The sequence below is a fragment of the Aestuariirhabdus haliotis genome (assembly GCF_023509475.1).
Lineage (GTDB): Bacteria > Pseudomonadota > Gammaproteobacteria > Pseudomonadales > Aestuariirhabdaceae > Aestuariirhabdus > Aestuariirhabdus haliotis.
Map to the genome: position 1 here is coordinate 1 of NZ_JAKSDZ010000015.1, position 57,671 is coordinate 57,671.

54 protein-coding genes and 3 tRNA genes (1 of these 57 running past the window's edge) are annotated in these 57,671 nt (G+C 53.4%); 32 read left to right on the forward strand and 25 right to left on the reverse strand.

The genetic code is table 11. From position 1 onward, the window contains the following. Positions 1-91: 91 nt before the first annotated feature. Positions 92-259: a DUF3012 domain-containing protein gene (locus tag MIB40_RS10475; RefSeq protein WP_249693801.1), complete on the reverse strand. Its 168-nt coding sequence runs from the start codon at positions 257-259 to the stop codon at positions 92-94. A gap of 139 nt (positions 260-398) precedes the next feature. On the opposite strand from MIB40_RS10475, the gene MIB40_RS10480 reads away from it, so the two are divergent. The 3 genes from MIB40_RS10480 to MIB40_RS10490 are packed head-to-tail and all read left to right on the forward strand — an operon-like array spanning position 399 to position 4,246. Further along, entirely contained in the window at positions 399-1,784 is a 1,386-nt protein-coding gene (locus MIB40_RS10480; protein ID WP_249693803.1) for a PAS domain-containing sensor histidine kinase, read from the forward strand. 9 nt (positions 1,785-1,793) lie between these two features. Beyond that, positions 1,794-2,801, forward strand: a complete 1,008-nt coding sequence (locus tag MIB40_RS10485; protein WP_249693805.1) for an NADH-quinone oxidoreductase subunit B family protein — start codon at positions 1,794-1,796, stop codon at positions 2,799-2,801. 2 nt (positions 2,802-2,803) lie between these two features. Beyond that, a complete protein-coding gene (locus MIB40_RS10490) occupies positions 2,804-4,246 on the forward strand; it encodes a nickel-dependent hydrogenase large subunit (RefSeq protein WP_249693807.1) in 1,443 nt (480 codons plus the stop codon). On the opposite strand, the gene MIB40_RS10495 is transcribed toward MIB40_RS10490, so the two are convergent. Together MIB40_RS10495 and MIB40_RS10500 are read right to left on the reverse strand one after the other, a co-directional pair. Next, entirely contained in the window at positions 4,243-5,316 is a 1,074-nt protein-coding gene (locus tag MIB40_RS10495) for an agmatine deiminase family protein (RefSeq protein ID WP_249693816.1), read from the reverse strand. The genes MIB40_RS10490 and MIB40_RS10495 overlap by 4 nt on opposite strands. 250 nt (positions 5,317-5,566) lie before the next feature. Further along, complete coding sequence (locus tag MIB40_RS10500) at positions 5,567-5,932, reverse strand: hypothetical protein (RefSeq protein ID WP_249693818.1); 366 nt, start codon at positions 5,930-5,932, stop codon at positions 5,567-5,569. A gap of 656 nt (positions 5,933-6,588) precedes the next feature. On the opposite strand from MIB40_RS10500, the gene MIB40_RS10505 reads away from it, so the two are divergent. The 21 genes from MIB40_RS10505 to MIB40_RS10605 all read left to right on the forward strand — a co-directional run bounded on the left by MIB40_RS10505 (position 6,589) and on the right by MIB40_RS10605 (position 30,169). Continuing rightward, positions 6,589-7,722 (forward strand): hydrogenase small subunit, encoded by a 1,134-nt coding sequence (locus MIB40_RS10505; protein ID WP_249693820.1) that lies wholly within the window; start codon positions 6,589-6,591, stop codon positions 7,720-7,722. A gap of 12 nt (positions 7,723-7,734) precedes the next feature. After that, on the forward strand, positions 7,735-8,706 hold the full coding sequence (gene hybA, locus MIB40_RS10510) for a hydrogenase 2 operon protein HybA (RefSeq protein ID WP_249693822.1): 972 nt from the start codon (positions 7,735-7,737) through the stop codon (positions 8,704-8,706). Next, positions 8,699-9,847, forward strand: coding sequence for a Ni/Fe-hydrogenase cytochrome b subunit (hybB, locus tag MIB40_RS10515; protein WP_249693824.1), 1,149 nt, complete (start codon positions 8,699-8,701; stop codon positions 9,845-9,847). Before hybA ends, hybB begins: the two co-directional genes overlap by 8 nt. Before the next feature lie 79 nt (positions 9,848-9,926). Then, positions 9,927-11,627, forward strand: coding sequence for a nickel-dependent hydrogenase large subunit (locus MIB40_RS10520; protein ID WP_249693825.1), 1,701 nt, complete (start codon positions 9,927-9,929; stop codon positions 11,625-11,627). A 16-nt stretch (positions 11,628-11,643) separates the two neighbouring features. Next, positions 11,644-12,150 carry a HyaD/HybD family hydrogenase maturation endopeptidase gene (locus MIB40_RS10525; RefSeq protein WP_249693827.1) on the forward strand — a complete coding sequence of 169 codons (507 nt, stop codon included), beginning with the start codon at positions 11,644-11,646 and terminating at the stop codon, positions 12,148-12,150. Positions 12,151-12,166: 16 nt separating this feature from the next. After that, positions 12,167-12,430: a HypC/HybG/HupF family hydrogenase formation chaperone gene (locus MIB40_RS10530; protein WP_249693829.1), complete on the forward strand. Its 264-nt coding sequence runs from the start codon at positions 12,167-12,169 to the stop codon at positions 12,428-12,430. Then, positions 12,427-12,900, forward strand: a complete 474-nt coding sequence (gene hybE, locus MIB40_RS10535) for a [NiFe]-hydrogenase assembly chaperone HybE (RefSeq protein ID WP_249693831.1) — start codon at positions 12,427-12,429, stop codon at positions 12,898-12,900. The genes MIB40_RS10530 and hybE overlap by 4 nt, the downstream gene beginning before the upstream one ends. Positions 12,901-12,913: 13 nt before the next feature. After that, positions 12,914-14,101 (forward strand): nickel-dependent hydrogenase large subunit, encoded by a 1,188-nt coding sequence (locus MIB40_RS10540; RefSeq protein ID WP_249693832.1) that lies wholly within the window; start codon positions 12,914-12,916, stop codon positions 14,099-14,101. Beyond that, a complete protein-coding gene (gene hypA, locus MIB40_RS10545) occupies positions 14,094-14,435 on the forward strand; it encodes a hydrogenase maturation nickel metallochaperone HypA (RefSeq protein WP_249693833.1) in 342 nt (113 codons plus the stop codon). Before MIB40_RS10540 ends, hypA begins: the two co-directional genes overlap by 8 nt. Positions 14,436-14,440: 5 nt before the next feature. Further along, positions 14,441-15,406, forward strand: coding sequence for a hydrogenase nickel incorporation protein HypB (gene hypB, locus MIB40_RS10550; protein WP_249693834.1), 966 nt, complete (start codon positions 14,441-14,443; stop codon positions 15,404-15,406). A gap of 32 nt (positions 15,407-15,438) precedes the next feature. Continuing rightward, positions 15,439-16,872, forward strand: a complete 1,434-nt coding sequence (locus tag MIB40_RS10555; protein WP_249693835.1) for a sigma-54-dependent transcriptional regulator — start codon at positions 15,439-15,441, stop codon at positions 16,870-16,872. Further along, on the forward strand, positions 16,865-19,186 hold the full coding sequence (hypF, locus tag MIB40_RS10560; RefSeq protein WP_249693836.1) for a carbamoyltransferase HypF: 2,322 nt from the start codon (positions 16,865-16,867) through the stop codon (positions 19,184-19,186). The genes MIB40_RS10555 and hypF overlap by 8 nt, the downstream gene beginning before the upstream one ends. Positions 19,187-19,243: 57 nt before the next feature. Then, positions 19,244-19,495: a HypC/HybG/HupF family hydrogenase formation chaperone gene (locus MIB40_RS10565; protein ID WP_249693837.1), complete on the forward strand. Its 252-nt coding sequence runs from the start codon at positions 19,244-19,246 to the stop codon at positions 19,493-19,495. Further along, the gene (hypD, locus tag MIB40_RS10570) at positions 19,492-20,661 is read left to right on the forward strand and encodes a hydrogenase formation protein HypD (protein WP_249693849.1); all 1,170 of its coding nucleotides are present in this window, start codon (positions 19,492-19,494) and stop codon (positions 20,659-20,661) included. The genes MIB40_RS10565 and hypD overlap by 4 nt, the downstream gene beginning before the upstream one ends. Next, positions 20,658-21,704, forward strand: coding sequence for a hydrogenase expression/formation protein HypE (gene hypE, locus MIB40_RS10575; RefSeq protein WP_249693851.1), 1,047 nt, complete (start codon positions 20,658-20,660; stop codon positions 21,702-21,704). The genes hypD and hypE overlap by 4 nt, the downstream gene beginning before the upstream one ends. Before the next feature lie 10 nt (positions 21,705-21,714). After that, on the forward strand, positions 21,715-23,472 hold the full coding sequence (locus MIB40_RS10580) for a hydrogenase maturation protein (RefSeq protein ID WP_249693853.1): 1,758 nt from the start codon (positions 21,715-21,717) through the stop codon (positions 23,470-23,472). 241 nt (positions 23,473-23,713) lie between these two features. Beyond that, positions 23,714-24,883: a cytochrome-c peroxidase gene (locus MIB40_RS10585; RefSeq protein WP_249693855.1), complete on the forward strand. Its 1,170-nt coding sequence runs from the start codon at positions 23,714-23,716 to the stop codon at positions 24,881-24,883. A gap of 179 nt (positions 24,884-25,062) precedes the next feature. Then, positions 25,063-26,343, forward strand: a complete 1,281-nt coding sequence (locus MIB40_RS10590) for an imelysin family protein (protein ID WP_406566460.1) — start codon at positions 25,063-25,065, stop codon at positions 26,341-26,343. Positions 26,344-26,449: 106 nt separating this feature from the next. Beyond that, positions 26,450-27,937 carry a di-heme oxidoreductase family protein gene (locus MIB40_RS10595; protein ID WP_249693857.1) on the forward strand — a complete coding sequence of 496 codons (1,488 nt, stop codon included), beginning with the start codon at positions 26,450-26,452 and terminating at the stop codon, positions 27,935-27,937. After that, a complete protein-coding gene (locus MIB40_RS10600; protein ID WP_249693859.1) occupies positions 27,937-29,070 on the forward strand; it encodes an imelysin family protein in 1,134 nt (377 codons plus the stop codon). The genes MIB40_RS10595 and MIB40_RS10600 overlap by 1 nt, the downstream gene beginning before the upstream one ends. A 1-nt stretch (position 29,071) precedes the next feature. Next, a complete protein-coding gene (locus MIB40_RS10605; protein WP_249693861.1) occupies positions 29,072-30,169 on the forward strand; it encodes a DUF1513 domain-containing protein in 1,098 nt (365 codons plus the stop codon). A 58-nt stretch (positions 30,170-30,227) separates the two neighbouring features. Here the strand turns inward: MIB40_RS10605 and MIB40_RS10610 are convergent, their stop codons facing one another. The 9 genes from MIB40_RS10610 to MIB40_RS10650 all read right to left on the reverse strand — a co-directional run bounded on the left by MIB40_RS10610 (position 30,228) and on the right by MIB40_RS10650 (position 40,154). Further along, positions 30,228-30,740 carry a hypothetical protein gene (locus MIB40_RS10610; protein ID WP_249693863.1) on the reverse strand — a complete coding sequence of 171 codons (513 nt, stop codon included), beginning with the start codon at positions 30,738-30,740 and terminating at the stop codon, positions 30,228-30,230. Between the two features lie 114 nt (positions 30,741-30,854). Beyond that, a complete protein-coding gene (locus MIB40_RS10615) occupies positions 30,855-31,979 on the reverse strand; it encodes a sterol desaturase family protein (protein WP_249693865.1) in 1,125 nt (374 codons plus the stop codon). Between the two features lie 458 nt (positions 31,980-32,437). After that, positions 32,438-32,758 (reverse strand): hypothetical protein, encoded by a 321-nt coding sequence (locus MIB40_RS10620; RefSeq protein WP_249693867.1) that lies wholly within the window; start codon positions 32,756-32,758, stop codon positions 32,438-32,440. A 114-nt stretch (positions 32,759-32,872) separates the two neighbouring features. After that, complete coding sequence (locus MIB40_RS10625; protein WP_249693869.1) at positions 32,873-33,535, reverse strand: hypothetical protein; 663 nt, start codon at positions 33,533-33,535, stop codon at positions 32,873-32,875. A 374-nt stretch (positions 33,536-33,909) separates the two neighbouring features. Then, positions 33,910-34,371, reverse strand: coding sequence for a hypothetical protein (locus tag MIB40_RS10630; RefSeq protein WP_249693871.1), 462 nt, complete (start codon positions 34,369-34,371; stop codon positions 33,910-33,912). 328 nt (positions 34,372-34,699) lie between these two features. Next, complete coding sequence (locus tag MIB40_RS10635) at positions 34,700-37,396, reverse strand: arsenate reductase (azurin) large subunit (RefSeq protein ID WP_249693872.1); 2,697 nt, start codon at positions 37,394-37,396, stop codon at positions 34,700-34,702. A 3-nt stretch (positions 37,397-37,399) separates the two neighbouring features. Beyond that, complete coding sequence (locus MIB40_RS10640) at positions 37,400-37,927, reverse strand: arsenate reductase (azurin) small subunit (RefSeq protein ID WP_249693875.1); 528 nt, start codon at positions 37,925-37,927, stop codon at positions 37,400-37,402. Further along, entirely contained in the window at positions 37,927-39,060 is a 1,134-nt protein-coding gene (locus tag MIB40_RS10645) for a cytochrome-c peroxidase (protein WP_249693877.1), read from the reverse strand. Before MIB40_RS10645 ends, MIB40_RS10640 begins: the two co-directional genes overlap by 1 nt. Beyond that, entirely contained in the window at positions 39,060-40,154 is a 1,095-nt protein-coding gene (locus tag MIB40_RS10650) for a cytochrome-c peroxidase (protein ID WP_249693879.1), read from the reverse strand. Before MIB40_RS10650 ends, MIB40_RS10645 begins: the two co-directional genes overlap by 1 nt. Before the next feature lie 227 nt (positions 40,155-40,381). Between MIB40_RS10650 and MIB40_RS10655 the strand changes: the two genes are divergently transcribed. Further along, on the forward strand, positions 40,382-41,017 hold the full coding sequence (locus tag MIB40_RS10655) for a plastocyanin/azurin family copper-binding protein (RefSeq protein WP_249693881.1): 636 nt from the start codon (positions 40,382-40,384) through the stop codon (positions 41,015-41,017). Here the strand turns inward: MIB40_RS10655 and MIB40_RS10660 are convergent, their stop codons facing one another. After that, positions 41,018-42,511: an alanine/glycine:cation symporter family protein gene (locus MIB40_RS10660; protein ID WP_249693883.1), complete on the reverse strand. Its 1,494-nt coding sequence runs from the start codon at positions 42,509-42,511 to the stop codon at positions 41,018-41,020. Between the two features lie 250 nt (positions 42,512-42,761). Between MIB40_RS10660 and MIB40_RS10665 the strand changes: the two genes are divergently transcribed. The 5 genes from MIB40_RS10665 to MIB40_RS10685 all read left to right on the forward strand — a co-directional run bounded on the left by MIB40_RS10665 (position 42,762) and on the right by MIB40_RS10685 (position 48,970). Next, the gene (locus tag MIB40_RS10665) at positions 42,762-43,772 is read left to right on the forward strand and encodes a DUF4062 domain-containing protein (RefSeq protein WP_249693885.1); all 1,011 of its coding nucleotides are present in this window, start codon (positions 42,762-42,764) and stop codon (positions 43,770-43,772) included. Positions 43,773-43,813: 41 nt separating this feature from the next. Then, positions 43,814-44,722: a class I SAM-dependent methyltransferase gene (locus MIB40_RS10670; RefSeq protein WP_249693886.1), complete on the forward strand. Its 909-nt coding sequence runs from the start codon at positions 43,814-43,816 to the stop codon at positions 44,720-44,722. 152 nt (positions 44,723-44,874) lie between these two features. Then, the gene (locus MIB40_RS10675) at positions 44,875-46,812 is read left to right on the forward strand and encodes a methyl-accepting chemotaxis protein (RefSeq protein WP_249693888.1); all 1,938 of its coding nucleotides are present in this window, start codon (positions 44,875-44,877) and stop codon (positions 46,810-46,812) included. Between the two features lie 42 nt (positions 46,813-46,854). Next, a complete protein-coding gene (ltaE, locus tag MIB40_RS10680; protein ID WP_249693935.1) occupies positions 46,855-47,874 on the forward strand; it encodes a low-specificity L-threonine aldolase in 1,020 nt (339 codons plus the stop codon). A 280-nt stretch (positions 47,875-48,154) separates the two neighbouring features. Further along, positions 48,155-48,970 (forward strand): DUF6279 family lipoprotein, encoded by an 816-nt coding sequence (locus tag MIB40_RS10685; protein WP_249693890.1) that lies wholly within the window; start codon positions 48,155-48,157, stop codon positions 48,968-48,970. Positions 48,971-49,171: 201 nt separating this feature from the next. Here MIB40_RS10685 and MIB40_RS10690 read toward each other — a convergent pair whose 3' ends face one another. Genes MIB40_RS10690 through MIB40_RS10700 form a run of 3 tightly spaced genes read right to left on the reverse strand, consistent with a single transcriptional unit; the run spans position 49,172 to position 50,714 of the window. Then, complete coding sequence (locus MIB40_RS10690; protein ID WP_249693892.1) at positions 49,172-49,630, reverse strand: copper chaperone PCu(A)C; 459 nt, start codon at positions 49,628-49,630, stop codon at positions 49,172-49,174. Between the two features lie 41 nt (positions 49,631-49,671). Next, positions 49,672-50,262: an SCO family protein gene (locus MIB40_RS10695; protein WP_249693894.1), complete on the reverse strand. Its 591-nt coding sequence runs from the start codon at positions 50,260-50,262 to the stop codon at positions 49,672-49,674. Then, complete coding sequence (locus MIB40_RS10700; RefSeq protein WP_249693895.1) at positions 50,259-50,714, reverse strand: hypothetical protein; 456 nt, start codon at positions 50,712-50,714, stop codon at positions 50,259-50,261. Before MIB40_RS10700 ends, MIB40_RS10695 begins: the two co-directional genes overlap by 4 nt. Positions 50,715-50,786: 72 nt before the next feature. Between MIB40_RS10700 and MIB40_RS10705 the strand changes: the two genes are divergently transcribed. Both MIB40_RS10705 and MIB40_RS10710 read left to right on the forward strand, forming a co-directional pair. Beyond that, a complete protein-coding gene (locus MIB40_RS10705) occupies positions 50,787-51,599 on the forward strand; it encodes a TatD family hydrolase (RefSeq protein ID WP_249693897.1) in 813 nt (270 codons plus the stop codon). 240 nt (positions 51,600-51,839) lie between these two features. After that, on the forward strand, positions 51,840-52,460 hold the full coding sequence (locus MIB40_RS10710) for a TetR/AcrR family transcriptional regulator (protein ID WP_249693899.1): 621 nt from the start codon (positions 51,840-51,842) through the stop codon (positions 52,458-52,460). Positions 52,461-52,518: 58 nt separating this feature from the next. Here MIB40_RS10710 and MIB40_RS10715 read toward each other — a convergent pair. The 9 genes from MIB40_RS10715 to lolB all read right to left on the reverse strand — a co-directional run. Continuing rightward, positions 52,519-52,593, reverse strand: a tRNA-Gln gene (locus tag MIB40_RS10715). A gap of 43 nt (positions 52,594-52,636) precedes the next feature. Beyond that, positions 52,637-52,713: transfer RNA gene (locus tag MIB40_RS10720), tRNA-Met, on the reverse strand. A gap of 149 nt (positions 52,714-52,862) precedes the next feature. Continuing rightward, on the reverse strand, positions 52,863-53,954 hold the full coding sequence (gene ychF / locus MIB40_RS10725; protein ID WP_249693905.1) for a redox-regulated ATPase YchF: 1,092 nt from the start codon (positions 53,952-53,954) through the stop codon (positions 52,863-52,865). Between the two features lie 16 nt (positions 53,955-53,970). Beyond that, the gene (gene pth, locus MIB40_RS10730) at positions 53,971-54,567 is read right to left on the reverse strand and encodes an aminoacyl-tRNA hydrolase (RefSeq protein ID WP_249693906.1); all 597 of its coding nucleotides are present in this window, start codon (positions 54,565-54,567) and stop codon (positions 53,971-53,973) included. A 24-nt stretch (positions 54,568-54,591) separates the two neighbouring features. Beyond that, positions 54,592-55,230 (reverse strand): 50S ribosomal protein L25/general stress protein Ctc, encoded by a 639-nt coding sequence (locus MIB40_RS10735; protein WP_249693907.1) that lies wholly within the window; start codon positions 55,228-55,230, stop codon positions 54,592-54,594. Between the two features lie 195 nt (positions 55,231-55,425). Then, positions 55,426-56,367, reverse strand: a complete 942-nt coding sequence (locus MIB40_RS10740; RefSeq protein ID WP_249693908.1) for a ribose-phosphate pyrophosphokinase — start codon at positions 56,365-56,367, stop codon at positions 55,426-55,428. A 93-nt stretch (positions 56,368-56,460) separates the two neighbouring features. Continuing rightward, positions 56,461-56,535: transfer RNA gene (locus MIB40_RS10745), tRNA-Gln, on the reverse strand. 29 nt (positions 56,536-56,564) lie between these two features. After that, entirely contained in the window at positions 56,565-57,425 is an 861-nt protein-coding gene (ispE, locus tag MIB40_RS10750; protein ID WP_249693909.1) for a 4-(cytidine 5'-diphospho)-2-C-methyl-D-erythritol kinase, read from the reverse strand. A 4-nt stretch (positions 57,426-57,429) separates the two neighbouring features. Next, positions 57,430-57,671 carry the 3' end of a lipoprotein insertase outer membrane protein LolB gene (gene lolB / locus MIB40_RS10755; protein ID WP_249693911.1) on the reverse strand. 358 nt of this gene lie beyond the right edge of the window, so only the last 242 of its 600 coding nucleotides appear in the window; its start codon lies off the right edge, out of view; it ends in the stop codon at positions 57,430-57,432.

Here is a 57,671-nt window from a genome sequence, read left to right on the forward strand (position 1 = left end):
TTTTTGAAAGGTCTCGACCTTACTGCAAAGGCGTGTCGCGATTCTGAATTCGCCTGAAAGCCAGAGTTCATCTGAATTAATCAGAGGTGCCCTAGAATACGCAATGCTTGGCGTAATCGGTGGCTTCGTTAGCGGTCCAGTCTCCCTTGGGCTTTTCCTTCAGGTTATTGCACCAGCCTTCACTGCCAATTTCCGGTGAACAGGCCGTGGTGGTTAATGCGAATGCCAGGGAGAGGGCAAGTGCGGATAAGAATCGCATGGTCGTCGTTCCTTCAAGTGAGTTGGTCGTTGTGTGGATCATTATAAGAAGCGCATGACGTCCTGGCAGGCCTCTTTGTTGCGTCAGTGATACCATATTCGGATACACTGCATAAATAGAGTGGCAGCAGGCAAACAAAATGGCCAGCGGAAAACCCGGGAAAGTTCCAGTAAAGGCGCAAACGGCACAAGACAGTGTGCTGGGCTCTGATGAGGCGATGTTATGTCCGATGCTCGATCATCTGGATGCCGGTACCGCGAGCGAAGATGCCTGGCTGGAAGTGATCGCCAAAATGGAGCAGGTCTATTCCGAGCTGATCACGCACCAGGTTGCACTGGAGGAGAAGAACACCGAGCTTGAGAGCGCTTATCAGTTCATCTCCAGTGTACAGACGGCGATGACCGACCTGTTGCTGGTTTGTGATGAAAACGAACTGGTATGCCAGGTTAACCGGGCACTGGAGAAATTCACCGGCCTGCAAGAGTCCGAACTGTTGGGGCAACCGTTAAGCGGACTGTTCTGTGAAGAGTCTCAATCCTTGCTACGTGACCTGTTGAAACGAATTCCCCTGGCCCCCGTGTATGACTGTGAACTCAATATCAAAGGGCGCTATGGTCGGGTGCCTCTGTCCATCAACGGTGCCCGCCGCTCGGACAACCCGGATAGCCCAGGTGGGGTGGTATTGATTGGGCGTCATATCGGTGAGTTACGGCGTGCCTACGATGAGCTGAACCGAAGCCATGCCGAACTGAAGCTGGCCCAGCAACAGTTGATCGGTTCCGAGAAAATGGCGTCCCTGGGCCGCCTGGTGGCGGGGGTGGCTCACGAGCTCAATAATCCGGTTAGCTTTGTCTATGGCAATACCCATGCCCTGGAAGGCTACAGCAAACGCTTGCAGGCTTTTTTTGATGGCCTGGATAACGCCGAAAATGCTCAGAAAATACAACAGCTGCGCGAAGAGCTGCGCATCGACCGCCTGATCGATGACCTGCCCAGTTTGCTCGAAGGTTCGCTGGAAGGCGTGGAACGGGTTCGGGACATTGTCTCCGACCTGCACCAGTTTTCCTCCGGCGCCGAGCAGACCAAAGCCCCCTACGACCTGGTGCGGGTGATCGAAACGGCCGTACGCTGGGTGTCCAGGGATCTGGACGATCGAGTCCAACTCGATATGCCCGCTTCGCTGACCTTGCAGGGGCATGCCGGACACGTACAGCAGCTGCTGATGAATCTGCTGCAAAATGCGCTCGATGCGGTGGAGAATGAACCCAATCCCCTAATTCTAATCAAGGTAAGCCTGGTGCAAGATCAGGTACTCTGTACCGTACAGGACAATGGCCCGGGCATCGACGATACGGATCTGCCACACCTGTTTGAGCCCTTCTTTACCACCAAGGAGATTGGCAAGGGCACCGGTCTGGGTCTGGCCCTGAGTTATAACTTTGCTCTGGAGCAGGGTGGAGACTTGCAGGCGGATAACAATCCGCAACGGGGGGCACTGTTTACTTTGACGCTGCCGCTGAACTAAGGAGGGGGGATGGCTAACTTCAATATGCTGTGGTTGCAATCCAGTGGTTGCGGTGGCTGCACCATGTCGCTGTTGTGCGCCGAGTCGCCTCCACTGTTTGAGCAACTAAGCTGGCAGGGCATTAATCTGTTGTGGCATCCGGCCCTTAGCGAAGCCAGCGGACAGGAAGTGCAAAGCTTGTTATCGGATCTGGAGCAGGGCCGCGAATCACTGGACCTGCTTTGTATCGAAGGCGCCGTCGCGCAAGGCCCCGATGGCACCGGTGATTTCAGCCGACTGCCGGGTACTGGTCGTTCCATGATGAGTTGGCTGCAAGGCCTGTCGACCCGGGCCAACTACGTGGTGGCGGTAGGTAGTTGTGCCGCCTATGGCGGAGTCAGTGCTGGTGGTGATAATCCTTCCGATGCGACGGGAGCCCAGTATGCCGGAGAACGCCTTGGCGGCTTGCTGGGCGAGGCTTTTCGCTCCCGGGGCGGGTTACCGGTCATCAATATCAGTGGCTGCCCGATCCATCCGCAATGGGTGTTGGAATCCCTGGCCAGCCTGGTGCGCGGTGAGATGACCCTGCAAGATCTGGACGAACTGGGACGGCCACGTTCGTACACGGATCATCTGGTTCACCATGGTTGCCCTCGCAATGAATACTACGAATACAAGGCCAGCGCCCAGCAGCATTCGCAACAGGGATGTCTGATGGAGCATCTGGGCTGTATCGGCACCCAGGCCCATGCCGATTGCAATATTCGCTTGTGGAATGGCGGCGGTTCCTGCCTTCGGGGAGGGTATGCCTGCATCAACTGTACGGCGCCGGAGTTCGAAAACCCGGGCTATGGCTTCCTGAGTACCCCCAAAGTTGCCGGTATCCCGATCGGTCTACCGACCGATATGCCCAAGGCCTGGTTTGTCGCTTTGTCGTCATTATCCAAGGCAGCCATGCCGGCTCGACTACGGGAAAATGCGCTCTCGGATCATCAACTGATGGCGCCAAAAATCTATTATAAAAACAAGCGACGATAATCGTGACACAACGAATCATAGGCCCGTTCAGCCGGGTAGAAGGGAATTTGGAACTGCGTTTGCAGATTAAAGAGGATCGGGTTGCCGAGGCTAGAGTGTCATCCCAGATGTATCGTGGCTTCGAGCAGATGCTGGAAGGCAAGAAACCGATTGATGCGCTGGTGATTACTCCTCGTATATGCGGTATTTGTTCGGTCTCACAATCGGTCGCGGCAGCCAGGGCGCTGGCGGATCTTACCGGCGCCAAACCTCCTCCCAATGGCGTGTTGGCGGCCAATCTGGTGCACGCCTGCGAGAATCTGGCCGACCTCTTTACCCACTTTTATCTCTTTTTTATGCCCGACTTTGCCAACCCGGCCTATCGCAACGAAGCCTGGTACGGCAGGGTGGCCGAGCGCTTTCGGGCGGTAAGCGGAAGCGCTGCCGGTGACGCCCTCTCGGCCCGAGCCGAGCTACTGCATTTGATGGGATTGCTGGCGGGCAAATGGCCCCATACCCTGGCGATACAGCCTGGTGGCTCGACCCGTTCCATCGATGCCAGCGAGCGCCTGCGCCTGTTGACGGTGTTGCGTCGCTTCCGAGCGTTTCTGGAAAAAACCACCTTTGGTACTTCCCTGGAGTCGATTGTCGAGCTCAGCCAGCAAGATCAATGGCACCAGCTGAGCGAGCCGGAAACAAGCGATTGCGGCCGCTTTTTCGCGCTATCCCGAAACCTGAAACTGGATCAGCTGGGGCGGGGGGGGAACGCTTTTATGAGCTTTGGTGGCCATGCCTTCGAGGGCGAGTCACTGTTTGCTGCCGGGCTCTATACTGACCGCTGGCAACCACTTGAAGCCGACGCTATTGCCGAGGATGTCAGTCATAGCTGGATGCAGGCCTCACCACCTCGTCATCCCAGAGAGGGGGCAACCAAGCCCACCGGTATGGATGACAATGGGTACAGCTGGTGCAAGGCTCCCCGGCTGAATGGGCGGGTGATCGAGGTGGGGGCGTTGGCCCGGCAATCGGTGAATGGCAATCCCCTGGCATTGGATCTGTTGCGGAGCGGTGGTGCCAATGTTCAGAGTCGTATATTAATGCGTTTGTGGGAGATGGCGCGTCTGTTGCTGGCAATGGAGAATTGGGCCGAATTGTTGGTACCCGGCGAGCCTTTTTTCGAGGCGGGTCTGGCATCCCCCCAGGACGGAGAGGGCGTAGGCATGGTGGAAGCGGCCCGTGGCAGTCTGGGGCACTGGATGCGGGTCAGGAATGGTTTGATTGACCGCTACCAGATTATCGCCCCGACCACCTGGAATTTTTCGCCCCGGGATGCTGATGGCCAGCCGGGAGCTCTTGAGCAAGCCCTGAGCAATGCCCCCGTGCGTAAGCAGGATGACGAGAACCCGGTAGCGGTTCAACATATCGTGCGTTCGTTTGACCCCTGTATGGCCTGTACGGTGCACTAGGTCTTTGACTGGATTTTTATTTCCTGTTGCGTCGCACAGTGGATACTACCGCCACCGGAGGCAATACCATCTATGGCTATCTGTTCGACAACTCTATCGGGGAACGCCTGTTGTAAGGCTGCTTTTGCCCGGTCATCCGATTTTTTATCGCCAAATTTTTGCGCAATAATGGCGTTGTTGCACGCATAGTAACCGATATATCCAGCCGCAAAGTCGTGGCTTCCAAATTTTTCGTTAATCTGGTCCGGTGTGTCCAGAATGATAGTTCTCAGTTTATTTCCATCGGCATCTGTGCTGTTTTTTAATGTCTCGATATTGTTTCGGGTTACTTCATAGTCATACGAGGGGCGAAAGTTGTCCCGGCTTACAATTACCTCACCGGGCCGGGTAAATCGGGCATAAAAGTCCGTATGGCCATCGGTGATATCTTTGCCCTTGATGCCCTCAAGCCAGATGATTTTTCTTAACCCCAGCAACGCTTTTAATTCGGTTTCAATCGCTTCCTGCGATATTCCAGGGTTGCGATTGCTATTGATAATACAGCTTTTTGTCATAATGGCTGTGCCGTTGCCATCGACTTCAAAACACCCTCCCTCAAGGGTCAGTGTCGACTTTCTAATAACAGCCTTTGCCCGATGACTGATAAACTCGGCGACCTGGGCATCAAGCTTGTGTTGTTGCTTATTGCCCCAGCCATTAAAGTTAAAGTCGATGCCATACTTATTACCATCGGCGCCTTTAACAAAGGTAGGGCCGGTATCTCTGAGCCATAAATCGTCTGTTTTAAATCTGATCAGGTCGATTGGGTAACGGTTACTTTTAAGATCACCTAACAGCGACAGGGCATCGTCATAGTCATCAGGGGATACCAGCATCGATACGGGTTCGTATTGTGCGATGGTTGTAGCGATCAATGCCAAATTCTTTTTAACCTCAGGCACCTGACGCGGCGACCATATGTCGTCATTGGCGACAAAGGCCATCCATGTTCTTTCATGAAGGTCGCTTTCGTCTGGCATCGTCAGAAAAGGGATTGAATGGTTGCTCTTTGCCTGCACGTTGTTATTCACAATCAGCCCCCCGGACAGCAGCAATAGATGCTTTAAGAAAAGTCTTCGATGAATCAATTGCTGTCTCTCCAGTAAGAGGAATTGCCATTGAGTATTGGGTCAAGGCTCGATAGCGTTCCACTCGAACCAGTCAGCGTTGCCCAAATAGAGAGTCGGGCGTAATAGTGCATCTTGAACAATCTGTGCGAACGATTAGGCCGGCAGTATGGCTGCCGGTGTTCGGGGGTGCCTTGCGGGTACAGTTACACCGCTATTTACCATAGTTTTTTATACTGCGTAGTTCCGATTTTTTAATGGTCTGGATATACCTTGCGCTGGGTCTTTCGCCTTCTGTGGCGTAAAGGATTACCTGAATATCCGTAACCTGAATGCCATGCTCGCCGGATTGTATGTAGACACCTCCGCGGTAACGGCCGGTTGTGACATACCAATTTGACCTGTTCTTCTGTAACCATTCGCTGAGGTCTTTATAGGCTTTATCGTCTGGCATCAGGCGTATTGGTTGCCCGCTATCGCTGCTAAGAAATAAGCTAACTTCGGGTTCTAGCTGAATGTCGAGTGATTGGGTGCAGCCCGTAAGGATCATAGCTAGTAATAAAATAATGATTCTTTTCATAGGATGGCTCATAACGATTGTGTAGGGTTTGGTTGGAGTACTTTGATTTATCTACATCTTGCAACATCTGTATAACGCCCCACGCACTTTTCCAAGAAACCCGATTCTTACAGACGGCCTGTTTATTGAAATTGCCGATGTATGGTTCCCCTTTAGCCGTTATTGAATGGCGCAAAACGACCCAGATGTACATTCACCTAACGAGTCTCCATATTTCCATATCATCACGCCCAATAAATTGATTCCACTCATTTTTTGGTTAGGTAGCTTGCACAAAGCACGGCTTTTGCCGGGATAAGACGCCCCGGTTTCATAAGTGATGGCCAGTCTGGAAATTAGCGGCCATTGGTTTTGGGTGGCAGGTATCTATCCATGCTTTTGTCTATATGTGATAACTTTGTTTTCAGTTTGTGCTTGCCCCTCTTTCTTCTTGAGCTTTGCAACCTGTTGTAAATAAAAGAAATTATTAATCTGTTATGTTTTTTTTTGCATGGTCTGATAATTGCTTTGATTGTTCACTGATCGGAATGTGATAACCAGGTTTTCATGTTCTGCTTGGGGAATATAACAATCAAGGTGCGCTTTGGGCAGGTAAGCTGGACGTGCAGAATCACGGGTCGGTGTGTCTGGTCATGGCGGGTTAGAGGATGAGCCGTATGACGCACGACCGCGATATTGATAATTTGACCACTCGACTGGGCATTACTCGTCGAACGTTTATGACCTTCTGTACCGGCATGGCCGCGACTCTGGGCTTGCCTGGCGGTGCCGCGATCCAGCTGGCCCATGCAGTGGCCCAGCAGCGTCGTCCGTCGGTGATCTGGCTATCGGGCCAGGAGTGCACCGGGTGTACCGAATCCTTGTTACGTAGCACGCATCCGACCCTGGAAACCCTGATTCTCGATCAGATTTCGCTGGATTACAGCGAAGCACTTTGCGCAGCGGCCGGTCATCAGGCCGAGGCGGCCAAGCACAGCGCGATGAAGGAAAACTGGGGGAAGTATCTGCTGGTGGTTGAGGGTTCCATTCCCACCAAGGATGGCGGTATCTATTGCAAGATTGCAGGCAAGACCATATTGGAGCATGTGCAGGAAGCGGCGGAGGGGGCGGCCGCCATCGTGGCGATTGGTTCCTGCGCATCCTGGGGGGGCGTGCCTTCCGCGGGACCCAATCCTACCGGAGCGACGCCGGTTCACGAGGTGTTGCCGGATAAAACCATCATTAATATTCCGGGCTGCCCGCCCAATCCCTATAACTTCCTTTCCACGGTAATGCAGTACCTGACTTACGGCACTCTGCCGGAGCTGGACGATCTCAATCGCCCGAAGTTCGCCTATGGGCGGCTTATTCATGAGAACTGTGAGCGCCGGGCGCATTTTGATGCCGGTCGCTTTGCCACCGAATTTGGTGACGAGGGACACCGGGCCGGTTGGTGTTTGTATAAGTTGGGGTGCAAGGGACCCGAAACCTATGCCAACTGCCCGTCAATCGAATTTGGTGATGTGGGTGGGGGAGCCTGGCCGGTCGGGGTAGGCGCACCCTGTTTCGGTTGTACTGAAAAGGGGGTCGGCTTCGAGAAAGCCCTTTACGATCGTGCCAAGGTAACCACTCATACCCCACCCGATATGTTTCCACCGGTCGCGCCAGAAGTGGGTGAAGGGGCCAGCGTCGGCGCGGCCGCACTGCTGGGCGCGGTGGCCGGAGCGGTGATTGGCGCTTCGGCGATGACGGTGCGGCAGCTGGGTCGTAGCGAACAGTCGGAATCCTCCTCGCCATCCGAAGACCGCTAGGGAGAGGCAGCGATGAAAAGACGAGACTTTCTCAAAGCGGCAGGCACTGGCGCTCTGGTCGCTTCCAGTGCAACCACCGTGTCGGCCCGGGAAAATTTGCCGGTACCCGAAGATGCTGTTGGTATGTTGTACGACGCCACCCTGTGCATCGGTTGCCGAGCCTGTGTGGTCAAGTGCAAGGAGATCAATGGCGCGCCACCGGAAACGGTTGAAGGTGAAGAGCACTGGGATATGGCCCAGGAATTATCCGCCGATACCCTGACCATCATCCAGGCTTTCAATGCCGATACCGGGCCAGACATTCCTAATCTGGCCGATGGAACTTTCTCTTTCAGCAAGCGCCAGTGCATGCACTGTGTCGATCCGGGTTGCGTCACGGTGTGTCCGGTATCTGCCATGCAAAAGCATCCGACCACCGGCATTGTCAGCCATGATCCCGATGTTTGCATCGGGTGTCGTTACTGTGTTCTGGCCTGCCCTTACAACGTGCCCAAATATGAATATGACGAGACCTTTGGCCAGATTCAGAAGTGCCAGTTGTGTAACCAGCCGGGTGTCGAGCGTATCGACAATGGCCAGATCACCGGCTGCACGGAAGTTTGCCCGACGGGAGCCAATATTTTTGGTCCTCGCAAGGAGTTGTTAGCCGAAGCCAAGCGACGGGCGGAGTTGAAAGAGGGTGATACCTACACCTACCCACTGCAGAGCATCGATTCCACCTATCGCTATGAAACCCAGGTCAAGGCGGATTACCAGCAGCATATATTTGGTGAGAAAGAGGGAGGCGGCACTCAGGTGTTGGTGGTAGCGGGAACACCGATAACCAATCTGGGATTGCCAGAATTACCCGAACGTTCCTATGCCGCTAACTCCGAGACGGTACAGCACACTATTTACGGAGGTATGCTGGCTCCGGCTGGTCTATTGGCCGGTCTGTTGTACCTGGCTCGCCGTAATACCAAGGGGGATGATAAAGATGAGTAGTCATCATGAACACCAGGTGCTAAACAGAAAGATCTTCACCCTGCCGTTTATTTTTCTGGCCGCCCTGGTGCTGATCGCCTTTTATATTCTGGCGGAGAGGATGATCTTTGGCCTGGGCGCGGTAACCAACTTGAATGATGGTTATCCCTGGGGTATCTGGATCGTCTATGACGTGGTGATCGGCACTGGCTTCGCGACCGGCGGCTGGGTGTTGGCCATGGTGGTCTATATTGCCAACAAAGGGAAATACCATCCGTTGGTGAGGCCTGCGTTGTTGGCCAGTCTGTTTGGTTACAGCCTGGGTGCTTTTTCAGCGTTTATCGACATGGGACGTTACTGGAACGTCTATAACATGGTGCTTCCCGGGCAGATCAATATCAATTCCGTGATGCTGGAAGTGGGTTTGTGTGTCACCGCCTATACCATGATCCTGGTGTTGGAATTTGCTCCAGCCGTGCTCGAACGCTTCAAAATCCCCAGACTTAGCCAGCTGCTCGATAAGTGGTTGTTTGTGATTATCGGTATTGGTGTTCTGTTGCCGACCATGCATCAGTCCTCGATTGGTTCGCTGTTAATCTCAGCGGGTCACAAAGTAGATCCATTGTGGCAAAGCCTTTCTTTGCAACCCTTCTTTGCCCTGATCACCGCGATCGCCATGGGCTTTTCGATTGTTATATTCGAGGCCTCAATGGTAACCGTTGGTTTCAAGCGACCCTCGGAAACCCATCTGTTGAAAGGCCTGGGTAGGTTAATCATCTATCTGTTAGGTGTTTACTTACTGGTTCGCTTTGGCGACTTGGTGCTGCGCGGGGAATTGGGCCGAGCTTTTGCCGGGGATTTGCGGGGCAATATGTTCCTGCTGGAAACCCTGTTGTTTGTGATTCCTCTGGTGATTTTGTTATCCCCCGGACGACGCAGCAGTGGCGCTCAATTATTGATTGCGGCGGTAAGCCTGCTACTGGCGGGAGCACTCTATCGTGCCAACGCATTTATGATCGGTTGGCATCCGGGCGGGGGGTATATCTACTTCCCATCGGCCAAGGAAGTGTTGCTGAGCCTGGGCTTTGTGGCCATAGAGATTGCCGGCTATCTGGCCATCGTGAAATTTTTACCCGTGTTACCCAAGGCAGACCATGCTTGAGCGCAGTAGAACGCAGCGCCCATTGACGAACAGATAAGGCTGTCTGATTGCAGCCAATAAAAGAAACAGGAGAATTACCGTGGCTAGACGAGTAGTGGTTGATCCGGTAACACGAATTGAGGGCCATCTTAGAATTGATGTTGAAGTGGAAGAGGGCAAGGTCAGCAAGGCCTGGTCTTCTGGCCAGATGTGGCGTGGCATCGAGACCATCGTCAAGGGGCGTGACCCGAGAGATGCCTGGGCCTACACGCAGCGAATTTGTGGTGTCTGCACAACGGTTCATGCTCTGGCCTCGGTACGTGCGGTGGAGAATGCATTGGGTATGGAAATTCCCAAAAACGCCCAGTTTATTCGTAATATGCTGCTCTCTGCCCATGCGATACATGATCACATTGTGCATTTTTATCATCTCTCGGCGCTGGACTGGGTGGACATTGTTTCTGCCCTCAAGGCCGATCCGGTACAGGCCTCCAAGCTGGCAGAAGGACTGTCGTCCTGGAAAGGCAACAATGTCCATGAACTGCGTGCCGTGCAGGAAAAACTCAAGGGTTTTGTTGCCAGCGGCCAGCTGGGTATCTTTGCTAACGGTTATTGGGGGCACCCTTCGATGGTACTGCCGCCGGAAGTGAATTTGATAGCCGCAGCGCACTACCTGCAAGCATTGGAAATACAGCGAGAGGCCAACCGCATTGTGACCGTGATGGGGGGCAAATCTCCCCATGTCCAAAACCTTTGTGTGGGCGGTGTGACTAACGCGATTAACCTCGACAGCCAGGGCGTTTTCAATATGGAGCGCCTGATGTACATCCGTTCGTTGATCGACAAGATGGATGACTTTATCAAAAACGCCTATCTGGTCGATGTGTCTATTATTGGTGGCTTCTATGCCGACTGGACGGGTTACGGCTCTGGTGTTACCGATTATCTGGCAGTACCGGAGATGGTTCTGGACAGCAAAGGCACCGAGTTCGCCTTGCCTGGAGGCTTTATTAAGGGCGGCGATCTCAGCACCTTTAAACCCATTACTTCGTTCCAGGATGAGTTCTTTATCAAGGGGGTGAAAGAGAGTTCCAAGCATTCCTGGTATCAGGGCGATGAAGCACTGCACCCCTGGGATGGCGAGACCGAACCCAACTACACCGACTTTGAAGATGAGGGGCAATATTCCTGGATCAAGTCGCCCACCTTTTATGATAAGCCCGCACAGGTCGGGCCGTTGGCGAATGTACTTTGTCTCGCGGCATCGGGCCATGAACCGACCATGAAACACCTGAACTTTGTCCTCGATACCGCCGGTAGCGTGGCGGGCACCAAAGTCGGTGTCGGTGCGCTGCATTCGACCATCGGTCGGCATGCTGCTCGTGCGGTGCGCTGCGCGGTGTTGCAAGATGAAATCAAACAGCAGTGGCAGCATCTGGTGGACAACATTGGCAGTGGTGATACCGATACCTTTAACCGTCCGGAATTCCCCAAGGGCGAACAACGCGGTGTCGGTTTCCACGAAGCGCCGCGAGGCGTGTTGTCTCACTGGGTAGTGATCGAGGATGGCAAGATAAAGAACTATCAGGCCGTGGTGCCCAGTACCTGGAATGCCGGTCCACGAAACCAGAACGATGTACCGGGCCCTTATGAAGCTTCGTTACTCGACAACCCGGTTGCGGATCCTGAAAAGCCCCTGGAGGTACTGCGCACGGTGCACAGTTTCGATCCCTGTATTGCTTGCGCCATCCATCTGGTGGACACCGAAAACGATACGGCCGTCAAGGTTAAAGCGCTCTAGCAGGAGATATCTCGGGATGACTATTCTAGTGCTTGGTATCGGTAATATTTTGCTCAGCGACGAGGGCATCGGCGTGCGCGTCGTTGAAGCCCTCGAGCAAGGTTACAGTTTCACGCCCGAGGTCGACCTGGTGGATGGTGGTACCGCCGGTATGGAGCTGCTGGATTCTATCGCTAACCGCGAACAGGTAATTCTGATCGACGCGGTTAACACCGGCGATGCGCCGGGTACGCTGGTCACCCTGCGTGATGATCAGGTGCCGGCCATGTTTCGCCAGAAAATATCACCCCATCAACTGGGTATGTCGGATCTGTTGGCCATTATGTCCCTGACCGGTGAGATGCCTCGTCACTTTACTTTGTTTGGTGTGGTTCCTGTGTCGATGGACACCAGTCTCAGCCTGACACCGGAAATAGAAGCCTGTCGTGAGCAGATGGTGCAAAGCTGTCTCGAGGAACTGTCACGGCTCGGGGTTCGTGCCGAGCCGTTGTCCCAGCCGTTGCTCAAACGTGTGGTGGGCTGAATTTATGTGCCTGGGTGTGCCGTCAAAAATCGTCGAACTCAATGAGTTTACGGCTCGGGTTGAGGCGTATGGTGAGCACCGGGAGGTCAGCCTGATCCTGATGAACGAGCCCGTTGAAGTGGGGGATTATCTGCTGATTCAGGTGGGCAATTTTGCGGTCGAAAAAATTCCTCCAGAACGTGCTGTAGAAGCACTCGAATATATGGCGACACTGAATAATGACTCTGAGCTTCCGGCTCATCATGAGCCGGAACAGCCAAAACAGGTAACGACCTTATGAGTGAACTATCCCCCGGCTTTGCCGACAACCCGGCACCTCAATTGGAACAGGTTTTTAACCAGGTGCTGGAGCAGCGAATGCAGGATATGCCCCTGATCAATCGTCGCGTTTGTGTGGAAGCCCTGGGTTTCGAAGACTGGGAAGGGCAATGGTTGGGCGTGTTGATAACGCCCTGGTGTATCAACCTGTTGCTGATTCACAAAGCAGGCTCTCCCTGGCCCGAACTGGCGCTGGATAAGAGCCACGCAATCAACATCACCTTTCCCCAGGGTACCTACAAGTTCTCGCCACGAGAGGAGGTCGGGGTAGGGCGCTATCTATGCTGTTCGCTGATGTCCCCCTTGCAGGAGATTAAAAGCCATGAAGAGGCACAGCGCCTGGCCAGAGATGTGATGCGAGTCATCCGCCAGTTGCCGGTGACGCAATTGGATCATACCGAGGCGGTGCAGGTTTCCTCCTGCTCGGCCTGACCCGGGTGACGTGATGCTTGAGGGCAAACTGCGAGTGCTGGTGCATTGTCATGCCGGGCAGGTGAGTTCTGTCGAAGTGCGTTCATCTCGGCCGCAGGTATCTGGCGCATTGCTGCAAGGGGACAGCGTCGCTCAGGCGCTGTCCAAGGTGCCGGTTATCTATGGCATCTGTCGACAGGCGCAATCATTGGCAGCGCAGTTGGCGGCTCGGGCCGCTGGTATCGAATCGGCCAGGCCCCTGTCTCTCTGGCTGGTGCAGTTAGAAGCCTTGCAGGAGCATCTTTGGCGTTTTTATATTGATCTGCCCAGCCTGTTGGGAGCACCTCCTGAGCTTGAGAAATTTGCTCCCATTCGACAAGTCTTACTGCATCAGATGCAGGGGATTGAAAATTGCTCTGCAGACACGGAAGAGGCGAACCGGGTCAGACAACAAACGCTTGCTGAGCTAAGAAATACCGTGGAACAACAGTTGTTAGGTATGGCATTCGAGCACTGGGCCAGGCTTGATGAGGCCGCTTTCCAGGCTTGGCTCAAGCACGGCGAGACAGTGATTAACCCGCTGCTGGCACGGGTCGAAACATTGTTTGAGCCGATTACGTACAGGGGGCCAGATAAGCCCATCCCTGAAAATTATGCATCTGGAAACGATAAAGCGGAAAACGATACACCTGTAAATAAGCCCGATGAACAGGTCCTGCTGAGTCAGGATTCTCTGACCGAGGTGATCGAGCTGATGGCTACGGATGAGCAGTTCAGCGCCCAACCCTGGTTGCGCACTGGACACCCGGAGGCGGGCAGTCTGGTCAACTTTAGCGGGCAGGCGCGGGTGCTTGCCCTGTTGACGCGGGGGCAGCGGGTAATGGCGCGTCTGGTGGCGCGTTTGCTGCAAATTGGTCACCTGTTGAAGCCCCGTGTGGCTATTGGTTGCGGGGATATTCCCGTTATGGCCCAGAGCGGTGCAGGTTGGGTGGAAACGGCCCGGGGTATCCTGCTGCATCGACTTGATATTCAACACGGACGGGTGCAACGTTATCAGGTAGTAGCACCCACAGAGTGGAATTTTCATCCGGAGGGACCCCTGGTGCGTGAGGCGCTTCAGCTATCGGCGGACAATATTGAACAGCTGCGCCAACAGGTGCAGCTGTTGTGCCTTTCTCTGGACCCCTGCGTCGGTTCTGAGGTTGAGGTCTACCATGCATGAGATGTCCCTGGCCGAAGGTGTTATCCAGATTCTTGAAGAATACGCCATGAATGAGGGCTTCTCCCGGGTCAAAACGGTCTGGTTAGAGGTCGGGCAACTGTCTAACGTCGAAGTCGATTCGTTTCGCTTCTGTTTTGAGGTGGTTTGTCGAGGAACCCTGGCGGAAAACGCTACACTGGAAGTAATCGAAACCCCGGGGCGAGGCTATTGCCTCGATTGCTGCCAAAGCGTCGAACATAGCCAGCGTTTCGACCCTTGCCCGCAATGCAACGGGTACAAGGTGCAAGCCACCGAAGGGTCAGAGATGCGAGTCAAAGAATTGGAAGTGGAGTAAGTATCATGTGTACCAGCTGTGGTTGTGCCAGTGGCGAGATGCGAGTCGAGGGGGTTGCTCCCGACCACTCGCATCACCATCATTCTCATTCGTCGAAACCCGAGTCGAATTCCCATCAGACATCCGCTCAAAGTGCTGCTCATAAAACCGGGCAAGAAGCCGAGCGCTTTACCCCGGCCGATAACGGCCGCGATTTGCATTATGGCAAGGGGGCGGCCCACTCCCATGCGCCGGGTCTGAGCCAATCAAGAATGGTACAGATTGAGCAGGATATTCTGGGTAAGAACGATCGCTACGCCGCCATCAATCGTGACCGTCTACAAGGCAGTAGTTTGCTGTCGATCAATCTGGTGTCCAGTCCGGGGTCGGGCAAAACTTCGCTGTTGACCCGCACCATCGAGGATATGCGGGAGCGTTGTGAAATTGCAGTCATCGAGGGGGATCAGCAAACTGCCAACGATGCAGAACGTATTCGTAATACCGGTGCCCGTGCGGTGCAGATCAACACCGGCAAGGGATGTCACCTCGATGCCCATATGGTCGGTCATGCCCTCGACAAATTACCCTTGTCCGAGCTCGATCTGCTGATGATTGAAAACGTGGGTAATCTGGTGTGCCCGGCGGCTTTCGATCTGGGTGAGGCGCATCGGGTGGCGATTCTCTCGGTGACCGAGGGTGAAGACAAACCGATAAAATACCCCGATATGTTCAGTGGTGCTGAACTTATGCTGCTCAACAAAGTGGACCTTCTGCCTTATCTGGATTTTGATGTTGAAGCCTGTATCGCCAGCGCTCGACAGGTCAATCCGATGATCGAAATTATCCAGTGCTCGGCAACCAGTGGTGAAGGGATGAAAGACTGGTATCAATGGATCGCCCGTCGTCAGCAAACGATGATACAAGGGACGGTGGATGAGCCTAAGACGCGTCTTGCCGGGCTGCAACAAAAACAAGAGAAGTTATCACTTTGACTATGGCGTCAGCTGATCGATCAAGAGTATTGGTGATAGATGACGAGCAGCGTTCGGTGGAGACGATTGCCCGTATTCTGGATGAAGAGTTTGAGGTGGTTACGGCTTGCAGTGCCGATGAAGGAGAACGTCTGCTGGAACAGGACCCGTTCCAGGTTATTCTTTGTGACCAGCGTATGCCGGGGCGAAGCGGCGTCGATTTTCTTGCCGATGTGAGAAAAAAACAGCCACAAACGTTGCGCATTATCATCTCCGGTTATACCGATTCTGATAATATCATTCAGGCGGTAAACGACAGCGGAATTTATCAATATATAACCAAACCCTGGCACCCGGATGCACTGATTCTGACCGTGCGAAATGCCGCGCGGTTGTATCGTTTGCAACAGGAAAACAGCTTGCTGTCTCAGGAAATGCGTTTTTCTTCCGGGCAGTTTGATGACTATCTCAGGCGTCAGCGTGCGGATCTAAAGCAGCATTATCACTTCAATCATATTCTGCGTAGCAATGACAGCGCTATGAACCCTCTGTGCGCCCAGATTGCCCAGCTGGCGCCTTACGATATTTCGATTTTAATTCAGGGCGAATCGGGTACGGGTAAGGAGCTGTTGGCGCGTGCGGTGCATTACAACAGTGACCGCTCCGAGCAAGCGTTTGTGGTGGATAATTGTGGCGCGATGCACGATGAGCTTTTATCCAGTGAGCTCTTTGGTCATCGTAAAGGGTCTTTTACGGGGGCCATTAATGATCATATTGGTCTGTTTGAACAGGCCAACGGTGGCACTATTTTTCTGGATGAGATTGGCGAGATATCGCCCGCCTTTCAGGTCAAATTGCTGCGGGTTTTACAGGAGCGCGAGATTCGTCCCCTGGGTGCCAGCCAGAGCCGCAAGGTGGATGTACGCGTAGTCGCGGCCACCAATCTGGATTTAAAAGAGGAGATGAGAGCGGGCCGTTTTCGAGCCGATCTCTATTATCGCCTGGCATCGGTTTCCTTGCAGGTCCCCCCCCTGCGCGAGCGCCACGGCGACATCACTCTTATCGCCAACGCCCTGCTGCAAACAGCGGCACAGGAATTCAAAAAGCCGGTGCGCGGTTTTACGGCTGAAGTGATGCAATGCTTTAATCATTACCCATGGCCCGGCAATGTGCGGGAGCTGCAAAACGAAGTGCAGCGGATGCTGGTGTTGAGCCAGCAGGAGGTCATTGGGATTGAACTGGTCGCGCCCCATATTGTGCTGGACGCCGAACCCTATGGCATCGCCTCTGCAGAGGCACCAGCAGGTGCGATGTCCAGCAGCTTGCGTCATCAGGTTGAAGCCCTGGAGGTGCGCCTGATTCGCCAGGCATTGCGCTATCATCGCGGCAACAAAAGCCAGGCTGCGGAGCAACTGGGGCTGTCTCGGGTTGGTCTACGCAACAAGATGGAGCGTTATGCCCTGGACGGAGTAATCTCCGATGGGTAGGGCAGAGCCCATTCGGCAGCGCCTGCATTTGTCGGTGTTTGGCTTGGTGCAAGGCGTGGGCTTCCGGCCTTTTGTCTACGGCTTGGCCCAACGTCTGGAGCTCGATGGCTGGGTCGCCAATGACGGCGCTGGTGTGCAGATTGAAATTGAGGGTGAGCCGCCCCGGCTGGCAGCGTTTCAGCAACAATTGCACGCCGAGTTACCGCCGCTGGCTGAGATTGATCAATGCCAGAGCGCGCAAGTGCCCCTCGATAGAGGGCGTGGTTTTCGCATTATTACCAGTATGGCGACGGTTGCTAATACCTCGGTCGCGGCCGATGCTGCGGTGTGTCGGGATTGCTTGCAGGAACTGTTCGATGCCGACAATCGCCGGTATCGATACCCCTTTATTAACTGCACCAACTGTGGCCCCCGCTATACCATTATTCGGCGTCTGCCCTATGACCGTCCCTACACCTCGATGGCACCCTTTACTCAATGTCCTGCCTGCCAAAGCGAGTACGATGAGCCCAATGATCGACGTTTTCATGCCCAGCCCAATGCCTGTAGCGACTGTGGACCTCAACTCCGTCTGGTTTCTGCGAAGGGAAAAACTCTGGACAGTGATGATCCTTTGCAAGAGGTTGTTGCTGCGATTGCTCAGGGCAAAACAGTGGCTGTTAAAGGCCTGGGTGGTTTTCACCTGGTGTGCGATGCGGATAATCCCAAGGCTGTGAACCTGCTGCGTCAGCGCAAGCAGCGCGATCAAAAACCCCTGGCGGTCATGGTGGCCAACCTCGCTTCCCTGGAGGGATGGGTTGAGCTGGATGCATCGAGCGCTCGGCAATTGCATACCAGCGCTGCACCGATTGTACTGTTAAAAAAATGCACCGGTAATAATTCTAACAATCCAGGGGTGGTTGAATCGGTGGCCCCTGATATCGATAGTCTGGGAATTATGTTGCCCTACACGCCGGTGCATCATCTGCTGTTTTTCGAAGCCGCTGGTCGTCCTCGTAACCCTGCCTGGCGTCAGCAAAAGCAAGCATTGCGACTGGTAATGACCAGCGCCAACCCGGCGGGTGAGCCTCTGGTGATCGACAACGATGAAGCCTTGCAACGATTGACCGGGATGGTTGATCTGTTGCTGATACATGATCGCGCGATCGATCGTCGATGCGATGATTCGGTCATGCAAGCGGGCACGCCTCCCATGTTAATACGACGGGGCAGGGGGTTGGCTCCGCAAACCATCAGATTCGCTGATGAGGGCCCTCAGGTAGCAGCGCTGGGCAGCTGGTTTAAAAACACCATCTGTGTCACTAAACAGCAACGTGCCTATGTCTCACCTTATATTGGTGATCTGGACAATGCGGATAGCTGTCGTTTTCTAAAGAGCACTCTGGAGCATATGATTGATCTGTTTGCGGTCCAGCCCAGTGCGGTGGCCTGTGATCTGCATCCCGATTTTTACAGCACCCGGTTGGCCGAGCAATTGGCCCAGCAGTGGCAAGTGCCTTTACTCAGGGTACAGCACCACCATGCCCATATAGCGTCGGTTATGGCCGAACACCATCTACAGGGGCCGGTCATCGGCGTCGCGCTGGATGGGGTGGGTTTGGGAACGGATGGTAGTGCCTGGGGGGGTGAATTATTGCGCGTAGACAAGACTGGCTGTGAGCGTCTTGGGCATTTTTCACCAGTACCACTGCCGGGAGGGGATCGGGCTGCCCGGGAACCCTGGCGCATTGCTGCAGCATTGTTGCATCGGTTAGGTCGTAAAAGAGAAATAAGCTCACGATTACCTTTTTCTGCTCAGTCGATGGTCACTCAAATGCTGGATCAATGGCTGAATTGCCCGCTGACCACGAGCGCCGGTCGATGGTTCGATGGCGTTGCCGCCTTGTTGGGAGTCTGTTCACACAGCGGTTTTGAGGCCCAGGCTGCGATGCAGTTGGAAGCTCTGGCAGGAGGCAAGCTGGAATCCGATTCTAGGTTGGTGAACCGTTGTCTGGGCACCGACCATAATCTGGATCTGTTACCACTGGTCGAGACGCTGGTTGACGAAGTCGATCCGGTTCGAGGGGCAAAGCGGTTCCATGGTGTTTTGGCAGATGCCTTGCTGCTATGGACTTTGGCAGCGGTGGAGCGCCAGGGCATTCAGGATGTGGTGTTGAGCGGTGGTTGTTTTCTCAATCGTTTGTTGCGGGAAACCCTGGTCAGGGAGTTAACGCAAAAACAGGTGCGGGTCTGGTTGGCTCGGCAGCTGCCCTGTAACGATGGCGGCATTAGTCTGGGTCAGGCCTGGGTGGCGCGAAACCAGGTTGGTCTATAACAAAGCAAAAAGCTGCTTACCCATTGGTGAGCAGCGGATAGCAGCAAGGAGTTATGAATGTGTCTGGCGATCCCGGTCAGGGTGGAAGAATTACAAGACAATGAGATGGCGCTGGTGGATATTGGCGGCATTCGAAAATCGATCTCCATCGCTCTTGTCGAGAATGTGGTGGTCGGGGATTATGTGATTCTGCACGTGGGGTATGCGCTCAATAAAATTGATCCGCAAGAAGCCGAACGCACCCTGGCGCTGTTTGCTGAAATGGGCGATCTGGATCAGATTGCCAACGATGCGGCAGCGCAATTATGAAGTACGTCGATGAATTCAGAGATGGTGAGCGGGCCAGGGAACTGGCCCAAAAAATTGGTCAGGAAGTTGCTCCCGATCGGCTTTATCATCTGATGGAGTTTTGCGGCGGACACACTCATGCGATTTTCCGCTACGGTATTCCCGACCTGTTGCCCAGCCAGATAAAAATGATTCATGGACCGGGATGCCCGGTGTGTGTGCTACCTATCGTGCGTATCGATTCGGCCATCGAATTAGCACTGGATCATGGCGTTATACTCTGTACCTATGGCGATATGATGCGGGTGCCGGGATCACGCAAAATGAGCCTGCTCAAAGCCAGGGCTCAGGGAGCGGATGTGCGCATGGTCTATTCGATTCTGGATGCGCTAGCGTTGGCGCAGAATAACCCGGACCGGGATGTGGTGTTTTTTGCCATCGGTTTCGAAACCACCACGCCCCCGACTGCGATGGCAATTCGCCAGGCGGAAAGACTCAAGCTGGAAAATTTCAGTGTCTTTTGCAATCACGTTCTAACCCCTTCGGCGATCAGTACGATTCTGGAATCTCCCGAGGTTCGCGAGCTGGGAACCTTGCCTTTGGATGGGTTTATTGGCCCGGCCCATGTCAGTACGGTGATCGGCAGTCAGCCTTACGAATACTTTGCCGAGGAATATCAAAGCCCGGTTGTTATCGCCGGCTTTGAACCCCTCGATGTATTGCAGGCCATTCTGATGTTAGTGCGGCAGATTAATGAGGGCCGGGCCGAGGTCGAAAACGAATTTACCCGAGCGGTCACTCGCGACGGTAATGTCAAAGCCAAAAAAGTAGTGGCAGACACCTTTGAGATGCGCAGGGAGTTTGAATGGCGAGGGCTGGGATTGGTTCCTTATAGCGGTCTGAAGATCAAGTCGAACTATGCTCGTTTTGATGCCGAGCAGCGCTTTACCCTTAAACGCCGCAGCGCACAGGAAAACAAGGCGTGCGAATGCCCGGCCATTCTTCGTGGTGTCAAAACCCCTCGTGACTGCAAACTCTTTGGCACGGTCTGTACCCCGGAAAATCCCATTGGCAGTTGTATGGTGTCATCCGAGGGAGCCTGCGCTGCACATTACAGTTATGGACGTTATCGCGATCAAGCGATAATCGATGATAAACCTTCAATGATCAAAACGAGTTCGACATGACCGTCAACCTAAGAGCTAATCATCAACTGAATGTGTCGACCGGCTGTGTGGAAATGGTCCATGGCAGTGGCGGCAAAGCCATGGCTCAGTTAATCGACGGGCTGTTTCTGCAAGCGTTCGATAACGACTATTTACGCCAGCTTAACGATCAGGCCAGTTTCGATCTTCCGCCGGGACGGGTTGTAATGGCGACCGATTCCCATGTTATTTCACCACTGTTTTTTCCCGGTGGTGACATCGGCTCGCTTTCGGTCCATGGCACAGTGAATGATGTTGCCATGTCCGGTGCCAGGCCCTGCTATCTCTCTGCAGGTTTTATTCTGGAAGAGGGTTTTCCCCTGAAAGATCTCAAGCGCATTGTCGATTCCATGGCGCAGGCAGCCCGTGAGGCCGATGTCCTGATCGTCACCGGTGACACCAAGGTGGTAGAACGGGGCAAAGGCGATGGTGTTTTTATCAATACCACCGGGGTAGGAGTGGTGACCGACAACATCAACATGGGCGGCGACCGTGTGCGAGCAGGGGACAAAATCCTGTTGAGTGGCTCGATGGGGGATCATGGCGTCGCTATTATGTCATTACGAGAAAATCTCAGCTTTGACACGACCATCGAGTCCGACAGCCAGTCGTTGCACGATCTGGTTGCTTTGATGACCAACCGAGTACCGACTATTCACTGCCTGCGGGACCCCACCCGAGGGGGAGTGGCAACCACTCTCAATGAAATCGCCCAACAGTCGAGTGTGGGCATGCAAATAGCTGAGAGCCAGTTGCCGATAAAGCCTCAGGTAGCAGCCGCCTGTGAGTTTCTGGGGCTGGACCCTCTGTATGTCGCCAACGAAGGAAAATTGCTGGCCTTTTGTCCTCCGGAACAGGCCGATGAACTCCTGGCGGTGATGCGTTCTCATACCAAGGGTGAAGCGGCTTCTATTATTGGAGAGGTGACAGAAGACGATCAGTGTTTTGTCCAGATGCAGACCAGTTTCGGCGGTAATCGCATTGTCGACTGGTTAAACGGCGAACAGCTACCCCGAATCTGTTGAGGACGAAAGTGTGCGAATTTTGATGCTGACCCATGCCTTTAACAGTCTCAGCCAGAGGCTGTTTGTTGAACTCGAAGCCTGGGGGCATGAGGTTTCGATTGAATTTGATATTAATGACGCAGTCACAGCCGAGGCCGTCGAACAATTTTTGCCGGATCTGGTGCTGGCGCCTTTTTTAAAACGAGCGATACCTGAGTCTATCTGGTCAAACCATCTGTGCTTGATTATTCACCCCGGTGTGCGTGGTGATCGCGGCGCGACCTCGCTTGATTGGGCGATTACCAATAATGAGCCCCGTTGGGGGGTGACCTGCTTGCAAGCCAATGCCGAAATGGATGCAGGCGATATCTGGTCCTGGTCCGAGTTTCCCATGCGGGGGGCGCGTAAAAGCAGTCTGTACCGTAATGAAGTTTCCGAAGCGGCTGTTATTGCTGTGCGACAAGCCTTACAGAGCATTCAGGATAAAGTACCGCCGCAACCGCTGGATTATGGTCAGGCCGAAATTCAGGGGCAGTGGCGTGATCCCATTCGGCAAGCCCAACGTGCGATCAATTGGCAGCAGGATTCCACCGAAACGGTGTTACGAAAACTCTGGGCTGCCGACAGCCAGCCCGGTGTGCTTGATAATCTGAGGAGGCGTGAATGCCATCTCTTCAACGGTTGGCAGGAGTCGGTGTTATCCGGGCCAGCGGGCGACCTGATCGCCCGGCGAGACGGAGCCATCTGTCGCGCGACCCGGGATGGAGCCGTCTGGATTACTCACCTCGCCCTGGCTCACCCTGACGAAGGTGAGGCGACATTTAAATTACCCGCCAGTCAGGTGTTGTCCGGCTTGATTGATGATGTACCAGAAATTCCACTTCTACCCCATACGCCGACAGAATCCCCCACCTGGCAAGAGATTAGTTATCGAGAGTCGAACCATGTGGGGTATCTGCAATTTCACTTTTACAATGGCGCGGCTTCCAGCGACCAGTGCCGTCGTCTGCTATCGGCCTGGCGTTACGCGCAATCCCGTCCGGTTTCCGTCATTGTATTGTTGGGTGGTGAAGACTTTTGGTGCAATGGTATTGATCTCAATAGTATCGAAGCTGCCGCCAGCCCCGCGGATGCTTCCTGGGAAAATATCAATGCAATGAACGACTTGTGCGAGGCGATCATACGATGTGATGACAAGCTCTGTATTGCTGCCATGCGAGGTAATGCCGGGGCCGGCGGTGTTTTTCTGGCGTTGGCCGCCGACCAGGTATACGCACGACGTTCTGTTGTGATGAACCCTCATTATAAGTCGATGGGTAATCTGTATGGCTCGGAATACTGGACCTATCTGTTGCCGGCTCGGGTGGGTGATCAGCAGGCCGAAGCCATTATGTCCAATCGTTTGCCTGTTTCGGCGGGGCAGGCAAAAGCGCTCGGTTTGCTTGATGACACCTTTGGTGATTGCCAGGAAAGCTTTGAGCAGGAGGTGATCAGGCGGGCCGAGTCTCTGGCTCGTTCGAGTGACTACGATGCTCTGGTTGACGACAAACGCCAGCGCCGGGAAGAGGATGAAAAACACCAAAGCCTGGCCAGTTATCGTCAGCAGGAGTTGGAACGTATGCGGCTGAATTTCTATGGATTTGATCCCAGTTACCACGTTGCTCGTTATCATTTTGTGGAAAAGATCCCCAAGTCGAGAACGCCGCCTTTTCTGGCTCGGCATCGACGGTTGCGCTCGACAACAACAGTTTCAGTTTCCGCCAGGGCTAACTCTGATGGCTTCAAATGAACCCTGGCCAGGTTGCTACTGAGGGACTGAAAAACGACTCGCTTGCGGCATTGACTGCCTCTAAAAGCAACGTTCATAGTCTGATTGTTGATCGTCAGCTCGCCTAATCCGGTGCAATATTTTATTTGTTTGAAGGCCTGTGCTCGATTAGTATCGTGCGCGAAAAATATACGATATCGGGCCAACGGCTCGGAAATTTCGGCGGCAGCTTCATCTTTTTCGGCAAGGCACCCATAACTCTATGCAGCTTTTATCCATCGGTTCGTCCAGGCTTTCCATTCTTTGTGTTGGGCTATTTTTCGCGGTTTCAGCACCGACTTTGGCAGCGGACACTAGCCCTCTGTCAATACAGCAGTTGGGCGAACGCCTGTACTTTGATACTAACCTGTCACTCAATCGCACCCAGTCTTGTGCCAGCTGCCATTCGCCGGCCACCGGCTTTGCCGACCCGCAGGATAACGGCGTCGATGGTGCCGTGTCGCTGGGTGACGATGGCAAGTCCCTCGGAGATCGCAACGCCCCGACGGCCAGTTATGCCGCCCATACTCCGCTGTTTGGTCAAACCGCCGAAGGTGTTTATCGGGGTGGCCAGTTTCTCGATGGCCGTGAAGCCGACCTCAAGGGGCAGGCAGGAGGGCCGCCCTTAAACCCGATCGAGATGGGCATGCCGAATAAGCAAGCAGTGGTGGAGCGTCTGCAAGAAAACCCTCTTTACGTTGAGTCGTTCAAGACACTGTTTGGCGACCAGGTGTTTGCTTCCGCCGATCAAGCCTATGCCAGCATGACCGAAAGCATTGCGGCCTTTGAAAAAACCGATTTTTTCTCCCCCTTTGACTCCAAATACGATCGTTACCTGAGAGGGGAATACCAGCCCAACCAACAGGAAGAGTTGGGCATGACATTGTTTTTCTCCCAGCAGTTTACCAATTGCAACCAATGCCACCAGTTGAAAAAGCGCGCCATGGCCGAGGGCGAAACCTTCAGCAATTATGAGTACCACAACATCGGTGTGCCCACGAATGTGGCCTTGCGAGAAGTCAATGGCGTTGCTCTGGATCATCAGGATCTGGGCTTGTTCCAGCATCCCGAGGTGAACGATCCGGCGCAGAAAGGCCGTTTCAAAGTACCGACCCTGCGCAATGTCGCCGTCACCGGGCCCTATATGCACAACGGCATCTTCCAGGATCTGCGTACGGTGGTGCTGTTTTACAACAAGTACAACAGCAACAGTGCCAGGCGTCAGATTAACCCCGAAACCTCAGCCGGCTGGGCGGCTCCGGAAGTGGAGCAAAACCTCTCCTTGAAAGAGCTGGAATCCGGGCCGGCGCTGGATGATCGGCGTATCGATGCTTTGGTTGCCTTTATGGAAATGCTGACCGATCAGCGTTACGAAGCCCTGTTAAACCAATAACCCTCGGTTTCAGTCTTGCCAGTGGTGAACGAGAGTCCTCCTGGGCAGGGCTTTTGTGCTGCAGTAGATAAATTCTTAATAAAAACCATTCTCATATTGATAATGGTTCTCAGGATCATTATCATTGCTCGCCATATCATGGACACTCATACAGCTTTTCAGTTGGAGGAAGCGCGAAAATGGCACTTAATAAACAGATAGCAGCAGGCGCCGCAGCGGGAATGATCCTGGCAGCATGCAACGCCATGGCTGGTGATCATATGGCCAGTAATGCGGCTGTGCTCGGTAATTACGGGGATATCGCCCAGGCTAAATTTGAAGATTCTCTATCAACAGCCAAGGCGTTCGAAGCCGCGGTGGATCAGTTACTGGCTTCACCCGATGAAGCAACTCTGGGCAAGGCCAAGCAGGCCTGGATCGAATCCCGGGTACCCTATCAGCAATCTGAAGTGTACCGCTTCGGTAACGCATCGGTTGATGATTGGGAAGGCAAGGTGAATGCCTGGCCGCTGGATGAAGGCCTGATCGATTATGTCGACGGCGCCTATGGCAGCGAGTCCGATGAAAACCCCTTTTACAACGCCAACATCATCGCCAACCCGAAGCTGAAAGTGGGCGGTGAGCAGGTGGATGCAACCACCATCAACAAGCAGTTGCTGGCGGAAACCCTGCACGAGATCGACGAAGTCGAAGCCAACGTGGCCACCGGTTATCACGTCTTGGAATTCTTGCTCTGGGGTCAGGACCTCAATGGCACTAATCCTGGTGCCGGCGCGCGTCCAGCAACGGATTTCTCCCTGAGCAATTGCACCGGTGGTAACTGTGATCGTCGTCGTGCGTACCTGAAAGCCGCTACCGAACTGCTGATCGATGACTTGCAAGAGATGGCCGATGCCTGGAAAGAGGACGGTTACGCTCGCAAGCAGTTGGCGGACAAGGGCGAAAAAGGTGGATTGGCGACTATTCTGACCGGTATGGGCAGCCTGGCCTATGGCGAGCTGGCCGGTGAACGTATCAAGCTGGGCCTGATGCTGCACGACCCGGAAGAGGAACATGACTGCTTCTCGGATAATACGCACTGGTCCCACTACTACGATGCCAAGGGTATCAAGAATGTTTACTTTGGTGAGTATTCCCGTGTCTCCGGTAAAACCATCAAGGGCGCCAGCCTGTCTGACCTGGTCAAGAAAGCCGACCCGGCCCTGGACGCTGAAATGACTGCCAAGTTGGCGGCCACCGAAGCGGCCATGCAGGCGATGGTTGATCAGGCCAAAGCGGGCAACACCGTTGACGTATTGATTGGTGAGAACAATGCCGCTGGTAACCAGGTCATCCAAAACGTCGTGGATGCGTTGGTCGATCAGACCAAGACTACGGAAAAGCTGATTGTATTGCTGAGTCTGGATGGTATCGAGCTGGAAGGTTCCGACAGCCTGGATAACCCCACCGCAGTACAGTAATGAATGAACTTCGGTGATCAAGCCGAAGGGTGACAGCTCAGCGCTATCAAGCGCTGGGCTGTTTGTGTTTTAGCGCGGTTTAGATGTCCGGGTTTCCTATCCAGTTATGCAATCGATAATCACTTCTTTCTCGTTGGTGCTGCTTCTTGGCAGTGCTGTGGCGAGTGCGGCCGTGTTGCCGTTGGCTGAGGATTTTTCCCGCCCGCAACCCGGCGAGCAACTTCCGGGGGGCGCTACCTCTGCCCGGCATAAGGCGGATCGCCACAGTTTTTCCCAGCCCTCGGCCAATATCTCGCTGGAGAAAAAGCTGGATTTCCGAGTGGGCAATGCCGTCTTTGACAAAATCTGGGTGACCTCGCCGTCCAGCACCACCGCCAGTGATGGGCTGGGGCCGCTCTATAATGCGCGCTCCTGTGTGCGCTGCCACCGTAACAATGGCCGCGGCATTCCCACCGCCGATACTCCGGCATCGTATCCGCCAAACAGTAGCGAGCGCACCGAGCCCGGACTCTTCTTGCGACTGAGTATTCCCCCTCAAAATGAACAGCAGCAGCGGTTGCTGGATGAGCATCGGCAAGGGTTTATTGCCGAACCCACGTACGGTAGCCAACTGCAAACCTTTGCCTGGGTTGGTGGCCGAGCGGAAGCCCGACTGGAGGTCAGCTACGAAGAGATTCCGCTAACCTTTGCCGATGGCGAGACCATCAAACTGCGTGCACCCAGTTACCATCTGTCGAATCCGGGCTATGGCAATCTGCACCCCGACACCATGGTCTCTCCGCGTCTGACGCCAGCGTTGATTGGCATGGGCTTGCTGGAGGCGATCGAGGAACAGGACTTGCTGGCGCTGGAAGATCCCGAGGATCGGGATGGGGATGGCATTTCCGGGCGCGCCAACCGGGTTTGGGACCGACAACAGAATAAGGTCGCTTTGGGGCGCTTTGGCTGGAAAGCGGGTAACCCGACTCTGGAACAGCAAAATAACGCCGCCCTGAGCGGTGACATCGGTATCGGTAACTGGCTTTTTCCCGATGCCTATGGGGATTGCACCCAACATCAGCCTGCTTGCCGGCAACAACCCAATGGTAATACCGAGCTACAAGATGGCCTTGAGGCGTCGCGTCAGATGACCGATCTGCTGTTGCTGTATACTCGCCATATTGCGGTGCCCAGGCGTAACAGCAGTGCCGACCCTTCGGTGCTGGCGGGTAAGCAGGTGTTTTATCAGGCAGGCTGTGTCGCCTGCCATCGACCGGCCTTTGTCACTGGCAAAAATGCTCAGTTGCCGGAGCAATCCGAGCAGACGATTTGGCCTTACAGCGACCTGCTATTGCACGACATGGGCGCCGGTTTGGCGGATAATCGACCCGAATACGCGGCCAGCGGTCTAGAATGGCGAACGCCTCCCTTATGGGGTATCGGTTTGACTGAAGCGGTAACCGGTCAGGCGTTCTATCTCCATGACGGCCGGGCCCGAAGCCTGATGGAAGCGATACTCTGGCACGGGGGTGAGGCGCAAGCCAGTCAACAAACCGTGCTGGGGCTGGATAAAACAGAGCGCGATAATCTGATTCGGTTTTTGGAGTCTTTGTGATGAAAGGCAGTGTGGCAGAAGATGGCGGGTTGGGCTGGATAAGAGGTCTGGGATGGCTGTGCGGGTCGTTGTTTATTTTCGCGCCCTCCTTGTGGGCCGCCGAGCTCGAACATGTGCAGGACCAGGATTGGCGTCAGGCCAATGTTGCTACGGTGCAACAGCATGTCATTCCCCGATATCAAGGGTTGTCGCAGCAGGCAACGGCGCTGGCCGATAGCACGCATCGCTTTTGTGCGAAGCCCCAGAAGGAGACCCTGCTAGTCGCACAGCAAGCTTTTCATGGCACCATGGATGCCTGGCAGGGCATTCAGCATATTCGCTTTGGTCCGATTGAAACCCTGATGCGCAATTACAGCATGCAGTTCTGGCCGGACAAAAAAAATCATGTCGGCAAGCGGCTGGGAAAACTGATCAAAAGCCAGGATGTCGATGCCTTGCAAGGCGAGTCTTTCTATCAGGTGCCGGTCAGTGTGCGGGGGCTGCCCGCGCTGGAACGCCTGTTGTTTGATGGCGATGCGATCGCGCAGATGCAGCTCGATCCTTACCGTTGTCAGGTCGCTGTGCGCATCGCCGATTACGTGGCCGAGATGGGTGATGACCTCATCAAGGAGTGGCGCGAAAACATGGTAACGCATTTCAGCCAGGCGGGACCGGGCGCCGGTTTTTTTGAAGATGACCGGGACGCGGCCTTGGCACTGTTAAAGCCGTTGACCGAACAGCTGGAAGTGATTCGTGATCTAAAGCTGCTGCGCCCCATGGGCAGCCAGCAGGACAAGGCCAAGTACAAGCGCCTGGAGTCCTGGCGCAGTCAGCGTTCGCTGCGCAATATTCAGCTTAACGTTGCCGCGCTGGAGGAACTCTATCAAGGCCCGTCCTCCAGCCCATCGACAGATCGCAGCTTCAGGGCGTTGCTGTCGGGCACCAACAGTGCCGAGGTCGCCAAGCAGTTTGAGCGTGTTCAACATCAGCTGGCACAATTTGAAACGCCGATCGAGCAATCGATACGTACCCCGGCCGGTTATCAGCAATTGTCGGTTGTGGTGCAGCAACTGACGGAGCTTCATGATCAGTTGCAAAAACTGATGGCGGCCAACGATATTTATATGGGCTTTAACAGCCGCGACGGGGATTAACATGGGGATAGCTCGACGAGCCTTCAGCTTGGGCTTGTTAGGTTGGCTCTGTTATCCGAGCGGTGCGCTGCAGGCCAAATCCGCCCAACCTTTTTTGGCCAGCGCCGCCAAAGATCGTCAGGGCCGTTACTGGTTTCAGTTGTTAAACAGCAAGGCAGATGTGCAGCTCAGCGTGCCACTGGCGGCGCGTGCCCACCAGGTAGTGAGCCACCCCGAGCTGCCTTTTATTGCGGTAATCAGTCGCCGGCCGGGTAATGAGATTCTGATCGTCGATTACCAGCAAGGGCGGGTTGTGCACCGTTTGGCATCGCCGCCGGGCTATCATCTTTTTGGTCATGCCCTGTTCAGCGACGACGGACGTTATCTGATCACCACCGAAAACTCTATTGAAGCCGGCGAAGGTCGTTTGGTGATACGTGATCGGCAAGCCGATTATGAGATCGTCAACGAGCTGCCCAGCTACGGCATTGGTCCCCATGAGTTGAGGCTTTTGCCGGATCAAAAAACCTTGGTGGTTGCCAATGGTGGCATCCTTACCCACCCTTCGCAGGGGCGCAAGAAACTCAATCTCGATACCATGAAACCATCACTCGCCTATGTGTCTATGGACAAGGGGGAGTTGTTTGAGCAGCATTTTTTGCCCGACCATTTGCACCAGCTCAGCATCAGGCACCTTGATGTGAATACGCAGGGACAAGTGGTGATGGCCATGCAGTATCAGGGGGAAGCTGTCGATACAGTGCCTTTGGTTGCCACCCATCAACGCGGTAAGGACATTCACTTGCTGGAGGCACCCGATCTGACGACTCGCGCAATGAAGCACTACTGCGGCAGTGTCTGTTTCGAAGGCTCCGGTCGTTATGCGCTGGTGTCTTGCCCGCGTGGAAATTTGATGACGCTATGGGATACCCAAACCGGCACCTATCACGATCAGTTTCGTTTCCGAGATGGTTGTGGTGTGGCCGCTGCGGGTGCCGGACAGTTTCTGGTATCCAACGGCCAGGGCACCATCGCCCGCTACTCTATTGAGACAAAAAAACTGGAACCCTTTCTGTCGGGCTCAGGCTACGCCTGGGATAATCATTTGACGCGGGTTTAGTGGGTGTTAGATGTTATTTGTTCGTTTGTTATGGGGGAAGCGGGGGAAGTTCAGTTATCTATAGTTTCATACAGTCATGATGGCTATGTACCGAAACTTCGTTTGTTATGCGGAGTTGTTCTGCAATGCTTTCTAGCGAGCATGTCTCTTCAGTAAAGATATTCTTAACGACACCTTCCGGAGTTTTCGAGATTCTATTGAAGGAGCCTTCTAAGCTATACCTGAAAAATCCGCACTGAAAATCGCTAGTTAATAGCGTGGTAATGGCTTTATCACCTTCTAAAGATATTGAGAATTCGCACAAGTTTATGTCGTTACTACTACGGAATGTTGAGTGAAACAGTTTTCCATTCTTTAATGTCGCTTTACCAAATAGGGATGACCCACTGTAGTTAGGTGGGCCGCCGTCAATAGATACAAATATTACAGCTGAATCTTGATTGGCAGGATATACGATCAATTTTTTATAACTGTCTCCGTACGTACCGTAGTAAAGATCTATTTTTGCCTGTTCGCTAGCAAAACTTGAAAAGCTCACAAATATAAGGGGTAATAATTTTAATAAATTCATAGAGTCATCCATTGCAGGGCATTGAATCTGTGGCTAGAAAATCTTAGAAGTCATCTCATTAGATTCGATCCTAAATCTGCAGTGGCGATTCGCCGAACCTGATTTATCATCTTGCTAGTTACGACGAAATGGATACAAGAGCTGGCCAAAGAAGGTTCTGGGCAGGCGCTTGGTGGTTCCGTAGTGTGCGGGCCAATGTTCAGTTGGCATATGATAAGTGTTGAACAGTCGATCAAACAGCGGTGTATGCGCGGCATAGTTGGTGTCGATGGCCGGCGCTTCCGAGCTGTGATGCCAGTGGTGATATTGCGGGGTCACCACAATGTACTTGAGCGGTCCCCAGGGGATGTTCATATTGCAATGAATCACGATCGCTTGCAGGGCTGCAAATGCGACATAGGCATCCAGTACCTCTTTCTCAACGCCAATCAGATAGAGACTCACCATCACCAGGGTACGTTCGATAATGGTCTGGCCGATATGTGAGCGTGATCCGGCCAGCCAATCCATGGATTCAACGGAATGATGCACCGCATGGAACGGCCACAGGTATTTTACCTCGTGAAAGGTACGGTGCTCCCAGTACAGAATGAAATCGGCAACGAGCACTACAACGCCGAGTTGCAGCAGGAAGGGCAGTGACTGTATGCCACTCTGCAATGACGAGCTGACCGCCCAATCCATTTTGGATATCACAAAGTTACCGATCAGCAGCAATACAGAGATCAGCAGGTGATTGATGCAGAAGTAGAGGAAGTCGAGATCCCACTCTTTGCGCAAAATCACTTGATCACGATACTTGGGAAACAGCTTCTCCAGGGTGGTGAAGACAAGGGTCGAACCCAGGAATGCCAGGATAAGCCAGTCGATGCCGAGCGCCAGAGGCTTGGCCTCGACGTCGCCAACGGGAATGGTATAGCCGCCCAGCGCAAAGGCGGTCAGAGTGGTGAGAATACCGAAGGCGCCCAGGCCCTTGTTGTTGCATCGGGCAATAGAGACAACGCCAAAAAACAACGATGCCCACATGCCGTATTTGAGCACCAGCTGCAGGGTTTCGGCGTTATACACCGCCCTGAGTTCAGTCGTTGTCAGGTAAGAAGGGTAAAGATACGCCAGCACGGCGAGCAGGCTTAAGCCTCCGAGGAAGGCCGAGCTGTACCCACTTAATCGGCCGCTACCGACTTTTAAGGCTTTTTCCGGTTGCTGGGGGACTTCCCGCTCCTGGTACTGGTAACTCATTATTGCTCCATAAAGTCCGTTTTTTGGTTAGTCGGCTATTCAATACTACAAAGCTGATCGGTTGTAGTTTTCATTGCCGAATAAGAGAACGCTATCACGGGCACGCCCTGTTGAGAAATTAATTAGATGGAGAGTAGGGTTTAAGAGGGTAATAGGCATTCTATGGGGCCGCAGTCGAATGGTATTACGTAGGACAGTTTGTCTGCGACTCCTTTGATTATGGCCTCTGCAGGAGTCAGAGGGTTTGTGGTTTCCAACGCACCAGTCTGTATGTCCTGTAATGATGTCGACTAGAGAGATCGATCTCCGCATATTCAAGCCAAGACTTTGCCTGAGATAACCATAGGGTAAAGTTTTTGTGAGGTACTGGATGTCTCATCTTCAGTTAGATGTTGGTATTCGTTAAAGTGGGGGAAGTTCAGGTCTCTCTGGATTTGCCCTGTTAACTGATCTTTGAATTATCTATTTGAATCTATTTCTTTGCGTTCGTAATCGGCCCATTTTGAATCGCACTCTGATGTTAGTTCTAGATTGAATAGCCCAGCTTCTAAGCAGTGAATAATGATACTCCATAGCTTAGAGTGCATGGCCTGACTTGAATAGGATTCTTGGAATATTGATCCATCTACATATTTGAATGTGATTGTGTGGCCACTCTTATCGAATCCAGAATCTATTTCTATAACGTGAGACATGTTGATTACACGATTGCCAAATCGCAATAGATATTGGTTGGAAATATTCTTTACTTCTTCTTCAATATCGCCTTTATCAAACATCTTAAAAATACTCCTTTGCGATTTTTTGTCAGTTAATGCCGGTTGAAAATACGATCGGAGCGTAGTGTGGCGAGTCAAACCCGCGTGATTTTCGGGCGATTTTTCCTAATCTTTTTAGGTCTTATCATCGATACGCTCTAGCATCATTGATGCCTTGTTTAAAAGATATGCTACCCTATGAGTGAAGCTGCTTACACCATATGAAATTGCCCAGTCATCCTTTGTAGAGTTAAAACCACCTGGAGATGGGTCAGGTAATAGTAGCCCTCTGCGAATAAGATCATTAATTGAAAAGTATAGTGTTTCAATACTTACATGGCTGCCAATTTCTTCTTCATAATTTTTATTCGTTAAAGTAACTCGAGCATATACGTATTCATCGTCAGTGAGAGTGGCACTTGCAAGCGGGGTAAATAAATCTAGTGTTTCATCTGTGATTGATGAAACGCCCCTTACGAAAGCAGTTATTTCTTCTTGGTTAAAGTTTAACTCTTTATCTTGGCAATAGAGCAGTGCCGTTGCCATCAATATACGCTGAGATGAAGATTCTAGAATTACTTGAGTATATTTTTCAATTTTTTCTTGGCCGATATCACTTTCTATAAAGTTTTGAAGTCCCGCTTGATCTTCAGGAGACATATATTCATAGCGAAGATCAACGCATCGAGCAAACTCTTCAAGTCTTTTTTCTTGCTGTCGGATTCTCGCATTTCTAAGAATTGGAAATAGTTTTCTGCCTATTTCAAAGGCAGTTTTTGTAGTTAATAATTCACTCAATATCAACTCCTATAGCTCGATTAAGATTGGGGCTGGTCTTACCCGCAAAAATTGCAGCGGCAAGGCTGTCCAAGGAGTGCAGCGATTGATGTTGCTTGGCCATGTTTCTTTAAATAACCACATATTGCTATTTCTAGACCAGGAAGATCAATAAGCATATCAAACACCCTGTCGTCATCTAACTTATAACAAATAGTCTCGAGACCATCGAAGTCTTCAATTCGGAAACTTTCGAATGGGATACCGGTTGACTCGAGCCATTACTTTGCATCTTTTTCTGTGTGTTTAATTGATAATTCCATGATCAAAAGTGACATTTAACGTCTTGCTAGGCGACAGGTTCACGAGTCCGTTGCAGCAACTTGTTATCACTTCTATACAACGTCTTTGTACTCCAGCTCTATGCTACTGAACTGAACTTCCAACTCTTCGCCACTGCAAAACAATAGGCGATGAAGGAAACTTCCCGACTCTCCTAGCTCGACCTCATGACACATAACATCACTTTTATAATTATCAATGTCCTTTCCTAACATTTCCTCACTAGGTCGAACAATAATATTGCTCGAATCATAAGTCAGCCAAACTTTCCTTAAGCCTCCACGATTATCTGTATCAAGCTCAATGCATAGCCTTGAACTGCTTTCAGCGAAGTCAATAATTCGAGCATCGTGCAAGCCAACCGTTTCCAACCCAACAAAATAGCTTTCAGGCAGCATCCCTTCACTGATTTGTTTCAAGGTCACAGGCAAGTCTTCCCAGATGGATTTGCAATAATCTTCATATTCAGTGTGAGCGATGTTTTGTTCACACTTTTCATCCGTAAAATATTTCATAGCTCAAACTTAAATTGGTGATAACAGCTTAATCAAGAGCCTATGGCCTTATATCACTTTGGCTTTCTAACACCTGTAACCAAATGACGGCCAGCGGCGAAATGTTTTAATGATTAATACCTTACCAGATTATTCGTGAAACCGTCATTCGAGATACTGTGCCATCTCGGTTTGCTTGCTTGGCTCCTATATCCTGATGCGGAAGATAGTAATCTATATATATCAATACCTTACAACTCATCCTTATTTGATCAAGAGAAAGGGGTCTCTTGATCTGGATGTGTTCTGGAACGCAGCCAATTTATTCAAGATGTCAGCTTTCAGCTCATCAAGCCAGATCGCGCCGGGCAAAAGAAAAGTGCTCGAAACTATGCTTATAGGGGGACTCTCCGATACGGTGAACACGTGCAACACTCATTTTGTAATTGTAGTTGCCGCTGATCCAGTCCTGGATTCGGCCGCTTAGCGCATTAGCCGGGGCATCATAGCGAAGGAAGTCCATATAGAGTACGCCCTGTTTTATCTGAGGCGTGACATGGGCCACGGCCCTGACTTTGGCTGAAGTGAGTTCGATATGGCCATTCTCCATCAGTTTTGAGAAACGAAAATCATCCGCTTCGATGCCCAGCAGCGTGTGTTTGTGACCCGGTACCCGGTCCGAAAAAACCTCGACGTAATCACCGCTCTCGATGCCTCTGGTGCTGGCGTCGTCTGGATGGATTTCCACAATATTTTCCGGCAAGCGCCGGTTAAGATAGGGTTTGCGCTTATCGTCGAATCCGGATTGCCAGCGCTCCTTCAGGCGACCCGAGGTCAGCCAGAGTTCATCTTTTTGGGGGGACAGCCATTCCCAGTAATCGGAAAACAGCGACCAGGGAGATTTTTGCAGATTCAGCTTTCCCGTTTGGGAATTGAATGCCGTGAGCTTCTTGGTAAAACGGTTAACTCCCGCAGGGCCGCTGTCGGGTAGCTTTCGATTTATATCATGCAATCGCTTGGTGCCGATAAGCTGGCCGTCATCCTGCAACATGACGGGGCCCTGTATGCCCTCGGTGCCAAACTCGCGCATCTTGTCGTGCAGCGATTTGCCTTCTTTGTCCGCAACAATTTTAATCGGGTAAAAGTCTTTGCGTGATCCGCGCGTGAAGCGCGCCGCTTCTTCGGCGACCTCCGAGGCGTCTTGCCAGTCGAAACCCTCGAAGCCCATACGAGTCGCGATGCCTGCGATAATCCACCAGTCGGGTTTGGCCTCACCGGGGGCATCATAAAACTGGTCGTACAACCGAATGCGGCGTTCGCCGTTGGCCCTCATAAAGGGAGACTCGCCCCAGGTGGCGGCTGGCAAAATCAGGTCGGCATAACGCGCCCCTATCGGGTCGATTAGATAGATGTCCTGATTGATTACGACCGTGCCGCCGGAATCTGCGCGCCGTTTTAAGGTGTCGATTACCGCGTCTCTGTCCGTGCTGGTGATCTGGTGGGGGTTGTTGTGAACCAGCTGTTCAAAGCGATCACGCAGCTGATAAGTACCACTCATTGCTTGCAGCCAGGTGGTGCCGATAACGTGCGCCAGCCGAGTATGTCCGGATATAAAATAGCGGTCGGTATCCAAAGCACGCCGGCGTCGTCCCGGCAACTTCTCTGGTGACATATTGCGGGGGTACTTGCCGCCACGAACACCACCCCGTTGATGGCCGCCGCCGCGGCCAATGACCTGTCCGGGTCGACCGCCAGCGCCAACGATAATCCCCAGCGCGGATATGGCGTTGGTATTGCCGGTATTGTTGGACCAATAGAGCCCTTTCTCGATCATGATGGACGTTTTGGGCCGGTTACCATTTGCACGTGGAGCGGCCATCAGGCGCGCGGCCTGAACGATTTTTTCAGGGGCCACGCGGGAAACTTTTGCCGCATTCTCCAGGCTGAATTCGGGTTGATCCAGCAGCCATTGTGTCCAGTCCTCGAAACCATCGGTTTGAAATTTTCCCCAGGTGGTTCGCCACTGCCAGGGCGTATTGCGGGTGCCTTGGCCGAAACCGGAAGTGGATTCCCACTTGGTGTTGACCCAGTTTTTAATCCACTCTTTGTCCTGCCATTGGTTTTCGACAATCAGCCGCGCGATGGCATTGATCACCAGTAGGTCGGTGCCAGGGGTGACGTCCAGCCATAGGCCGCCGTTGTCTTCGGCAAAGGCCACACCGGCGGTTTTGCGCGGCAGCATAAAGATGGTTTTCTGGCCATTACGAATGCCGGGCATGATCCACTGGGTAAAAATGGTGTTCTTGGTTTCAAACGGGTCGGTACCACAGATCAGCAGAGTTTCTGCATCTCGCCAGTCTTCGTAGCAGGCGGCAAAATTATCGAAGCCCGCATCGCGAAACCCGGGCGTTGAGGTCACATCGGCAGGCGTGTCGTGAAAGGTAAAGTTAGGGGTTTGCAGGTGACGAAAGGCAAACTTGGAGATGGCGTAGGTGTTTTCGAAATATTGATAGGAATAGCTTTTAATGCCGTAGGCCTGGGCGCCATGTTGATCGATAACATAACGGCCAATGCTCGCCGCAATATCCAGCGCCAGCTCCCAGGAGATGGGTTGAAGGGTGCCGTTGACTCGTAGCAACGGGGTCTTTAATCGGTCCTTTGTCGGACCGTCTTCCCGGTAGCATTTTTGCGCCAGGGTTCCGCCGAGTATCGAGTGGTCTCCGCCTACATTGACCACTTTGGCCTCTCTGTCCGGTAACACCAGAACATGGTGCGCGGTGCCATTGTGTTTCACGATGGTGTGCATGTTGGGCGATACCCAAGTGCTTAATGGCGTTACCGGAAAATCCAGCCCCAGTGCGTTTGTCGCGGCTTGAGTGCTTCCCTGGGTCATGGTGGTCGGCCAGCGGTAGACCTTGTAGCCACAGCCAACGATGCAATAGTCGCAGACCGTTGTAATAACTTCTGCGTTGGTGGGCGGCAGGGGGACCGAGCAGGGTGCTGGAGATTGTGCGCAGTCATTCATCAGGTTGGTATCTTTGGACATGGCTTATACCGGGTTACTTTGGTGGCCGTAGACAAGGCCCAGAACGCCACGGGCAACAATCGTCTCAGCGTCGAGCTCAAGCACAATTTGTGGCAGGCTTTGGGTTGCGTTACCGGTGATCAGAATGCCGTGCCGGGTCAGGTCGAAACTGCTCAGGTGCAGCGGACAGGGACCCAGCGATGCGTTATTCGATTGATAGGTGCCTCTGAGATTACCGCCCATATGGGTGCAGGTCAGGCTGAAGGCGACTATGTCCTGGTCGGGTCCGATGCCCAGCCCTGCAGCTTGCCCCAGCTTGATCAACATACATTGGCTATAAGCACCCTTTTGGGGGTAATCAAAATAGAGGGGTTGGTGAATTTTCAGATCGCCAAGACGAGCCAGTGGTGTGCGGGTATGCCTGCCAACCTGTGCCTGAACCTCACCCAGACCCAGGACGGGCAGGGTTGTTAACGTGATAGCGGTTGCCGTGCTAAACAGAAAATCCCGGCGCTTGATCAGGCAGTTAGAAAGGGTGTTTGATTGGGTCATTAGTGAGGATTTTCCATGTTTGGCGCATCCAATGGCAGCATGAGTGGCAGTTCGGGTTCTTCAATCAAGATGGGTTCACCGCTCAGGCTTAGCAGGAACGCGATAAGATCTTGCTTTTCCTGTTCGTTCAAACCTAGCGGCTGGATCAACGTCGATCGGGTGTCGATAAATTCATTGTGATCGCCGCCTTCGTTGTAAAAGTCGATCACCTCTTCCAGGGTTTCCAGAGCGCCATTGTGCATATAGGGCGCGGTGTATCGGGTATAGCGTAACGAGGGTGTACGGAACTTGCCTTTATCCGCTTTTTGTTTGGTTCTGAAATACAAACCCAAATCATCTTTGGTGTTTCGGTAGAGCTCTTCGGTAACACCCTTGGCATAGAGCTCAAAACGGAACGTGATTTGCGCCATGCCATCTTCTTCCCATATCCAGGCCGGTGGCACACCAATGTTGTAATACTTCTGATCCGACAGCAGGGCGCCATTGTGGCAACGCACGCAACCGGCTTTGCCGGTAAACAGTTGTAGGCCTCGAAGTTGCTGAGCATTTAATGCTTGATCGTCGCCACGCATGTACTGGTCGAAGGGTGTATCGGTTTGCACCAATGTACGCTCGAACGCGGCGATGGCTCTCCAGGCATTATCAAGTTTGGGCCATGTGTCGCCAAACACCTGCTGGAACCGTTGGCGGTATTCCGGAATAAAGGCGAGACGTGCTTCCATCTGATCGGCTTCGCCATTGCCGGCCACCGCGCCTTTCTGGGCTGCAGGAGCCTGTTTTTCCAACGACGATACCGAGCCTTCCCAGAATAATTCAGAGTAATAGGCGCTATTGATAATGGTTTGGCTGTTACGCCAATGTACGGTGCCCGGGTAGCCCATGGATACCGAGTCGGGAAAGCTCCAGCCTGCTTTGGGTATGTGGCAGGAGGCACAGGAAATACTCCCGTCGCCGGAAATCCGTGAATCAAAAAACAGTAATCGTCCCAGGTCGATTTTGGCTTGTGTTTGCCGATTGTCGGTGGGTATCGGAGGTGGCCCAAGGGGTGCCAAAGCAGCGGGGCGTGAATCATCGGCGGCTATCGAAAAGGAACCGGTAGCCGCTAGCAATGATATTAAAAAGCGATATTTCATCAGTTCTTCTGCTCCCGCCAGTCTTCGATCACGGGATATTCCTCGGTATCGGGTGTTTGCGCGACAAAGGCTTCACCGGTCAGCGCGTCACCGGAAAGGGCGTGCAAGAAGGCCTGCAGATCCTGTTTTTCCTGCGGGGTCAGATGCAATGGACTGAGCCGAGGGCTCTTATTGGGATCTTTGCCGCCACCCTGGTTGTAGAATTCAATCACTTGCGACAACGAATCAAATACGCCGTTGTGCATATAGGGCGGTGTGTGGATAAGTTCCCGCAGGCCGGGTGTTTTGAAACTGCCCAGATCGCTGCCATCGGCGCGGTGCATTCGGACATGGGCGCCGACATCCCGGCGCAGCTGCAGGGGCCGGGCAACGCCCATAAACCTGGCGTAGCTAAGATAGGTCAGGTGCCGTACCGGGTCGGTAAAGATTTCCGGGTGTTCGGGGACGCCGAGGTTGTGCGTCTGCTCGTCGGTAAACAGGGGGCCATGGTGGCACTGGTTGCAGTTCGCCTTACCGTTGAAAAGCCGTTGGCCGCGCCGGGCCGCCTCAGATAATAAGCCCGTGTCGATAGCGGCGTTACGGCTGGTGAGCGTTTTCAAAAATTCTGGAATGGCTTTGCGCACACCGCCGTTTGAAGGTTCCCCGAGTCCGGCCTGCTGAAACAATTCATGGTATTCGGGCAGCTGTTTGAGGCGTTCCTGCATCAGCCGCATGTCCATGTTCATCAGCCAGCTTTCGGTAATCATCTCCCGGGTGACATCATTCAGATTGGTACCGATGCGGCCGTCGTGCAGCCAGCTCTCCCGGTGCGCGGTGTTGATCAAGGTGGGCGCATTGCGAAAGCCTTTCATACCGGTATAGGCCGGAGACAGGGCCTGAGGATTGGCAAAACCGTGTTCCGGTTGATGGCAGGAGGCGCAGGCGAGTTCGCTATCGCCCGAGAGCCGGGGATCATAGAACAGATGCTTACCGAGCTCGGCCAGGGGCGGGTTGACGGCTAAAGGGGCCGGTAGTTCCGCGCGACCACTGAATGCGATCGTTGATAGCCACAGAGTCAATAGCAGGCGACGGCTTGTTGAGCGCAAGCAAGTCATTGTTTCTTCCTTTGGCTACTATGCAGCGGTATGAAAATGCTTTCCGGGGCGGTGTCATGAGGTTGTCTCAGGAGTGCCGCTCAAAAGCCGTTTATGAGGTGTTGAAATCCCTTGGTCTAAGCCTAATGCAAGTGTCGTGCGTTGTTGTTGATAAGGATCAATTAATGCTAATGAGAATGATTGTAGTTTATGCTAATAAGTCAATGACAATAAAATGGAGCTTTGCCATGCCATTCTGGTTGCCGCGTTCTTTGCTCGGCCTTTCCTTTGCGGGTCTGCTGTGTGTGCCGAGTGCCTGGGCGGAAACGATCGAGGTCGAGATGATCTACCCGCCCGCGGATCCGGCGCATGGGGCTTTGTGTCACACCCCGGAGGGCGATGTTCCGGCGGATGCTTCGTTGTTGGCCATGCTGGATCAAGAGTCTCATCAGGCGACCGCCAGCACTGCAGGTGAATCGCAGTCCGTGCAGGTGGATCAGCTGATCGATACGGATGCGGATGATCCGTTGAAGATGTTCCGGTTTTCCCCCAACTACATTGAGATACAGCCCGGCGACAGCATTCGTTTTATGAACTCTCTGGGTCAGCACACTGTGGTGTCGATCAAAGGCATGATCCCGGAGGGAGCCGAACCCTTTAGCATCGCCCATGAAAAGGTGGCGGAGGTGACCTTTGAGCAGCCGGGGGTGTATGGCATTCGCTGCCGCGTCCACAGTCGTTATGGCATGGTGATGCTGGTTAAGGTGGGTGATGAGTTGCCAAATCTGGAGCAGGCACGCGAAAAACGCCACTACCGCAAAGCCGCCAAACAGTTTAAGCAACTGTTTCAGCGGCTGGATCGAAGCCTGGTGGCTGAGGGCTAGTTAACTCTGGCGAGCCGGGCTGGTTTCGCTGGCGTCTGCGTCCTGTTCATTGGTCAGGGCTTCACGCGCCTCTTCAGGTGTCTTATCCCAGACATCGGCATCCAGGGTGCGGTCCAGGAATTCAAACTTACGCCGGTCGAAGCAGGGGATTTCGCCACGGTCGACCTGTTGCTCGAAGTCCTTGATCACCCGAAAGACAATGCCAGACAACAGCAACAGTGCAATGACGTTGATGATGGCCATCATGCCCATGCTCAGGTCCGCCAGGCTCCAGACCACGGGCAGGCTGGCGATGGCGCCGTAGATCACCATGCCCAATACCGCCAGGCGGTAGATCACCACGGCCCATTGGCGATCGATGATAAAGCGCAGGTTGCTCTCGCCGTAATAGTAGTTGGCGATGATCGATGTGAACGCGAACAATAAAATGGCAATGGCGATAAAATCACTGCCCCAGCTACCGACCAGGCTGCTCAGCGCGTTTTGGGTCAGGGCAATGCCCTGCAGGCCACTGCCGCTCTCCAATTGTCCGGATACCAGCACAATCGCCGCCGTGGCCGTACAGATAACAATGGTGTCGATGAAGACCCCTGCCATGCCGATGATGCCCTGGGTCACCGGATGGGGTGGGTTGGGGGTCGCGGTTGCGGCCGCATTGGGCGCGCTTCCCATACCGGCCTCATTGGAAAAAAGGCCGCGTTTTACGCCCTGCATGATGGCCTGGGACACCAGGTAACCGGTGCCTCCCGCAGCCGCGCTGCCGATACCAAAGGCGCTGTCAAAAATCAGGCGAAACACCGCCGGCATTTCACTCAAGTGAGTAATCACGATAAACAGGGCGACGGCAATGTAGGCCAGAGCCATAAAGGGGACGACAATTTCGGCGAAGCGCGAAATGGAGCGAATGCCGCCGAAGACGATCAATGTGGTGACGATGGCTACCAGTACGCCGCTGACCCAGGGGGTTACGTCGAAGGCGTTATGCATCGCGGCGGCGATAGAGTTTGACTGAACCGAGTTAAAGGCCAGACCAAAAGCGATGATCAGGCAGATGGAAAAGGTAATACCCAGCCAGCGTTGGCCCAACGCTTTCTCGATATAGTAGGAGGGGCCACCACGGAAGGTGCCGTCACCATTACTGGTTTTATACAGCTGGGCCAGGGTGTTTTCCATCAGGCTGGAAGACATCCCCAGCAAGGCGATGACCCACATCCAGAAAATGGCGCCGGGTCCACCCAGATAGAGAGCCATGGCCACACCAGCCAGGTTGCCGGTTCCTACCCGGGCTGCCAGGCTGGTGCAAAAAGCCTGAAAGGATGAAATGCCATTGCCCGTTGTCTGCCGGCTTCCCAGCAGAGCACGAAAGGAAAAGCCCAGGCGGCGAAACTGGATGACACCGGTGCGCAGGGTGAAATAGATTCCGGCGCCCAGCAGCAGGTACACCAGGATGGATCCCCAGATCAGGTCGTTGGCAGAGGCAATAAGAGGGTTCATCCCGAATTCCAGAACTCGTTTGGGTTGGTTGGTATCGGGTTATGCTAAAACGGCAGGCTGTACCGCAGTAGTCGTACAATTACCTAAGATGTGCAGGTAAATCCTGAGGGGCTTGTCTGGCTTGGTAACCCCTTTGCGTAGAGATAGCGCTCTGGGGCTATATTCACTTTATGCTTTGCCGTTATAATCTTTATTACCTGCGCCGAAGCAGGGGGTACCCCATTCTTTTAATGCCGAGAGTACGTCACGCGTGACCACCAAGTTATACCAGGTCTTTATCAGTGGCTCCCACAGCGATTTGCAGGAGGAGCGATCTGCGCTATTGCATACTCTGTTGGGCATGGGCTGTATTCCGGTAGGACCGGAGCTGTTGCCTGATTTCGGCGATTCTTCAAAGGATATCTGGCCCCATGTCCAGCAGCAGATTTCGGCCAGTGACTATGTCATTGTCTTGAACGCCTCGCGCTATGGCCCCCTCACGCGCAGTGGCGTCAGCTATATGCACCGTGAATATACCTATGCCAAGACATTGAGAAAGCCGATTCTGTGCTTGTTGCATGATGGCAAACACGCTTTGGGTGCCGATCGCACCGAGGCGACTATGGAAGGGCAGGCGCGATTACGGGTCTTTCGTGACGAGCTTAAGGCACATCCGGAAATCAAGTGGGGCTCTGTCGCCGGTTTGAAACAGGCCATACAGCGTCACCTGCCGACCTTTATTGAAGATAACCCTTCACCGGGCTGGGTGCGTCCGGAGAATGCCAGCTTCTCCTTGCGTCAAGAGAACTTGCAGCTCAGGCAACAGGTCGCCGAGCTCAACGATTTGCGTGACACTCTGTCGCCGTCAGGGAGTAATAGCCTTGAAGACTCTCTCAGCGAGCGTGCCGAATTCTCGTTTATTTGTAACCTCTATATTGAAGGCAACTGCAAGCTGGCTACCTTGAAAGCCAGCATCAGCTGGAAAGACGTCTTCGCAGCCTTCTCCAGCCAGCTTAAACCCAGCGCCAGTGAAGACAAGATCAAGCAGGATCTGTCCGCCTATTTGGCCAATGCTTACCGAGGGTTGGTTTCCAAGCGGCATCCGGAAGCCCATGCGGTGAATGACTTTCAGTTCACCGAGCACTCCATGCGTATGATACGTTTGCAACTGCGCCGTTTGGGATTTATCAAAAAAGATACCCAATTATCAGACAAGAACCGTGCGATATGGCAACTTACGGCAGCGGGCGAACGTGCTCGTGGCCGTTTTATCGCAGCATGATCCCATTCCCTCAATTCGCATAAGGACAGGTTACTACCGACATGTTTTGGCTTGGAATCCTGATTGGTACGGTGCTTACCTGGCTCTTTATGTCGGGGGTGATCAAGCACCTGGCGAACGCTCTGAGTGGTCGGCTCTGGCGACCCAATCTGGATGCCAAATCGATGAGCCAGGAGCAATGGCTGTTGAACATTTCCGAGCACCCACCCAGCAGCTGGAACCATCTGGGGTATTGGAAAGAGGCCAGCACTTACGAGAGAGCCTGCGTTGAACTGGCTGGTTTGCTAGCTGATCGCGCTTGCCTGCGGGCCAGTGATCGAGTGGTTGATGTCTCCTTTGGTTGTTCCGATCAGTTGCTGATTTGGGTCGACTATTACCAGGTGCAATCCCTGCATGCTTTTAGCAAGGTGTATTGGCAGCAAGAGCAGGCGCGCCGACGATGCCAGCCCTTCAGCCAGGTACAGATTCATAAGGGTGACCATATGGCGGTTGCCGAGCTGCCCGAATCATCAGTGGACAAAGTGTTGGCGTTGGACAATGCCTATTATTTTTCAGATAAGGCGGGCTTTTTCCGTGAGTGCCGTCGCGTTCTCGTTGACGAGGGCACCTTGGCATTGACGGACATGGTGCTGGTACGTCCGCAGAGTGGCCGCTGGGAACAGTTTGTCTGGAAAATTCTGGCGCGTATGGCGGGAGTACCGCTGCAAAACCTTATTACTCGTGAAGAGTATGATGCCTTACTTGAAGCGCAAGGCTTCAAACAGGTGACCGTTTCCGACATAACCGACGATGTCTTCAGCGGTTTTTTATATTGGCAGCAACAACATTATATGAACCTGCGGACTTTCACGGGGCGCCAGCGATGGTTCAAGGTTCGGCTGACGGCAACCTTTATCCGTTGGTTCCTGGTGCGTGACCTGGTCAGGTACCTGTTAGTGACAGCACGCTAAGCACTGCCTATCCTATCTTTAGGGCTGCGTTTTACGCCGCCGATTCAAGCTTTTCACCCGGCAGCAGATACAGTAGATAAGCCCAGATCGTGGACTGGTCCGTTCAGTTCGTGTGCTTGATGTCCTATATAATGAAAAAACGGGTAATGATTATGTTAACCAGCCTTCTGAATAGCCTGCGCAGTCGCTTGCTCCTTCCATTAATCATCGCGGTGATCGTGGTGATAGCGTTGCAAACACTGATCACCCTGTCGCTCACCTCGGGTAGCGTCAATGAGCTGGTAGAAGGTGTCTCGGGGCAAATGGAAGCAGAGAACCTGAATATTGCCAGGGAGCTCGACGACAGCGGCCGCCAGGTTGAGCGTTCGATCGCGGCACTTGCGGAAAAATCCAGGGAGGTGTTGGCCACCACGCTGGAAGAGCAGCTAGGCAACGAGCAGGTTAAGGTGGCTTCCCAGCTGGCGAAAACACTAAAGGCTTCCGCGGATTCCATGGCGCAGTTGTTGGCGGCGGTGTCTCCGGCCGCTATCTGGGATGAGGATACGCCGCTATTGACCGAGTATGTGCGTGTGGCGCATAAGAATCCTGATGTAATTTTCGCCTTTTATTTCGATGCCGATGACAAGCCCCTGACGCGCCACCTGGAGCGCAATGATCCCCGGGTTAAACGTTTGCTTGAGCAGGGCGAGGGGCGGCGATCCCGGGATAAAGTACTCAGTGCGGCCCGCGCCGATAGTAATATTTATATCAGTAGCGTGGAGATTAATCCGCGGGGCGCGGTGATTGGGCGTTTTATTATGGGGGTATCTCGGGAAGAGGAGCAGCAAGCCGTTGAGGCCATGGAGAGCAGTTTTACCCAGGTGGTTGAGGTTAGCCAACAGTTGGTTGACGGAGCTATTCAGGTTCAGTCTGCAGGAACATTGAAAGACCTGGGCGCATCCATTGATAACGTCAAGCAGCGTAATGAGCAGGCGCTGTTAGTGGTGCAGCAGGATATAGAGAGCTCTTCTTCGATGCTGGTGCGAAATCTTACCCTGATCATGTTGGTCATGGGGGTATTGTTGGTGTTTGTGCTGGTGATTGCCATGGCAATACGGGTGCTGGCCAAGGTCAATGTGCTGACTGGCGAGGTACGTGAACTGGCCACCGGTGAAGGCGATTTGACGCGTCGCATTGCGATTCGCAGTAACGATGAAATTGGCGACATGGCGGCGGAAATAAACCGCTTTATCGAGAAAACCCAGGGCATCGTACAGGAGGTTAATGGCGCCGCTGACCAGACCGGTTCAAGCATCGATGACCTGTATCAGCAGAGCAGTCATATGCAGGAGGCGATGGATCGTCAGAAACAGGCTGTGGGACAGGTGAGCCATGCGCTTGATGAGATCGTCACCAGTATTCAGTATGAAACAGAAAGCGTGCAAAACTCATTACTCAGTGTCGATCAGGTCAGGGAAAACACCTCGCAGACTGTAGATATCTCCGGCAAGGTGCGAGAGCTGTTTACCTTGCTGGTGGAAAAGGTTCGTGAGGCATCCGATGTGGTCAACTCGCTGCAAGATCGGTCTGATCAGATTGGCACCGTACTGGATGTGATCAAGGGGATTGCCGAGCAAACCAACCTGTTGGCTCTCAATGCCGCAATAGAAGCGGCGCGTGCCGGAGAAAGTGGACGGGGCTTTGCCGTCGTCGCCGACGAGGTTCGCTCCTTGGCCAGTAAAACCCAGCAATCAACGGAAGATATTCAACGCACCATAGAATCTTTGCAGAGCGGCGCAAAAGGGGCGGTGGGTGTGATCGATGACGCCTGTTCCCATGCCGAAGAAGGGATTGAGGCCATTTCGATGGCGGACCAGCTACAGCAAAATGTGCAAGCTTCGGTGCAGGAGCTTTACGACCTGATCAATAATATTGCTTCTATGGCAGAAGAGCAGTCCCATGTATCGGTCGATCTCAAGAGCAGCGTTGACACCATCAACGGTGAAACTGAGCGTTCGTTACAGTCGGTTAATGAGGTCGCTGACACAGGCAGTAAGCTGGCTACCTTATCGGCGGCATTGAAGAAAGCGGTATCCCAGTTTCGTGTATAGTTAGGCGCTCTTGTCTTAACTGGTTCCGGAAATATGGCTTCAATAATCGATCTGCGCAGTGACACAGTCACTCAGCCCTCAAACGCAATGCGTGACGCGATGAGTCGAGCACCCGTGGGTGACGATGTCTTCGGCGAAGATCCTACGGTTAATCAACTTCAGGAATTGGCGGCTGCACTCAGCGGTCATCAGGCAGCACTGTTTGTGCCAACGGGGACTCAAAGTAATCTGGTTGGACTGCTGGCGCATTGCGAGCGTGGCGATGAATATATCTGTGGCCAGCAAGCCCATACTTATAAGTATGAAGGGGGCGGTGCGGCGGTGTTGGGCAGCATCCAGCCGCAGCCGATTGAATTCGAGGCTGATGGTAGTCTGGACCTGAAACGGGTTGAGGCGAGCATCAAAGCGGATGACTTTCATTTTGCCCGTACCCGATTGCTGGCGCTTGAAAATACCCACGCAGGAAAAGTATTGCCGCTGGATTACCTGCAAAGCGCCAGGGAATTCTGTGATCAAAAAGGCCTGGCCTACCACCTCGATGGTGCGCGAGTTTGCAATGCCGCGGTCAAGCTTGGCGTTAGTCTGGATACCATTACATCACCTTTTGATTCGGTTTCTATTTGTTTGTCCAAGGGGCTCGGGGCGCCTGTCGGCTCGGTACTTTGCGGATCCCATGAGCTGATCGGCAACGCGCGTCGCTGGCGCAAGGTGGTTGGCGGCGGTATGCGGCAAGCCGGAGTTCTGGCGGCGGCCGGAATTTATGCGTTGCAAAATAACGTGCAGCGGTTGGCCGAAGATCATCACAACGCCATGGAGTTAGCGCAAGGGTTGGCTGATATTGCTGAGCTGAGGGTGGAAACCGGTCGGGTGCAAACCAACATGCTGTACGTCGAGATGGCGCCAGAGCAGTTTGAACCCCTGAAGGTATTTATGGGGGAGCGAGGCATTCGACTCGATTCACGTCTGCCCATGCGCATGGTGACGCATCTGGATATATCTTCTGAAGACGTTATTCGAGTAGTGGCTGCGTTCAAACAGTTTTTTGCCAGCCGGCAAGGCTGAGTTATTTTTGACCAAACCTGGAAGATGCCCCGCCTCTCTGGGGTAGCCTGATTTATCCACAGCTGTTGCACAGGGCGGTGCAACATTTCTGTGGGTACTCCTGCGGCTGCTGATCGGATCTGCCAGATAGCCGGGTAATTTGCCAGTTAGAATTATGAGTAAACTCTGCCGGCTTTTTCTGCGTAAGATAATCAGTAAGCTGGTACTGCTATCCGGTCAGGGTGCCTTGCCGGAAGGGGCGTTGACTTGATTTATGTCGTGCGACGGGAGAGGTTAGGGAATGAAACCAGGCATCAAGGGATTGGTATTGCTAGTCAGCCTGTTTATGGTGGGTTGCACTCTCAAGCCTATTTACAACAACCTTTACTGGCTGGTGCCCTGGTACATAGAGGATTATGTCACTCTGAGGGACGGCCAGAGTCAGCGCATGCGTGATGGTTTGCGGGATTTTATCGAAGCCCATCGAGAGGAGCAGATACCCCATTACATTGGCTTTTTACGTTCACTGGAGCCATTCGCCGATGGAGTTACAGAACAGCAGCTGTGGTATCTGTCCCATCGAGTGGAGAACTTTTGGGATGAGCTCAAGCTTATGATGGCCCCGGAGATCGAGCATTTTATGCTGTCGCTCGATGAGCAACAGAAAAAAGAACTGTTTGAAAGCCTCGATGAATCTAACCAGGAGCTTCGTGAGCGCCTTCAGGAGCCCGGTGAGAGTGCTCAAGAGCGATATCGGGAACGTACCGAATCTCTGGTGGATTTCTGGTTGGGGTCGCCGACGGAGCAACAGCAACGTTTGCTGAAGGCTTATCAAGTACGCTTGAAGCCTAACGATCAAGGGTGGATCGACAGTCGTGAGCGTTGGCAGCAAGCCCTCAGGGAGGCGCTGGTGGAGCCGGTAGAGGTTGATCGGCTGCGTTTTCTGTTAACGCGTAATCGTGAACTCTGGAGTCTCAGTTACCGGGAGTCGATCCTGTATCACCGGGAGCTCACTGTGCAGTTGATCAGCCAGTTGAGCTATACCCTTACCGAACGACAGAAAAAGCGCTTTAAAGAGCAGCTGCAAGGTATTATCGAGAGTTTGGAATCGCTCTAGTGATAGCACTCAAGGCGTTTGTGATGGGCGCAGGGTAGATCTGGGTGAGCTACTCTAATGGATGGAGTGGGTACCCGTTAGTAGGGATACGGCTACTGGCTAAGAATCACAACTCTATAAATGTTGCTGTTGCATTGACGTCTCGGGCAGCGAAGGTTGGCCCACCACCCGAGAGGCTAAGCTTGGTATCGAAACTGAGGCTTAGTGGTCCATATGTGACATGCCGGATTTCATATCCGAGGTTGCCACGGGCAGCATCAGCTCTTTCTCGCTGCCATCGCTGAATTTCAGTACCACCTTGACCTGATCACCTTCCTTGAGAGGTTGCTTAAGGCCCATCAACATCACATGGTAGCTACCGGGCTTAAGCTCTAGAGTACCGCCGGCAGGAACCGCGACGCCTTCTTTCTGGTGTTCCATTTTCATCATCCCCCCCTCTTTCTTGCTGAGGTGGATTTGAACCATTTTAGCGACGCTGGAGTTTGCGGCGACCAGAGTTACCGCTGCGTCCTTGTGGTTGGCTATCTTCATGTAAGCGGCGCTATTGGGCGCTTCGGGAGGGACGGCCCGCACCCAGCCATCACTGATCATAAGATCTCCGGCGTAGAGGTTGACACTGAACGAACACAGCAGGGCCATAACAAGGGTTGATAGACGCATAGTTTCTCTCTTTTGTGGTTTAGATTGATATTTTGATGTGCTTAGTTGATCACTGAGCGGATACGGGTGCTCAGCTCGCTGGGCGTGGTTTCCCGTGGTAGCGTTGCGACCAGCTGACCTTCAGGATTGATCAGGAAGAAGTTGGCGCTATGGGACACCCAATACACGGAAGGATCATCACCTGTGTAGGTTTTCTCGTAGATCACACCATAGCTTCTGGCAACGGATGCAATCTGCTCTTCCGTGCCACGCAAGGTACCCAGTCGAGGGTGGAAAAAAGCGGCGTATTCCCCCAGTCGCCTGAGGTTGTCCCGAGCTGGGTCCAGGGTGATAAACAGAGCCTGCACTTTATCGTGCTCTTCTGTGTTTAACTGTTTCAGCGCGCCGCCGACAATACCCAGGTCAATGGGACAGATGTCCGGACAAGAGGCGTAGCCAAAATAGAGTACAACCGCTTTACCCTGGAGTTGTTGCAGGCTGACGGGGCCTTTGCTACTGGTGAGTGTAAAGGGAGGGGCTGGGGGGCGTTCCCTGGCCGCCGATTGTTCCTGATATAGGTAATACTGGACGCCCGCGGCAACGGTGACCATGGCAATCATAATCGGGATAAGTATCTGGTAAAAACGACTCACGTTAGGGGCTCCAGGGCAAAGGTGATCTGATAAATGCCGGCGTCTGTGGACAGGCGGAGCTCGGCAAGCCAGCGCATCTTCTGGTCCACAGTGCAGTAGCTGATTCGGGTGGTGGCATGGAAACCCTGAGCGGGGTTGCCTTCAAGAAAGACGGGTTGCAGCCCCATGTACATGCTTTCGCCAACAAACTGCAGCTGTGCTGAATTGACGCCTTCCGGGGTTTTCAGGCTGATTTCAAGGGGTTTGCCATGGGGCAGGCCGCGGGGCTCTATTTGCAAGGTAACATCGCCCAGTCCAGCCAGGTGAATGTTGCAGGGGGCGTTGAGGGGACAAGGGCCATTTACAGTGGCCAGTAATTGATCGGGAGGTTGGCGTTGCAGCCAGGTAGGCAAGACGACAATGCCCAGTAACAACAGGCCTAGACAAATGACTTGTATACCGGGATGACGCACGCTGAGGAGATTCCTTGTCAATTCAACTGTACGGATTATAAAGTGGGCTCAGGCTACAACCTAGGAGAATAAGTGCGTCAGATTGTCGCACATCAAGCTTCCATGTTTTTTGATACTCATTGCCATCTGGATTTCCCTCAATTTGATGACGGGCGTAGCCGTTTGCTGGACGACTGTGCCGCAGCCCGGGTGGATAAAATATTGATACCGGGAGTGTCGGCATCCAGTTGGGCTGGCTTGATGAGTCTGTGCGCCAAGAACGATTCAAGAGTTCAATTAATGGCAGCGGTGGGGTTGCATCCGTTTTATCTCGATCAGCACCAGGTAGTAGACCTGGTGCGATTGTCTCAATTGCTCCAGCAGCGGCCGGAATATCTGGTGGCGGTGGGAGAGATAGGCCTTGATTATATGTTGCCAGAGCACGGATGGCCGATGCAGCATCACCTGTTTCGCCAACAGCTTAAAATAGCCAAAAGTGAACAGTTACCGGTATTGCTTCATGTGCGTAAGGCTCATGATCAGGTGCTTAAGTGTCTTCGAGAGCTGGATTTTGATTGTGGCGGCGTTGTTCATGCGTTTTCAGGGAGTGAGCAACAGGCCCGGCGGTATATAGAACGTGGATTCCTGTTGGGCGTAGGAGGCGCCATCAGTTGGTCGCGCGCTACGCGGTTGCGAAGTATGATCGCGAGGCTGCCTATAGAAAGCCTGGTTCTTGAGACGGACGCTCCGGATATGATGCCGGCCTTTGCGGAAGGAGAGTGGAACTCACCCCTTAATTTGCCTGCTATTGCAGAGTGTCTTGCAGAACTGAAAAAGGTAAGTGTTTTGCAAATTGCGGATCAATCCCTACGCAATATTCTCAAGCTGCTCTATGCTGAGAAGTAATGGGCTTCTTTTTGACCTTGAGCAAGTCGGAGTTCGCATATGGCGGACTGTTCAATGGAGCTGTTTGAGGCCCGTGATAGTATCGAAATATGAGGCATAGGGATGTTTGTGGGAGTGTATTAAGTGTGCTCCAAATACGATAAAGCCTCGAAAGATCAAGATTCTGGCCCTAATGCTGACGTCAATGGATAAAGCGACGAGTGAGGGGCCACACACTATGCAAAGACGAGGAATCAAACCATGTCACTAGAGGCGATCACCAGAAAGATCCCACAGCAGCAGAGAGGTTTTGAGAAACAGCGACTTATTCTCGATATCTGCCAGGAGATCATACTTGAAGAGGATGTGAATTCGCTGAAAATGAATAATGTTGCGCAACGAGCGGGTATCTCTATCGGCTCTTTGTATCAATACTTTCCAACCAAGAGTGCGATTGTTGCTGCCTTAGCCGAAGAGGTTCTGGGTGCCTACCGTGAAACCGTGCAAAAGCTGCTTGATGCCGTCACAAGCAAAAAGGAGTTTGCCGAGGCGTTGCAGGCGATCATTGCCAAGACCGTGACTTACCATAAAAAGAATCCATTGCTGGGCGAAGTTAGCTTGGGTGCAGCTGCGGATCGGTTGACTCGTCATCTGGTTGCCGATGATGCCAAGCAGGGCGCGGTAGCTTTGACTGAAGTAGCCAAGCGGGTTGGTATCAAAGGGGATGACAAAACCTTGTTGCGTCAAAGTCGCTTGTTCGGCGCTTTGATGGCCAGTGCGGTTCAGATATCATTGAGCGAACGCGGCAAGGGAGCCAAGGATATCCTTGAAGCCTGCAGTACTTTGGTATTAAAAGAGTGGGGTCTGGCGCGTTACGCCTGAGGCCGGTCTTTCAGTGCTGCCGCCAGGGAGGTGGCAGCGTAAAGAATGCAAGAAAAGATGGCTGGGGTGGCAGGATTCGAACCTACGCATGCTGGGATCAAAACCCAGTGCCTTACCGCTTGGCGACACCCCAATAACCTGTCGATCCGGAAGAAATAATCTCCCTTCACTTTGTATGGTAGCTACGACTAGATTCGAACTAGTGACCCCAACATTATGAGTGTTGTGCTCTAACCAACTGAGCTACGTAGCCGTCGAAAGTGGCGCGTATTTTGTTGATTTCAGACCGCCTTGTCAAGCCTGATACGCGCTTATTTATCTCTTTTTGATGATACTCCGGGCCAGCTTTGATATCTCGCCCGGGAGTCGTTAATTTTGACCCTGTAAAGGCCGCTGACTGGCTTAGACGTTAAAGCGGAAGTGAACCACATCACCGTCGGCAACCACGTACTCTTTGCCCTCAAGGCGCCACTTGCCAGCCTCTTTTGCGCCCTGTTCGCCATTGAAGGCGACAAAGTCATCGTAAGCGGTCACTTCGGCGCGAATAAAGCCTTTTTCAAAGTCGGTATGAATGACTCCTGCTGCTTGAGGGGCGGTAGCGCCTACCTTAACGGTCCAGGCCCGAACCTCTTTTACGCCCGCTGTGAAGTAAGTTTGCAGCCCCAACAACGAATAGCCCGCGCGAATGACGCGATCGAGACCTGCTTCTTCCATACCCATTTCCTGAAGGAACTCGAGCTTCTCTTCATCTTCGAGTTCGGAAATTTCAGCTTCCAGCTTATTACAGATTGGAACAACGACGGCATTCTCCTGTTCGGCGATGGCTCGAACGGCATCCAGGTGGGGGTTGTTCTCGAAGCCTTCCTCATCGACGTTAGCGATGTACATGGTCGGTTTTGTGGTCAGCAGGTGGAAGCTGCGTACTTCCTTTTCCTCATCGTCAGTGAGCGTCAGTGAGCGCACAGGCAGCCCCTGGTCCAGGTGAGGTTGTAGCTTCTCAAGGATGGCTTTCTGGCGAACGGCATCCTTGTCGCCGCTCTTGGCAACCCGGGCAACCCGCTGTAGTTGTTTTTCGACGGATTCCAGGTCTGCCAGTGCCAGTTCGGTATTGATCACCTCAATATCTGAAACGGGATCGATCTGATTGGCTACGTGGATAACATTTTCATCTTCGAAGCAGCGCACCACATGGGCGATAGCGTCGGTTTCGCGGATATTGGCCAGAAACTGGTTGCCCAGCCCTTCACCCTTGGAGGCGCCTGCTACCAGGCCCGCGATATCGACGAACTCCATGGTGGCGGCCACGACACGTTCCGGCTTTACAATCTCCGCCAGCTTGTCTTGACGTGGATCTGGCATCGGGACAACACCGGCGTTGGGCTCGATGGTGCAAAAAGGGAAGTTTTCAGCACCGATGCCTGCTTTGGTGAGCGCATTAAACAGTGTGGACTTGCCTACGTTGGGTAGGCCGACGATACCGCATTTAAAACCCATGATTGTGATCCTGTGACTAGCCTTTGTAGCTATGCAATGTCTGTACGCCTTTGTTCCAGGCGCCGTCCAGCAGTGTGGGAAGTACCCTTACTGCTTCATCGATAGCGTTGTCGAGTTTGGTTTGATCGGTTTGCGAGGCTCGGCTCAAAACGTGCCCAGTCACCTGGCTGCTGTGCCCTGGGTGGCCAATGCCTAAGCGCAAACGAAGAAACTGGTTGCCGCCCATGCGGCTGATGATGTCTCGCAGGCCGTTATGCCCGCCATGACCACCGCCTTGTTTGAGGCGAGCTAAGCCAACGTCGATATCGAGTTCGTCGTGGGCCACCAGAATTGCTTCGATCGGAATTTTATAGAAGTTGGCAATCGCAGCCACCGCTTGACCGCTTCGGTTCATAAAGGTGGTGGGATTGATCAGGCGAATATCATGACCCTGCAGGGATACACGGGCACAGTCGCCAAAAAACTTGCGTTCGCTTTGCAACCTGGAACCACAGGAGCGGGCCAGTTGCTCAACGAAAAGGGCGCCGGCGTTATGACGGGTTTGCTCATATTCAGGGCCTGGATTTCCCAGGCCCACAATAAGCTGAATACTGTCTGGAGCGTTAGCTGCCACGCCGGTGCCTCGGGCTCCGCGGAATTACTCCTCGGAAGCGCCTTCTGCTTCTTCGCCATCCTCTTCGTCAGAGGCTTCGATCGCGCCGCGAGTAGCCTGTACAGACGCTACAGCGAGGTCGTGGTCGTGGCTAAGCTGTACCAGGCTAACACCCTTAGGTAGCTTAAGGTCGCTCAGGTGAACGATATCACCCAGATCCATGTCGATCATATCGATCTCGATGTATTCAGGCAGGTCGGCTGGCAAGCAACGGATTTCAACCTCAATCAGGTTGTGGGTGATGGCGCCGCCACCCAGTTTAACGCCCTTGGACGCTTCTTCGTTGAGGAAGTGCAGAGGTACGTTAGTGGTCAGTTCCTGATCCGCGCTGACGCGCAGGAAGTCGGCGTGCAGAACAATGGCCTTAGCCGGGTGGCGCTGCAGGTCCTTGAGAATAACTTGCTCTTTGGTGCCAGCAACATCCAGAGTCAGGATGTGAGAGTAGAACGCTTCGTTTTCCAATGCCTTCATCATATCCTTATGAGGTATGGTGATCTGGCTAGGGGCCTTATCACCACCATAGATGATGGCAGGCATCAGGTTGGCGAGGCGACGCAGGCGGCGGCTCGCACCTTTCCCCAGGTCGGTACGCACTTCGGCGTTCAATTCAAATTCGTTAGACATGTGTCTCTCCTAAGTAAATGATCCGAAGCTTTGCGACCAAGCTTCGGCCGGTATCCTCGCTTGCAGGCTGCAAAATCGAGGGCGCGCATCATAGCGTATTTTTTAGTCAGATGCTCGAAAAAAATGCTCTGGTGCAATCACAAAGCCGCCGCGCCAGGACGGTGGCGCAGCGGCTTTGTTTTAAGGGGGATGGCTTTAGCGGAAGATTGCGCTAAGAGATTCCTCATTACTGATACGGCGAACAGATTCACCGATCAGGGGGGACATATCCAGTTGGCGAATACGGTCGCAGGCCTGGCCGGCGGCCGTAAGAGGGATGGTGTTGGTTACGACCAGTTTATCGAGCACTGAATTGTTCAGGTTTTCGATGGCACGACCGGAAAGTACCGGGTGCGTACAGTAGGCGTAAACTTCAGAAGCCCCGCGATCTTTAAGTGCCGCAGCGGCCTGGCACAGCGTGCCGGCGGTATCGACCATGTCATCGACCAGGATACAGGTGCGGTTTTCAACATCACCGATCAGGTGCATGACTTCGGCTTTGTTGGCTTCCGGGCGACGTTTATCGATGATGGCCAGGTCAGTATCCAGCTTTTTGGCCAGGGCGCGAGCTCGAACCACACCGCCGATATCGGGGGAAACGATCATCATGTTCTCGTAATTTTGACGAGAGATGTCGTCGAGCAGAATAGGGGAGCCGTAAATGTTATCAACCGGAATGTTGAAGAAACCCTGGATCTGGTCGGCGTGCAGATCGACGGTTAAAACGCGGTCGATACCCACGCTTTTGATCATATCGGCGATCACTTTGGCACTGATTGGCACTCGGGTCGAACGAGGGCGACGATCTTGTCTGGCATAACCAAAGTAGGGGATTACAGCCGTCACTCGTTGAGCAGATGATCGACGCAAGGCATCGGCCATCACGATCAGCTCCATCAGGTTGTCGTTGGTGGGTGCGCAGGTGGACTGTACGATAAATACATCCTTGCCGCGAACGTTGTCGTTAATTTCTACCGCCACTTCACCGTCGCTGAAACGTCCTACTTTAGCTTCTCCGAGAGGGAGGTGGAGGTGTTCGGTGATGCGTGTAACCAGCTCCGGGTTTGAGTTCCCGGCGAAGATCATCATTTTGGACACGGTGAGTACCTTTGGCGTGCGGATGGATGGCTAAAAGCGCTATGTCTACTCGCCTGCGTCCATAAATAGTAGCAGGCTGGCGACGGTTTGAAATGGCTGGGGTGGCAGGATTCGAACCTACGCATGCTGGGATCAAAACCCAGTGCCTTACCGCTTGGCGACACCCCAGTGGTCGTCGATATACGACGGCGCGAATTTTAAAGGGTTTCGGTTTCTATTTGCAAGCGTTGGTGCAAAAGTGACCGGTTGCAGCCTTGAGCGACAAACCCCTTCATCGGGGCCGGGAGCTGGCTCAGGGCCTGCTGGGCCGCTCGCTCGCTGTCAAAGGGACAAAACAGGCTGGCTCCGGTGCCGGACATGGCGCCAGGCCCGTATTGCCTCAGCCAAGTCAGGCCGTTGTCGACCGCAGGCTTAAGCCGGCGAACCAGGGCTTCACAGTCATTGCGAGTAAGGCCTTGCTGATAGGTTTGTAAGGTTATTGGCGGGCTGTCGCGCCGCAGGTCGGGGTGACCGAAAACTTCTGCGGTGGCGACTTCACAACCGGGCAGCACGATCAGGTACCAGGGGGTAGGCAAGGTCACCGGACTGAGTTGTTCGCCGACACCTTCCGCCCAGCAAGCGTAACCGCCAATAAATACCGGGACATCGGCCCCCAGTTCGAGCCCCAGGGATGCCAACTCTTGCAGCGAGAGCCCGGTACCCCAGAGCTGATTCAAGGCGATCAAGGTCGTTGCTGCATCCGAGCTGCCGCCGCCAAGCCCTCCACCCATAGGAAGATACTTGTTCAGTTGTATACGGGCCCCTTGCTGGCAACCCGTTGCCTGCTGTAGTCGCTGTGCCGCCTGAACAATCAGGTTGCTTGCGTTGGGGACGCCCGGTAGGACAGGGCATAAGTCGATATTGGTATCATCCTGGCTTTCGAAACTCAGACTATCGCCGATATCAAGAAATTGAAACAGGGTTTGCAGTTCATGGTAGCCATCGTTACGACGGCCAGTGATGTGCAGGAACAGGTTGATTTTGGCCGGTGCGGGCAGATCAAGCAGTTGACGAGACATGGGGTTAGCTGCTGGGTTTCCAGTCGTTGATAATAAATGTCAATCGGGCATGGGGGCCTTTGGCAACCAATCGGCCGGGCAGCTGCCACTGCTCAACTTGCTGGTAACGGCCGAAGCTTAGAGACCATTTGCCCTGTTGCATGGAGTCCAGTAGTCCCTGATTATTCAGTCGCGGATCGTTGTTGCCCGGAGCGGGAATGCCTCGTATCCAGTAACCCAAATCGGTAACTGGCAGATCCCAGCCCA

Coding starts and splice junctions, on each gene's coding strand:
- MIB40_RS10500 (WP_249693818.1), bottom strand. CDS start 5,932: ATGAAAAGAATCATTATTTTATTACTAGCTATGATCCTTACGGGCTGC.
- hybE (WP_249693831.1), top strand. CDS start 12,427: ATGAGTGAACTATCCCCCGGCTTTGCCGACAACCCGGCACCTCAATTG.
- MIB40_RS10590 (WP_406566460.1), top strand. CDS start 25,063: ATGGCACTTAATAAACAGATAGCAGCAGGCGCCGCAGCGGGAATGATC.
- hypA (WP_249693833.1), top strand. CDS start 14,094: ATGCATGAGATGTCCCTGGCCGAAGGTGTTATCCAGATTCTTGAAGAA.
- MIB40_RS10635 (WP_249693872.1), bottom strand. CDS start 37,396: ATGTCCAAAGATACCAACCTGATGAATGACTGCGCACAATCTCCAGCA.
- MIB40_RS10645 (WP_249693877.1), bottom strand. CDS start 39,060: ATGAAATATCGCTTTTTAATATCATTGCTAGCGGCTACCGGTTCCTTT.
- MIB40_RS10585 (WP_249693855.1), top strand. CDS start 23,714: ATGCAGCTTTTATCCATCGGTTCGTCCAGGCTTTCCATTCTTTGTGTT.
- MIB40_RS10600 (WP_249693859.1), top strand. CDS start 27,937: ATGAAAGGCAGTGTGGCAGAAGATGGCGGGTTGGGCTGGATAAGAGGT.
- MIB40_RS10690 (WP_249693892.1), bottom strand. CDS start 49,630: ATGCGTCTATCAACCCTTGTTATGGCCCTGCTGTGTTCGTTCAGTGTC.
- MIB40_RS10475 (WP_249693801.1), bottom strand. CDS start 259: ATGCGATTCTTATCCGCACTTGCCCTCTCCCTGGCATTCGCATTAACC.
- MIB40_RS10630 (WP_249693871.1), bottom strand. CDS start 34,371: ATGAAATATTTTACGGATGAAAAGTGTGAACAAAACATCGCTCACACT.
- hypD (WP_249693849.1), top strand. CDS start 19,492: ATGAAGTACGTCGATGAATTCAGAGATGGTGAGCGGGCCAGGGAACTG.
- hypF (WP_249693836.1), top strand. CDS start 16,865: ATGGGTAGGGCAGAGCCCATTCGGCAGCGCCTGCATTTGTCGGTGTTT.
- MIB40_RS10735 (WP_249693907.1), bottom strand. CDS start 55,230: ATGTCTAACGAATTTGAATTGAACGCCGAAGTGCGTACCGACCTGGGG.
- MIB40_RS10605 (WP_249693861.1), top strand. CDS start 29,072: ATGGGGATAGCTCGACGAGCCTTCAGCTTGGGCTTGTTAGGTTGGCTC.
- ychF (WP_249693905.1), bottom strand. CDS start 53,954: ATGGGTTTTAAATGCGGTATCGTCGGCCTACCCAACGTAGGCAAGTCC.
- MIB40_RS10710 (WP_249693899.1), top strand. CDS start 51,840: ATGTCACTAGAGGCGATCACCAGAAAGATCCCACAGCAGCAGAGAGGT.
- MIB40_RS10540 (WP_249693832.1), top strand. CDS start 12,914: ATGCTTGAGGGCAAACTGCGAGTGCTGGTGCATTGTCATGCCGGGCAG.
- MIB40_RS10660 (WP_249693883.1), bottom strand. CDS start 42,511: ATGAACCCTCTTATTGCCTCTGCCAACGACCTGATCTGGGGATCCATC.
- MIB40_RS10480 (WP_249693803.1), top strand. CDS start 399: ATGGCCAGCGGAAAACCCGGGAAAGTTCCAGTAAAGGCGCAAACGGCA.
- MIB40_RS10655 (WP_249693881.1), top strand. CDS start 40,382: ATGCCATTCTGGTTGCCGCGTTCTTTGCTCGGCCTTTCCTTTGCGGGT.
- hybB (WP_249693824.1), top strand. CDS start 8,699: ATGAGTAGTCATCATGAACACCAGGTGCTAAACAGAAAGATCTTCACC.
- MIB40_RS10615 (WP_249693865.1), bottom strand. CDS start 31,979: ATGAGTTACCAGTACCAGGAGCGGGAAGTCCCCCAGCAACCGGAAAAA.
- MIB40_RS10620 (WP_249693867.1), bottom strand. CDS start 32,758: ATGTTTGATAAAGGCGATATTGAAGAAGAAGTAAAGAATATTTCCAAC.
- MIB40_RS10565 (WP_249693837.1), top strand. CDS start 19,244: ATGTGTCTGGCGATCCCGGTCAGGGTGGAAGAATTACAAGACAATGAG.
- MIB40_RS10485 (WP_249693805.1), top strand. CDS start 1,794: ATGGCTAACTTCAATATGCTGTGGTTGCAATCCAGTGGTTGCGGTGGC.
- MIB40_RS10610 (WP_249693863.1), bottom strand. CDS start 30,740: ATGAATTTATTAAAATTATTACCCCTTATATTTGTGAGCTTTTCAAGT.
- ispE (WP_249693909.1), bottom strand. CDS start 57,425: ATGTCTCGTCAACTGCTTGATCTGCCCGCACCGGCCAAAATCAACCTG.
- hybA (WP_249693822.1), top strand. CDS start 7,735: ATGAAAAGACGAGACTTTCTCAAAGCGGCAGGCACTGGCGCTCTGGTC.
- MIB40_RS10640 (WP_249693875.1), bottom strand. CDS start 37,927: ATGACCCAATCAAACACCCTTTCTAACTGCCTGATCAAGCGCCGGGAT.
- MIB40_RS10675 (WP_249693888.1), top strand. CDS start 44,875: ATGTTAACCAGCCTTCTGAATAGCCTGCGCAGTCGCTTGCTCCTTCCA.
- MIB40_RS10650 (WP_249693879.1), bottom strand. CDS start 40,154: ATGACTTGCTTGCGCTCAACAAGCCGTCGCCTGCTATTGACTCTGTGG.
- MIB40_RS10670 (WP_249693886.1), top strand. CDS start 43,814: ATGTTTTGGCTTGGAATCCTGATTGGTACGGTGCTTACCTGGCTCTTT.
- MIB40_RS10525 (WP_249693827.1), top strand. CDS start 11,644: ATGACTATTCTAGTGCTTGGTATCGGTAATATTTTGCTCAGCGACGAG.
- MIB40_RS10505 (WP_249693820.1), top strand. CDS start 6,589: ATGACGCACGACCGCGATATTGATAATTTGACCACTCGACTGGGCATT.
- MIB40_RS10685 (WP_249693890.1), top strand. CDS start 48,155: ATGAAACCAGGCATCAAGGGATTGGTATTGCTAGTCAGCCTGTTTATG.
- MIB40_RS10595 (WP_249693857.1), top strand. CDS start 26,450: ATGCAATCGATAATCACTTCTTTCTCGTTGGTGCTGCTTCTTGGCAGT.
- hypE (WP_249693851.1), top strand. CDS start 20,658: ATGACCGTCAACCTAAGAGCTAATCATCAACTGAATGTGTCGACCGGC.
- hypB (WP_249693834.1), top strand. CDS start 14,441: ATGTGTACCAGCTGTGGTTGTGCCAGTGGCGAGATGCGAGTCGAGGGG.